The sequence below is a fragment of the Methylorubrum podarium genome, from assembly GCF_040270385.1.
Classification (GTDB): Bacteria; Pseudomonadota; Alphaproteobacteria; order Rhizobiales; family Beijerinckiaceae; genus Methylobacterium; species Methylobacterium podarium.
Genome location: NZ_JBELQE010000125.1, coordinates 1 through 44,177 on the forward strand (window position 1 = coordinate 1; position 44,177 = coordinate 44,177).

The window sequence follows — 44,177 nt, forward strand, 5'->3', positions numbered from 1 at the left end:
GTCGGGGCGCGGGCGACGCGCGTGCCGGTGGTGCGCGACGAGGTCGGCGCGACGCCGTAGGGATCGTCCTCCTCGCCGTCGATCGGCGCCTGGGACGGCAGGGTCTGGCGCGCGGGCGGGCGGGGCGAGGCCATCGGGCGGGGCGAGCCGTCGGCGGCGACGAGCTGCGACTCGAACTTGAGCAGCGGCTTGCAGATCCGCTTCAACCCGCGCGGGTCGTGCATCGCCAGATCCACGTGGATGTGGTCGTAGTGGTAGACGTTGGAGCCCGGCGCCAGCACCGTCGAGAAGCGGGCGCAGGCCCCGACGAACACCTCGCGCAGGAAGGCCTGCTCGGCCTCGGTGCCGCGCCAGCCGCCCTTGACGGTGATGACGTGGCCGTCGGCCAGCGTGAAGGACATGATGTCCAGGGCGTTGCCGAAGGAATGCTCGGACAGCTTGGCGCCGACCTGGTTGTTGCGGCCGCGGCAGGAATAGGAGCCCGCGTTGATCTCGGCCACCGGCACGCCGAAATAGAGGTTGGCGGCGGGCTGGATCGTGTCGGCGAGCCACGCCTCGGCCTCGGCCAGCGCCGGGCAGGCCAGCGTCATGCGCTGCTTCAGCGCCACCGTGCCGCCGCCGAGTCGCGTGACCCGGAAGGGCTGCTGCATTCCGCAGGGGCCGGGGCCGTCGATCTCCTTGGCGAGGGAGACATAGGCCGTCGGCTGCACCAGCTTGCGGGCGATGCACATCTGTTCGGCCTGGTCGCGCCATGCCTCCCGGCGCTCGAACCGGTTGATCGCACAGCCCGTGAGCCCCGCGCCGAACAGCACCAGGGCCGAGAACGCTAACGCTTTACGCCACATGGACGAGACGATGCGCACCGTCGCGTAAACGAGCCGCTAACGATGCGCGAGCGGATCGGCCCCCGTGTGGAGCGCTGTTGACAGATCCGGCACGGGCCGTGACTTGGGAGGGGCATGATCTCGCTTCTCGACATCCGCGCCCGCATCGCGGACGGCACCCTCTCGGCCGCGGACGCGGTGCGCGCGGCGCGCGAGCGGATCGCCGCCCGCGACCCCGCCATCGGCGCCGTGCTGCGCACCGCCCCCGAGGCGGCGGCCGTGCCCGAGCGTGGCCCGCTCGCCGGCATCGCGGTCGGCATCAAGGACATCATCGACACTGCCGACATGGCGACCGAATGCGGTTCGAGCATCCATGCCGGCTGGCGGCCGCGGGCCGACGCGGCGGTGGTGTCGCGGCTGCGGGCGCTGGGCGCCGTGCCGCTCGCCAAGACCGCGACCACGGCCTTTGCCGGCCTCGACCCCGCCGCCACCGTGAACCCGCGCGATCCCGGCCACACGCCGGGCGGCTCCTCCTCGGGCTCGGCCGCGGCGGTCGCCGCCGGGATGCTGCCGCTGGCGCTCGGCACCCAGACCGGCGGCTCGGTGATCCGCCCGGCGGCCTTCTGCGGGATCGCGGCGATCAAGCCCTCGTTCCGGCTGCTGCCGACGGTGGGGGTGAAGACCTTCTCCTGGGCACTCGATACGGTGGGCCTGTTCGGCGCTTCCGTCGCCGACATCGCCCACGCCCTGGCGCTGATCGCGGAGCGGCCGGGAATCGAGGCCCCCGCACCGGAGCGCCCGCGCCTCGCCCTCTGCCTTCAGGATTTCGCGGGAAGCGCCGACGCGGACGCCCTCGCGGCGCTCGACCGGGCGGCCCGCGCCGCCGAGCGGGCCGGCGCCTCGGTGCGCGATCTCGTCCTGCCGGAGCCCTTCGCGCGGGCCTGGGCCGCCCACCCGACGGTGCAGGATTTCGAGGCACGCCAAGCGCTCGCCTGGGAATATGCCGAGCATCGCGACGCCCTGCCGCCGGTGCTGCGCGGCCAGCTCGACCGGGCGCAGGATCTCACCGCCGCCGATTACGACGCCGCCCGCCGCGAGGCGCACCGGGCGCGCCGGCTCCTCAAGGAGCTGTTCTCGGATGTCGACGCGATCCTCACGGTCTCCAGCGTCGGCCGCGCGCCGAAGGGGCTCGGCTCGACGGGGGATGCGCGCTTCAACCGGCTCTGGACCCTGATGGGCGTGCCCTGCGTCTCCGTTCCGGTGCCGGGCGACGGCCTGCCCCTCGGCGTCCAGGTGATCGCCCGCTTCGGCGACGACGGCCGGGCACTTGCCGTCGCACGGATGATCGAAGAGGCGCTCGGGCGGGCGTAGCGCGCGTTCGCCGAAGCCGATATCGGCTCGGCGCGAGGACGCGTGTCGCAACAGCCGCCTAAAGGTGCGCCCCGCTCCCGCGCGATCGGGCCACGGCTCCTGTGCAGGGGGCATACGGTCGTCGGTTGATCACTTCGGGTTTCGCCCAATCCCGTCATCGCGAGCGTCAGCGAAGCGATCCAGATCGCGACCTTTCCGGAAGGGGCGCGCCCTGGATCGGCACGGCTTCGCCTCGCGATGACGGAGGAGGAACCGAAGCGATCAACCGGAAGCGGATCAGCCACCATGCGCCGCGCCAGCCGGTCACCCGCGAGACTTCATCGCTATTGATAAGCCGGCAATTCAATCTTAATCCCGACGAAATGCGCGATTTTTCAGGTGTTGCAGGATAACAACGAAATTCGCAAAGATTAATATGACGCCATTATGAACGCGCGCTACGGCTCAGCTTGATCAAGTCTCCGCCCGACGGCTCGGCCGATTCGGTTTCCGGAGGACTTTCCATGCGTTACGTGGACAGCGTCTCGCTCGCGGCTCTGCTCATCGGCACCCTCGGTGCGACGGCAGCGCAGGCTCAGGCGGTCAACACCACCCCCGCCAACGTCAACGTGCTCAACCTGCTCGCACCGTTCCTGAGCCTGAACAGCACGCCTGTCGGCCAGCAGACGCTCCAGCTCAACCTCTCGCAGGGGATTGCGCAGAACCAGGCCGCCTCGCTGGCCGATCAGCAGCGGGCGATCAGCGACAAGGCGCTGCCGGGCAGCGCGGCCTTCACGACCACGATCACCCTGACCGACGGCAGCCGGGTCAATCTCGGACCGGCGGACAACCTCGCGGGCGGCCTGCCGCTCCAGGCGGCCCAGAGCCCGGGCGGCCTCAACCCGTCCCAGCCGGTCGGCGGCCTCGGGCCCCAGCTCGGCGCGATCTACCAGACCGGAATCCGGGCGAGCAACGCGACGAGCGGCCCGCTCACCAACACCTTCAACCTGCTGAACCAGGCCTACTCGGTGCTCAGCACCAACCTCGGCGTCGCCAAGAACTACTTCGCCAACGGCGCGGCCACCAACCCCAGCACCACGCCCGCCAACTACGTGCCGGTGCCCGCCGTGGCACCGGCGGGCTATTCGCTGCCGACGGCCCCCTACACCATTCCCGCGGGCTCGCCCGCGGGCGCGGCCGGCACGACCGGAACCCTGCCGAACCGCTACGACAGCGTGCTCGACCTCGCCTACGGCGTGCGCAACACCGGGGCCGGCCAGGACGTCTACGGATCCTCGCGCCCGATCCAGGTCGCGCCGAGCCAGTACAACATCTTCGATCCGAGCGCGCTGAACGGCATCGCCACCAACCCGTCCTTCCCGAGCGGCCACACCCAGTACGCCTTCACGGACGGCTACCTGCTCGCGATGCTGGTGCCGCAGCAATACCAGAACATGCTGCTGCGAGCCGCGGATTACGGCAACAGCCGCATCGTGCTCGGCGTCCACTACCCGCTCGACATCATCGCCTCGCGGGCCTTCTCGGCCTACGACGTCGCCCAGAGCCTCACCAACCCGGCCTATATCAACAACGCCGCGACGACGGGGACGGCGATCAACCTGCCGAACCTGTTCACCCGCGCCCAGGCCGAACTGCAGGGCTACCTCGCCGCCCAGTGCGGCGCCGCCGTCGCGACCTGTGCCGCGAGCGCCGCCAACACCACCGGCAACCCCTACCTTCCCAGCGATGCCAACGCGGCGCTCTACCGCCAGCGCCTGACCTACGGCCTGCCGACCCTGAGCTTTGCCCAGGCCCCGCGCGAGGCCGCCCCCGCCGGCGGCCCCGACGCCTCGATCCTGCTCGCCCCGGTCTACGGCGGCAGCACCGCGGCGGCCCAGCAGATCGCCCCGAACGGCGGCCTCACCGCGAGCCTGCAGACGGGCACGATCAACCAGATCCTCGTCAACACGGAAACCAATGCGTTCGCCGCCTTCTACGGCACGCCGCTGAGCTACTGGAGCCGTCTCGACCTCTACGCGGCCTCGACCTACTTCCAGAACGTCACGGGCACGCTCCAGCTCGATCCCCGCGACCGCGTCGCCACCGACGTCACGGTCGGCAACACCGGCACGCTGGTGGCCGACGGCACGATCGCCGGCCGCGCCACCGTCGCGTCGGGCGGCCTGCTCGGCGGTGCCGGCACCGTCGGCGGGCTCGTCGTTCAGGGCGGCGGCACGGTCAGCCCCGGCGGCGGCCAGGGCGGTTCGCTCGGAACGCTGACGGTGGCCGGCAATGCCCGCTTCGCCTCCGGCTCGGCGGTGCAGATCGACACCGGAACCGGCGGCAGCTCCGACCGGATCGCCGTGACCGGCCAGGCGGCGCTCGGCGGCACGGTGGCGTTCACGCCGCTCGCCGGGATCGTCAACCCGACCGGGCGCTACAGCATCCTCACCGCGAGCGCGGTGACGGGCCAGTTCGACGGCGTGAGCGGACCGAACTACGCCTTCCTGGCGGGCAACCTCGCCTATACCGGGAGCACCGTCGATCTGACGATCGCCCGCAACGGCACGCCGTTCACGGCCTTCGCCCGCACCCGCAACGAGGCCGCGGCGGCCGCCGGCCTCGACGCCTCGGCCGGGTCGGCCCTCAACGACCGCGTCGTCGGCTACACCCCGGCGCAGGCGCAGGGCGCCTTCGCCGGGCTGACCGGCGACATCCACGCCAGCACGACCTCGGCGGCCTTCGAGACCGCCTACTTCGTCCGCGAGGCGCTGCTCGACCGCCTTCGCCGCGGCGGCACCCCGGCACTCGCCGGCACCGTGCCGACGACCTTCACCGCCGACCTGCCGGGCCGCTCGGCGCCGATGGCGGTGGCGACCCTCGATCCGCGGGTGTTCGGCCTGTGGGGCCAGGGCTTCGGCAGCTTCGGCGACGCCCGCGGCGACGGCAACGCCGCCGGGCTGACCCGGCAGACCGCCGGCTTCGCGCTCGGCGCCGACCTGCGGCTGGAGAACGGGTTCCGGATCGGCGCGGTCGGCGGCTACACCTATACCAGCCTCGACACGACCGGGCGCCTGCAATCCGGCACGATCGAGAGCGCCTTCGGCGGCGTCTACGGCGGCACCGAGTTCGGGCCGGTGGCCCTGCGCCTCGGCGCGGTCTACGCCGACAACAGCCTGCGCACCCGCCGCAGCGTGACCCTGCCCGGCCTCTCCGAGACCGAGACGGCGCGCTACGGCGGCCGGACGATCCAGGGCTTCGGCGAGCTCGGCTACCGCTTCGCCCTGTCGGCGCCCGGCGCGGTCCTATCCGCGAACGGGGTGGCGCCGGCGCCGCTCTCCTACATCGAGCCCTTCGTCGGCGGCGCCTACGTCCATATCGACCAGGACCGGTTCGTCGAGGCCGGCGGGGCCGCCGCCCTGAACGGGCTCGGCCGGGGCAACGATGTCGGCACGGCGACCGTGGGCGTGCGCGCGCAGACGCTGCTCGATCTCGGCTTCGGTGCGCCGGTCTCGGCCCACGGCCTCGTCGGCTACCGCCGCGCCTTCGGCGACGTGGTGCCGGCCGCGCTCCTGGCCTTCCAGAACGGCGCCTCCTTCGTGACCGCAGGCATCCCGATCGACCGCGACGCCCTGGTGGCGAGCGCCGGCCTCGATCTCCGGATCTCGGCCAACGCCACGCTCGGCGTCTCCTACACGGGCCAGATGGGCGCCCGCGCCCAGGACCACGCGGTGAAGGGAGGCTTCACCTACCGCTGGTGAGCGCCGCCCGCACCGGCAAGGCGAACGGCCCGGATCGACGATCCGGGCCGTTGTCCGTGCATCGACGGCCTCCCTACCGGCCCGGCCTGCTCCGTTCGGTCAGCGGCAGGTCGATGGAACAGCGCAGGGTGGTCTCGTCCAGCGCGTAGGAGGTGCGCGCATCCAGCGCGTAGGGCAGCGCCTTCTCGATCAGTTCGCGGCCGAAGCCGTATCGCTGCAGCGCCTGCTCCTCGGCGGAGCGCCGCAGGCCGGTCTCGTGCCAGTGCAGGGTCAGCCGCGTCCGCTCGCCCTCGGCGTAGGTCCGCCACGTCACGCTCAGCTGTCCCGTCTCGACCGCCAGGGCGCCGTATTTGCGCGCGTTGGTGGCGAGCTCGTGCAGGGCGAGGGCGAAGGTCTGCACCGTCGCCTTGCGCAAGCGCACGGACGGGCCGTCGAGGAAGATGCGCGCGGCCGCCTCCCAGGCGCCGAGGGCGTCGAGTTCGGTGCTGATGAGCGTGTGCAGGGTGATCGGTTCGAGGGTCGAGCGGGAGAGGAGGCCCTGCACCCGCGAGAGCACCGCCAGCCGGTCGTAGAAGCGGCTGCGGAACAGCTCCATGGAGGCGCTTCCGGCCATGGTCTGCTCGGCCAGCGAGCGCACCACCGTGATGAGATTGCGGGTGCGGTGCTGCAGCTCGGCCACCATGACGCCCTGCTGCTCCTGAAGCCGGCGCAGGTCGTCGATGTCGGTGGAGGTGCCGAGCCATTCGACGAGGCCGTCCTCCCCGCGCACGGGCAGCGCCCGGGTCTGGAACCAGCGGTAGCGGTCTTCCGCGGCCTGGCGGATGCGGTATTCGACGGTGAGGGCGCTGGCCGGGACGGCCCCCTCCCACGCCTCCTGCGCCGTGGGGCGGTCGTCGGGGTGGAGCGCGGCGAGCCAGCCGAAGCCGCGGCTCTCGGCCTCGGTCTGGCCGGTATAGGCGGACCATTGCGGGCTCGCCCAGTTCCAGCCGCCGTCCGGGTCCGCCCGCCAGACCAGCTGGGGCATGCCCTCGACCAGGGCGCGTTGCCGGGCCTCGCTGGCGCGCAACTCCGCCTCGGCCTGCGCCCGCTCGGCCGCGTCCCAGGTTCGGGCGGCCACGTCCTCGGCCAGCGCCACCTCGGCCCGCGACCAGGCCCGGGGCCTGCGGTCGTTGAGGAAGAACAGGGCGCGCAGCTGGCCGTCGCGCACCAGCGGGACCGCCATGAGGCTGCCGATGTCCACTTTCCGGTAGAAGTCGGGATTTTGCAGGCGGGCGGTGTCGTTCACGATGATCGTCTCGCCCCGGTGCAGCCGATCGCGGAAGCTCTCGTCGAAATCCCGGATGCGCAGCGGCCCGAGAAGCGGCTCGTCCACCGCGGTGTAGCGCACCTGCCGTTCGATCATCTCGCCGTCGGCGTAGACGCGGGCGTAGCCGGCCCGGCTGAGGGCGAGATGAGGGCCCAGCGCCTCGGCGGCGACGCGCAGGGTCGCCATCGGATCGGCCAGCCCCTGCAGCCGGTCGGCGAGGTCGAGCAGGAAGGCCTGGCGCGCCTCCTCCGCCCGCAGGTTCTCGGCCGCGAGATACTGGTCGTGGATGTCGGTGGCGGCACCGAACCAGTGCCCGATCCGGCCCTCCGCGTCGCGGGCCGGCGCGTGGCGGATCAGGAACCAGCGGTAGGTCCCGTCCCGGCGGCGGATGCGGTGCTGTAGCTCCAGGGTCCGCCCGGTGGCGAGGGCGTCGGCGAAGGCGCGCCAGGTCTCCTCCACTTCGTCCGGATGGAGCGTTGCCAGCCAGCCGCCATTCTGCGCCGCCTCCAGCGTCTGGCCGGTATAGTCGCACCATTGCTGGTTCGTGACGGTGGACTTCCCTTCGGGATCCATGTGCCAGAGAAAGCTCGGCACGAGTTCGGTGAGGCTGCGGAACCGCGCCTCGCTGTCGCGCAGGGTGTCGGCCGTCCGCTTGCTCAGCAGCACCTGGAGGATGACCGGAGCCAGCGCCTCGGCGGCCTCCAGATCCTCCGCGCGGAAGCCGCCCTCCCGGTTGCCGAGGCCGATCATGCCGATGGTCCGATCCTCCCGCTTCAGCGGCACGCCGAGAAAGGCCTTGAGCGGCGGATGCCCCTCCGGCGTGCCGATCCGGTCGGGATGCGTCTGCGGATCGTTGGCGATGAGGCTCTTCCCGTCCTTCAGCACGCGGCCGTAGAGGCCGTGGATCTTGAGACCCTTCGGGGCCACCCCCTTCGGGTAGGCGGGGTCGTCCATGGCGAAGTGCTGCCAGCCGCGATCGCTGATGGAGAGTTCGTTGAACCGGCCGGTCGCGGGGTTGACCTCTCCCATGAAGCTGAAGGCGCTCTGCGTCACGTCCTCGGCGACCGCGAGGCAGGCGCGTCCGAGTTCCTCCTCGGTGCGGGCGGTCAGCGCCTCGCGGAAGATGCGGTTGATCCCTTCGAGCACCGCGTTCTTGCGCCGGATGTCCGCTTCCGCCCGGCCGCGCTGGACGGCGGACCAGATCCGCTCGGCCACGTCGCGCACCAGCCCGACGTCGGTCTCCGTCCAGCTGCGCGGGGTCGCGTGCGTGACGCAGAGCGTACCGATGAGGCTGCCGTTCTTGATGAGCGGTGCCCCGAGGCAGGCCGCGATCCGGACCGCCGCCAGGGCGGAACGGCCGGATTCCGGAACCGCGGCGGATCGCTGCGTGTCGGCCACGACGAGGCACCGGCCGCGGCGGAGGATGTCGATCGCCCACGCGAAATCCGCGATCCGGTGCTCGACGGCCAGCGAGGGAACGTCGCCGCGATGGTGGTCCCAGGCCACCCGCGCGGATCCGGCGGCCTGGTCGATGGCGACGTAGAAGGCGCGGTCGACCTCCAGCCGCTCGCCCAGCAGCCGGCAGGCTTCCTGTCGAATGGCGTCCGGATCGGTCAGCGTGCGCACCGCGTCGCTCAGCGCCAGGAGGAAAGCCTGCCGCTCCTCGCGCTCCCGCAGGGCCCTCTCCGTCGCCTTGCGCTCGGTGACGTCGTCGGAGAGGATCAACAGCCGGTCGTTCGCCTGGGGGTAGACGGAGACCTCGAACGAGCGTTCCGTCCACATGTCCCTGTGCTCGAGCCGCGCCGGCACGCCCGCCGCGGCGATCCGCGCGTAGGTCTGCACCCACCAGGGATCGAGATGCGGCGCGACCTCGCGCGCCGGTCGCCCGCGCGCCTGCGCTGCCGGAACGCCGATCAGCCGCTCGAAGGCGGGGTTCAGCTCGATAGGGCGGATATCGACGGCACGGCCCCGTCCGTCGCGCAGGATCTCGAGTTCGCAGAAACCCTGCCCCATCGTCCGGAACAGGGTGCCGTACCGTTGCTCGCTCGCCCGGAGCGCCGCCTCGGCGCGGCGTCGCTCCGCCTCCTCGCCCGCAGCCGGGGCCGGGGCCGGCTCCCCGGTTCCGGTGACGAGGGCGAACACGCCCGCCACCGCGCCGTCGGGACCGCGGACGGGGCTGAGACAGAGCGAGACCATGGGACCGGAGAGTTCCGGGCCGAGCGCGATCCCGGCGGCGGTGACCGCCTCGCCGGCGCGGGCTCGGCGGAGAAGCGACGCGAGCGCGGCCGCGTCATCCCCCGTTCTCGAGAGGGTGGTAAAGGCGGCCCCCGGCGGGACGGGGCCGAGAAGCGCCGCGAAGGCGTCGTTGCACAGGGTCGTCAGCGCCGGGCCCCAGGCCAGCGCCGCCGGGGCGCCCAGGGCGGTCACGAGACCGGCGGCGGAGCGCAGCGCGTCGGGCCACGTTTCGACGGGGCCGAGCGATGTGCCGGCCCAATCGTGTTCGCGGCTCCGCGGCTCCGGCGTCTGGCGCTTCGACGGCCGGGCAGGCGGCTCTGTTCTCGCGCCCATCCTACGCCCCGTGGCGGCTCGATGGGCTCAACCTAAGGGACGGACGGGCGAATCTGCAAAGCGCGCGGTTTTCGCGGCGGCGCGGCTCGCCGAGATGTGTCCGGTTCGCCGCCCCGTCGCTCCCGGTGCGGGAGCGGCGGGGAGGCTCGCGGGGGTGCGGACCGGTCGGTTACGCTCCGCGCAGGGCCGAGAGATCGAGCGGCAGCGAGCGCAGGCGCTGACCCGTCGCGGCGAAGACCGCGTTGGCGATGGCCGGCGCCAGAACCGGCACGCCGGGCTCGCCGATGCCGGTGGGGGCGACGTCGGAGGGCACGATGTGGACCTCGACCCGCGGCATCTCGGAGATGCGGGTCGGCTGGTAGCTGTCGAAGTTCGTCTCCTGCACCACGCCGTCCTTGAGGGTGATGCGGTTGCGCAGCACCGCCGAGAGGGCGAAGCCGACCGCACCCTCGACCTGGGCGCGGACGTTGTCCGGGTTGACGGCGATGCCGACATCGACCGCGGCGACGATGCGGTTGACCTTCGCCGTGGAATCGCCCGCCGTCACGTCGGCGACCATCGCCACGTAGGAGCCGAAGGATTCGTGCACGGCGACGCCGAGGCCGCGGCCCTTCTCGGAGGGTTTCCGGCTCCAGCCCGCCTTCTCGGCGGCGAGCCGCAGAACGCCGGACAGGCGCGGAGCGCGGGTCAGCAGCGACAGGCGGTAGGCGACCGGATCGGCGTTCGCCGCATGCGCCAGCTCGTCGATGAACACCTCCATCACGTGGGCGGTGTGGGTGTGGCCGACCGAGCGCCACCACAGCACCGGCACGCCCTCGCGGGCATTGTGCACCTCGAAGCGGTAGGCCGGCAGGGCGTAGGGCGTGTCGGAGGCGCCCTCGACGGTGGTGGAGTCGATCCCGTTCTTCACGAGCATCGCTTCGAAGGGCGAGCCGATCATGATCGACTTGCCGACCATGGCGTGGCGCCAGCCGGTGATCTGGCCCTTGGCGTCGAGGCCGGCCTTGACCGTGTGGAAGACCTGCGGGCGGTAATAGCCGCCGGCCATGTCGTCCTCGCGGGTCCAGACGAGGTGGACCGGCGCCTTGCCGTCCCAGGCCTTCACGATCGCGGCGGCCTCGGCGAAGTAATCGGCGCCCGGCGTCGCGCGCCGCCCGAACGAGCCGCCGGCCCACTGCGTGTGCAGCCGGACCTTGTCGGTGGTCACGCCCAACGTCGCGGCCAGGACCGCCTGCTCGACGGTCTGGATCTGGCAGCCGGCATAGACGTCGAAGGAGCCATCCGCCGCCCGCTCGATCGTGGCGTTCAGGGGCTCCATCGCCGCGTGCGCGAGGTAGGGGAACGAGAACTCCGCCTCCAGGACCTTGGCCGCGCCCTTGATGCCGGCATCGGCGTCGCCGGCCTGCGAGGCGACGAGACCGGGCGTCTTCGCCGTCTGGCGGTACTCGGCGAGGATCGCGTCCGAGGAGCGGGTCTCGGCGGCCGAGTCGTCCCAGGTCACTTTCAGGGCCTCGCGGGCCTTCATCGCGCTCCAGGTGTCGCGGGCGATCACCGCCACGCCGGTCGGGATCGTGACGATGCCGACGACGCCGGGCATGCCCTGCGCGGCCTCCGCATCCACGCTCTTCACCGTGGCGCCGAAGCGCGGCGGGTGGGCGACGAGCGCCGTGACCTGGCCGGGTCGGCGGATGTCGAGGGAGTAGATCGCGGTGCCGTCGGTCTTCGCGACCGAATCGATGCGCGGCACGCGCTGGCCGATCAGCGTCCACTCGGCCGGCGTCTTCAGACGCGGCTCCTGCGGCACGGGCTTGGCGGCCGCCGCTTCCGCGAATTCGCCGAAGCGGGCCTGCTTGCCCGACTTGTGGCCGATGACGCCCTTGGCGACGGTGATCTCGCCGGCCGGCACGGCCCACTTGTCGGCGGCCGCGGCCACCAGCATGGCACGGGCGGCGGCACCCGCCTTGCGGAGCTGGAACCACGAATTGGCGATCGCCGTCGAGCCGCCGGTGCCCTGGACCGGGCCCATCAGCAGGTTGGCGTAGAGCTTGGCGTCGGCCGGCGCGAAGGCGACGCGCATCTGGCTCCAATCCGCGTCGAGCTCGTCGGCGAGGATGGTGGCGAGGCCGGTCGTGTTGCCCTGGCCCATGTCGAGGTGCTTGATCATCACCGTGACGGTGTCGTCGGCGGCGATCCGCACGAAGGCGTTGGGCTGGGCCGGAGCCTTGGACAGGGCGTCCGAGGCGTCCGCGGCGCGGGCGCCCTTCAGGTCGAGGCGGAAGGCGAGCAGGACGGCGCCCGCCGCCGCGCCGGTGAGGAAGGCGCGCCGCGAGGGGACGGGCGCATCGATCGAATCGAGCTTGAGCATGCCGGGCTCCTTGTTCAGATGGGCTGCGGGGCGGCTCAGGCGAGCGAGCGGGCGGCTTCGTGGATGGCGGCGCGGATGCGCTGGTAGGTGCCGCAGCGGCAGACATTGCCGTCCATGGCGCCGTCGATATCGGCGTCGCTGGGCTTCGGGTTGTCGGTGAGCAGGCCGATCGCCGACATGATCTGGCCGGACTGGCAGTAGCCGCACTGCACCACGTCGAGGCCGCGCCACGCCGCCTTCACCGCGTCGGCCACCTTGCCCTGGACGCCCTCGATCGTCGTGATCTTGGCCTCGCCCACGTCGCCGATGCGGGTCTGGCAGGAGCGCACCGGCTGGCCGTCCAGGTGGACGGTGCAGGCGCCGCACTGCGCGATGCCGCAGCCGTACTTGGTACCGGTCATGTCGAGCCGGTCGCGGATGACCCAGAGCAGGGGCATGTCCGGATCAGCATCGACCTCCCGGACCACGCCGTTCAGGTTGAGGGTCAGCATGGGCGCACTCCGTGATCGACGTGCCGCACGAAGCGCTCAGGGTCGCCCGCACCGTCCCGCAACGGGAGGCGCTTCGGGAGCATCGCTTCGGGACGTCACTTGGAATCGTTCCGATTCTGATCCCGGAGCGCCATTCCTGATGTGCGGCAGCGCACCTGGATACGAAATGAGGTTTTCCCGACCCCGATCGGCGCAATTCGCGGGACTGTCGAAGCCGCTTCTTAACGGTTCGCGGGCACGCTGTCGGCTCTCCACCTCGCCCCGTGCGCCGCAAGACCACGACTGGCCCCACGCTCCGCTCCCGATTGGCGATCTCGACGGTTATGGCCGACCTCACAGCGGAGATGGTTCAGCGCGGGCGCGGTCCCTCCTCGCAGGAGGTGGCCAAGCGCCGCGGCATCGCGCGCGACATGCGCTCGGCCCGGGAGCGGCTGACCTCCACGAGCGGCCTGGAGCGGGCCTTCGACTACGAGTTGCTGCGCCTCTACGCGCAGTACCGGCTCGGCGCGGGCATCCCGCTCCTCGTCCTGGCGCTGGTGGTGGCGGGTGCCTCCACGATCTGGGTGCCGGCCGTGACGGCGGCGTTCTGGACGGCCGGGGCGCTCGCCGCCACCGCGCTGATGCTGCTCCTGAGCCGCCGCTTCCTGCGGCAGGAGCCGGGAACCCTGCCGCTCCGGCGCTGGGGACGCCTCTTCATCGCCGCCGAGTTCGGCCAGAGCCTCGCCTGGGCGATGCTGCTGCTCGTCGGCGTCCCCGATTCCCGCACCCTCGCGCTGTTCGGCCTCGTCATCGTCGCGGCGGTGACGACGATGCTCGCCGCGACCGTGCCCGTCGCCGCCCTGTCCGGCCTGCTGCCGCTGATGCTGGCGGCCCTGTCGCTGCTCCTGTTCTCCCGCGACATGGACACGATGCTCCTCGTCGCGATGACGGTGGCGAGCCAGCTCTTCTTCGCCGGCCTGGCGCGGCGCCTCTACGCCTCCGCCGTCGGCACCCTGCAATCGCGGGCGGAAAAGGACGCGATCTTCGCCGAACTCGAACAGGCCAAGGCCAATTCCGACGAGGCCCGGCGGCGGGCGGAGGAGGCGAACCTCGCCAAGTCCCGTTTCCTCGCCACCATGAGCCACGAGCTGCGCACGCCCTTGAACGCCATCCTCGGCTTCTCGGAGGTGATGAAGAACGAGGTGTTCGGCGCCCACGCCGCCCCGGCCTACCGGGAATACGCCACCGACATCCACGACAGCGGGATGCACCTGCTGAACCTCATCAACGAGATCCTCGACCTCTCGCGCATCGAAGCCGGGCGCTACGACCTGAGCGAGGAGGCGGTGCAGCTCGCCCACACGGTCGAGGAATGCCGCCACATGATGACCCTGCGCGCCCGCAGCAAGGGCCAGACCTTCACGAGCCTCATCGACGATTCCCTGCCGCGGCTCTGGGCGGACGAGCGGGCGCTGCGCCAGATCGTGCTCAACCTGCTCTCGAACGCGGTGAAGTTCACGCCGCCGGGCGGCGAGATCACGATCAAGGTCGGCTGGACCTCGTCGGGGGGGCAATATGTCAGCGTCAAGGATTCCGGGCCCGGCATCCCCGAGGACGAGCTCGGCACGGTGATGTCCTCGTTCGGACGCGGCTCGCTGGCGATCAAGACCGCCGAGCAGGGCTCGGGCCTGGGGCTCCCGATCGTGAAGGGCCTGATCGACCTCCACGGCGGCGGCTTCCAGCTCAAGTCGAAGCCGCGCGAGGGCACCGAGGTGATCGTCACCTTCCCCGCGAGCCGCGGCATGGACACCCTGGCCGCCGTGAATCTCGGCGCCGCACCGACCCCGACGGAGCCGGCCTCGTCCCGGCGCGCGCGGGCGGCCTGACCGGCGCGTCAGCCCGCGCTCTTGCCCGAGACCCCCGCCTGCTCGAACGTCGCCATGTCGCGGTGGCAGGCGAGCGCGCCCTTCAGGAGGCCGAGCGCCAGGGCCGCGCCCGAAGCTTCGCCCAGCCGCATGTCGAGCGACAGCACGGGGGTGAGGCCGAGCCGTTCCAGCACCTCGCCATGGGCGCCTTCGGCCGAGCGGTGGCCGGCGAGGCAATGGTCGAGGGCGTGCGCGTCGGCGGCGTGCAGAACGGCCGCGGCGGCGGTCGCGACGTAGCCGTCGAGCACCACCGGTACCCGCTGCAGCCGCGCCGCGAGGATGGCGCCGGCCATGGCCGCGATCTCCCGGCCGCCGAGGCGCGCGAGCACCGCCAGCGGATCGCCGAGATGATCCCTGTGGGTGTCGAGCGCCAGCCGCACCGCTTCGGCCTTGCGGGCGAGGCCGGCCGCGTCGAGCCCGGTGCCGCGCCCGACCCAGTGCTCGGCCTCGCCGCCGTAGAGCGCGGCGTAGATCGCCGCCGCGACCGTGGTGTTGCCGATGCCCATCTCGCCCACCGCGAGGCAATCGGTGCCCGCCGCCACCGCCTCCATGCCGAAGGCCATGGTGGCGACGCACCCCTTCTCGTCCAGCGCCGGCCCGGAGCAGATGTCGCCGGTCGGCAGGTCCACGGCCAGGTCGAACACCCGGAAGCCGAGGCCGTAGGCGGCGCAGAGCTGGTTGATCGCCGCCCCCCCGGCGGCGAAGTTGTCCAGCATCTGCCGGTTGACCGCGGCCGGGAAGGCCGAGACGCCGCGCGCCACCACGCCGTGGCTCCCGGCGAAGACGCAGACCATCGGCCGGTCGAGGGTCGGCCTGGCCTTGCCCTGCCACGCGCCGAGCCACTCGACGAACTCTTCGAGCCGGCCGAGCGCCCCTGGCGGCTTGGTGAGCTGGGCGTCCCGCGCCCGGATCGCGGCGAGCGCGTCCCCGTCGGGGCCGGGCATCTCCGTGAGCAGGCGGCGGATATCGGCGAAGGGCGAGGCGGCGGCGGTCGAATCGGAGGTCATGCAGGGGGCTCTTGCGCGTCGGAGGCGGGGACACCCGCGAAAGGAGGTCGCCCGATCGGCGCGGGGATTGCCACCGGATAGAAGGCGGCGCCGCGTAGCAGGCAGGAGGCTCCCGGGGCTATAGAAGCGGAGGGGCCTGCGGGTCCAGGCGGCCGGACGGAGGGGGACGGAATGATCGAGCGCAGCGGCCGCGATCTCGGCCCGCCCTTTCCCGGGGCGGAATGGGTCTACGACCTCGCCGCCTGCCTCCGCTTCTTCACCCGCCTGCCGATCCCGCCCTTGCCCGACGAGCCGGCGCCCTATGCCGCACCGGATTTCCGCACCGTGCCGCGGATGCTCCCGCTGGCCGGGCTGCTGATCGCGGGGCCTGCCGCCCTGGTTCTGGTGCTCGCCTGGGAGATCCGGCTCGGTCCGTTCGTGGCCGCCGCCCTGGCGCTCGTCGCCCTCGCGCTGATCACGGGCGCCATGCACGAGGACGGTCTGGCCGACGTCGCCGACGGGTTCGGCGGCGGCCATAGCCGCGAGCGGACCCTGGAAATCATGCGCGACAGCCGCATCGGCGCCTATGGCGGCACCGCTCTGTTCCTCGGATTGGCGCTGCGGGCGGCGATGCTCGCGACCCTGCTCGACCGCTCCGGCCCGCTCGCGGCCGTCGCGCTCCTCTTCGCCGCCGCCCTGTCGCGCACCGTCGCGCTGGTCCCGCTCGCGATCCTCGACCCCGCCCGTCCCGGCGGCGCGGGCGCCGCCGTCGGCCGGCCGACCCGCGCGACGCTCGGCATCGCGGGGCTGATCTGCCTGATCCTCGCGGGCGTCGCCGCCCTCCTGGGCCTGCCGCTGCTCGGCCTCGTCCTGGCGCTGATCCTGGCGCCGCTCGCCGCCTTCTGCCTGAGCGCCCTTGCCGAGCGGAAGATCGGCGGCCAGACCGGCGACGTGATCGGCGCCTGCCAGCAGGTCGGCGAGATCGCGGTGCTGCTGGCGCTGGTGGCGGCGACGGCTTAGCTCTCTGCTTCGAGCGGCGTTCGGCTTGTCTTCGACATTCGTGGTACGTATCTTCGCACGTATCATTGGCGGAGAGGATCGAAGCGATGCCGCAGTCGAGTTTCAAGGGCTCGATCACGACGACGGGGCGGTCCGAGGCGCTTCGGCTCGACAAGGCGCTGTTCAAAGCCCACCCGGAGTTCCGGCAGAAGGCGAAGATCCGCGCGCACGTCCTCGGACCGGGAACGATGCTCGTCACCCTCGATCCCGACGAGCCGGTGCCGGAGGCGGCGGCCGGACAGGATCCCGTGGTCGCGGCCTACCTCGCCTTCCTCGAACGGGACATGGCCGCCCATCCCGAGCGGCTGCACCCCTTCACCGAGTCCGACCTCGCGCGGCTCGCGTCGCTGACGGACGGCGTGAGCGTTTCCGATGACGAGGTCCTGCCGGACGACGTCACCCTGTGACGGACGCCCCTCCCTTCGCGGAGCGCAATGGCTGGAAGCTCTTTCGAGCGAACGCCTTCCGGCAGAGCATCGACCCCCTCACCGAGGAGGTCGCGCGTCTCGCCGCCGCCGACCCCGACGGCTACCGCGCGCATCCGAAAGCGAAGCTCCTCGCGCGGATCCGCAGCCTCGTCGTCGACGAGATCCCGCGTGATCCGAATGCGCCGGTCTACGCGCTCGGCAACACCCTCGGGCCGGCCCATCGGCACTGGCGCCGCGCCAAGTTTCTTCAGCGCTTCCGCCTGTTCTTCCGTTTCGACAGCGCGAGCCGCATCATCGTCTATGCCTGGGTCAACGACGAGACCACCCTGCGCAAGGCGGGCGCCCGCACCGACCTCTATGCGGTGTTCGCGCGGCGACTGGACGAGGGCGATCCGCCCGACGATTGGGACGCGCTCCTGGCGGATGCCCGCTCGGTCGAACCATAGACGTCCCCTCAGGAGAGGTTCCGCATGCTGAGCATCCTCCGCCGCCTCTTCCGGGGCCGAGCGGCAAAGGCGCCGGTCCGGACGGCCTCCGATTCGCCTGCGGAAACGATCGACCGGGTCGACACCGCCGAGCGGATCGCGATCCTGGCGCGCGGCGGCTTCGAGACCGAAGCCTCGACGCTCGAGACGATCCTCGACGAGTACCTGACGCCGGACGCGATCGATCCCGACGACCGCCGCTGGGTCGAGGCGGAGGTGGCCCGCGCCTTCGCGCGCAAGCGGGAAGAGGAGGCGACGTGGCCGCTGGAGACGGATTTCGACCGCCTCGCCATCGCCTTCGACGCGCTCGATGCCGGCGGGATCATCGCGCTGCACTGCGCCGGCTACACCCGCTCGGACGGAATCTCGGACGCGGCCGAGGTCTGCCACCAGCGCCGGGAGCGCGGGCGCGCGTCGCGCGGGTTCGTCTTCTACCACGGGCAGGATGTCGAGAGCGTCCTCGCCGACCAGGGGCTGTACCTCGCCTTCGGCGCCTTCGACGAGCGCGACGAGACCATGGCCGCCATCGCCGCCGAGATCGTGGCGGCCGTGGAGGCGCAGGGCCTGCGCACCCGCTGGGAGGGGGACGTGGGAAAACGCATCCTCGTCCACCCGATCCGATGGTTGAAGCGCAGCCCGTCCGACGACCCGCGGGAGGGGTAGCAGTCCGGCAGGACCCTTGATTCACGGCCCCGCTCCGCCCCATCTGCACGGACGATGACGACTCCCCCGAAAAAGCCCTCCTCACCCTGCACCAAGGTCTGCGTGCTCGATGGCGTGACGGGCCTGTGCGAGGGCTGCGGCCGTACGCGCGAGGAGATCGGGCTGTGGGGCTCGCTCTCCGAGCCGCAGCGGCTGGCGCTCATGGCGCTGCTGCCGGAGCGGCTGCGCCGGGCCTATCCGGAGCGGGAGGTGCGGGCGTGATGATGTGGCTCGGCCTCGCCATCCTCGGGATCGGTCTCGTCGTCCTGGTCGCCAACCACGACGGCGGCCCGGTGATGGGGCTCGATTCCGATCAGCTCGCCGGCCTCGTCTCGATGACCGCGCTGCTGCTCCTCCTCACGGCCGGCCGCTGGCGGCAGGCGCTCGCCATGCCGGGCAAGACCGTGGGCTCGATCCTGATCTGGCTCGCCATCGGCGCGGCGATCGTCATCGGCTACACCTATCGCGACGACGCGCAGCGGGTCGGCGCCAACGTCGTCGGGGCGCTGCGCCCGGGTACCGCCGTGGTCGGCCCCGGCGGCGCGGTGACGATCACCCGCCGCTCGGACGGCGACTTCGCCGTTCTGGCGGAGGTGAACGGCGCCGCCGAGGAGCGCTTCGTCTTCGACACGGGGGCGAGCAGCGTCGTGCTCACCGCCACCACCGCCGAGCGTCTCGGCATCCGTCCGCCCGAGAGCGCCTTCACCCAGCGGGTCTCCACCGCCAACGGCACCGCGCTGACGGCGCCGATCCGGCTCGACTCGATCACGGTCGGGCCGATCACCGAGCGCAACGTCAACGCGATGGTGAGCCGCCCGGGCGTGCTGACCACCAACCTGCTCGGGCAAAGCTTCCTCGACCGGCTGCCCTCCTACGAGGTGCGCGGCGACCGGCTGATCCTGCGCAGCCGCTGACGGCGGGCCACGGCCGCGCCTAGCGGCGCCCGCCGCCGCCGAAGCCGCCGGGGCCTCCCCCGCCGCCCAAACCGCCGGGACCGGCGCCGCCCCCGAACCCGCCCGGTCCGCCGCCGCCGGGTCGGCCCAATCCGCCGGAGGGGGCGCCGAAGGCACCACCCGGACCGCCGAAGCTGCCCCCCGGATTCGACCCACTGCCCGGGGCGGGGCGCGTGTCGATCGGATAGCCGCCGGGCATCGCGTTTCCTCCCGTCCCGCCGCGCGGATTCGGTTCGACGCCGCCGGCTCCGCCTCCGGGGCGGGAGAACGGCGCCTCGCCTCCCGCTCCGGGCCGTCCCGGCCCGCCCTGTCCCCGACCGCCAAAGTTGCCGGGTCCCTGTCCACCGGGACTCTGCCTTCCGGGACTCTGCCCGCCGGGATTCTGCCCGTTGAGACTCGGCCCGTTCCGGCCCGGGGCGTCGCTGCGCACCGACTCCACCGTCATCCGTCCATCCCGGCCGATGCCGGTCTCGATCACGGCGGGGCGCCCCGATCCGGGGAGCGCCGAGGGCGCGATCCGGCCCGAGACGGCGAGGCCGGAGCCGAGCCGCAAGCCGCCGCCGCCCGGCGCGAGGTAGGCTTCGATCGAGGCGCGGGCGAGCCCCGCCGGGAACGGTCGGCTGACGTTCCGGGCCGACACCACCGTCAGCCCCGCCGGGCCGGCCTCGCCCTCGACCAGCGCCCGCTGCCCGACCAAGTCCGGCCGAAGATCCGCGAGCCGCAAGCCGCCGATGCGCGGCACGCCGTCGGCGCCGCGCCGGACCGGCCCGGCGACGCGGGCGCTCCCCTCGGCGCGCCGCTCGATCAGGCTCGCGACGATGGTGCCGTCGGCCCGGCGCAGGCCGCTCACCGCCACGCGCTCGCCGACCGCGAGTTTTTTCGGGTGTTTCAGGCCGGCCGTGGCGACGCTCTGGCCGAGCACCGTCAGCCGGCCCCTGGCCACGGCCTCGACGGGGCCGACCACCTCGCTCGTCACGTCGATGGCGCGGGTCGAGAGGCCGCCCTCGGGGCCCCGCGCCACCACGCGCACGACCTGGCCGAGCTTGAGATCGGCGACGCGCGCGGGCGCGCCGTCGATGCGCACGCGCACGTCCGGCGGATAGGTGATGCGCAGGTCGTTGACGACGATCGAGCCGAACCGGCGGATCGTGCCGATCACCCCCGTTCCGCCGATGCCGCGGTCGCCGCCGGGCGCCTCCTCCTCCGGGGGACGCGCGCCGGTGCCGCCGATGCCGCGGTCCCCGGCGGGGTCGCCGGCCGTCTGCGGCCATGCGGGGTGCGGCCGCCACAGAACGGTGCCGGCGAGCAGCGCCAGCAGCCCGCGGCGGGTCGGGGGGAGCCGGCTCAAGGCGCGCGGCCCTCCGCCGCGTCCGACGCGCTATCCGGGCCGGCCACCGTGCCGGGATCGCGGGCGGGCACCTCCTCCCGGTAGATGTAGATGCCGAAATTCCAGCGGTGGCGTCCGCCGGCATCCTCCGCGCAGGCGGCGTGTGCCTCGGCGTTGGCCTGCTTCAGCGCCCCCATCGCGATCTCCCGCGCCCGCTCCTCCAGCCGCGCGGCGAGCGCGTCGGAGAGGCCGTCGTAATGGACGGCACGCTCGAAGAAGCGCGGGGAGGGGGCGGCGACGTTCTCCGCGGCGGCCGCGATGTGGTCGTGCAGGTTGCGCCCGAAATAGTAGAGCTGCGGCTCGTCCCCGCCCTTGGGCAGGTAGGCCGCCTCCAGCAGGCGCACCCGGCCCTCCGGGTCGAGGATGGCGAGGCCGCGGTCGAGCCACTCGTCGAGCACGGCGCGGGGCCGCACGTCCTTGGTCACGCCCGCTACGAGGCTCTCGAAGGAGGGCGACGCGTCGTCGGCGGAGCGCGGCAGCGGCAGCGGCCGGCCCTGGCCGTCGGTGAATTCGGGCGCGGCGACCCAGCGGGCGATGATCCGGCTCGTGCGCGAGACCGTCGCGGGCACCTGGCTCACCGGCGCGCCCGCCCCGCGCAGGCGGCGCACCTCCTTGCGGTGGATCCCCGTCAGCAGGCTGACCCGGCTGTCGGTCTGCTCCTTGCCGGGCAGGGCGAAATCGTACTCGGCGACGTTCACGTAGAGTTCGCGCAGCAGGTTGGTCAGGGCCGGGAAGGTGATGCCCCGCTGCACCAGCAGGCGCACGAGCGGCCGCAGCAGGCGGGCCACCGGGCCGTGCAGCGCGGCGCCGTCCGGAGACGGGGCGGGTTCGGTCGGCTGAGACATGGCCCGAGCTTAATGGTCGTGGTGTGGGAGACAATCCCACGATGTGCGCCCTGGCACCAAGGCGATGGATTTTCCGCTTGTCGTGGGATTTTTGCACACGTACCGTTTTGTGGTCAATTTTCCCACATGCAGTTCAGGCAATCGGAAGGCGCCGCCATGATCGAACTGAGACCCCGAAGCGTGCCGGGCGAGAGGCCGCTCCTGCTCGCCGCTCGCCCTCGTTCGATCCTGTCCGGAACCGTTCGGCCGCTGCTCCGAGGCGCCGTTCTCGCCGCCTGTCTGTCGGCAGCGCTCGGATTGCCCGCCATCCGGGCCTTCGCCGCCGAGCGGGTTGCCTCCTTCAGGATCTCGGCGGCCTCCGATGCTGGCCGCGCCGCGCCGCGCGGCCAAGCGATACGGCCCACGCTCGTCCGGGGGACGGCCCGATGAGGGCCGCCATGGAGACGGCCTTTCCCACGGCGGGCCTCGCCGCGCGCCGGCTTCGTCCGCCGCGGACCCGCCGCAAGGACCCCGAACCCGAGCCCTGCGGCGGCGAGACGGTCATCGATTTCGCGCTCTGCCTGATCCTGGCCGTCGCGGTCGTCGGCCTGCTGCTGCTCGCGCTGTGACCCCGACCCAGTCCCGAATCCGAACCGAGAGACGATGATGATCCGACGCCCGACGCTGCCGGTCCTTGCCGGCCTTCTTCTCGCCGGCCTTCTCCTCGCCGGCCTTCTCGCCGACGGCGCCTCCGCCGCCGACCTGCCGCCGCGCGCCGCACCGCCTCCGCCGCCCGTCCTGCCCGCCTTCACTTGGACCGGCTTCTACGTCGGCGCGAATGCCGGCTACGGCTTCCACGGCGGATCTTCGAGCTTCACGGACGCGACCTACGGCACGGTCACGGGGAGCGGCGGCCGCGGCGGCTTCGTCGGCGGCGGCCAGATCGGCTACGCTTATCAGCTGACGCCGGACGCGGGCTGGGTGCTCGGCGCAGAGGCGGACTTTCAGGGCACCGGGTTCGGCCGCCGCGGCGACGGCACCATCGGCTCCACGCCCTATTACGGCGTCGCCCCGAGCCTCGACTGGTTCGGCACCGTGCGCGGCCGGCTCGGCTATGCCTTCGACCGGTGGCTCGTCTACGGCACCGGCGGTCTCGCCTACGGCGGCGGCAGCAAATCCCCTTACGCCTCCGCCTATCCTTACACCCTGCCGGACACGGTGCGGCTCGGCTACGCGGCCGGCGCGGGCATCGAGTACGCCCTGACGGAGGGCGTCTCGGTGAGGGTCGAAGGGCTCTACGTCGATCTCGGCAAGCAGGGAACCGGAGCGACCGTCTACGACGCGACCGTTCCCGCCTATTACGGCACCGGCCGCTCGGATTCGGGCTTCGGGCTCGTGCGCGGCGGCCTGAATTACAGGTTCTGAACCGGGGCGAGTGGCTTGTTTCTTGCGTGAAAGAGTGAACCGTGGCCGCGAAAGATCGTTTGAACCGCTCAGCCTTCCCGCGCGGGTGATGAACCCGCGCGACGAAAAGCTGTGAGGGGAGCGTTTCAAACGGAGACTTTGACCGTGGTGACTCCTACCCATCCCATCGGCTGGCGACGTCCGCTGGTCGCCGGCGTCTCGGCCCTCCTGCTCGGTCTCGCGCCGCTCGCCGCCTTCGCTCAATCCGTCGCCGCGCCGGTCGTCGAGGCGCCCGACATCGAGGCGCCGACCGCGCCCGACCTCGGCAACGGACTGCCGCAGGGCGCGCTGGTCTTCCACGGCAATTACTGCGGCCCGGGCAGCCGCGGCGCCGGCCTTCCCCCGGTCGACGCCCTCGACCGGGCCTGCATGCACCACGATGCCTGCTCGCCGCCGGTGGGACAGGGGCTGCCGACCTGCTCCTGCAACGACCGTCTGGCGCGCGAGGCCACCCTGGTGGCCCGCACGCCGCGGATCAGCGACGAAGAGCGGACGGCGGCGGAGTTCGTCGCCATCGGCGCGAAGGCGCTGGCCTGCGAACCCTGACCGTTCTTACCTGAAGTCCGCGATCGGCCCGGAACGCCTGTTCCGGGCCGTCCCATGACGCCCTACGGCGCCTCGGGCGTGTCCATGGGGATGCCCAGGGCGTCGAGGCCCTCCTCGAGCAACGAGGCTCCGTCCGGCGTGCCGAGCAGCTCGCGCATCACCGTGTCGCCGGCCGCCTCGCGCTCCTTGGCGAAGGCGACCGCCGTGCCCCATTCCGCCGCCTCGTAATCGCCGCGGCCGATATAGAGCAGCGCCCCGAGGTCGGCGCGCTCATCCTCGTTGAGCCCGGCGATCATGCTGCGGATCTCCTGCTCGGTGGCGTCGTCGGTGCCGGCGACCAGCATGTCGATCGAGCCGTCATCGGTCGGGTTGGAGCCCGAATCCGGATCGGTCGCACCTTCCTTCACCTCGACCGCCCGCAGCCGCAGGATGATCTCGGTGACCTTGTCGAGGGCGATGTCCATACGTCACTCCAGCTTCGACGGGCCCGCGGAGGAAGCGGCGCGTCGGGTTCGAACGGAACGCGCCGGGTCCGCCGCGGCCGTCCGGACAAGCCGGTGACGTCGGGCCGCGACGGGGCGCAGAGCCTCGACAACCCGTGGCGTGGCCGTTGGTTCGGCGCGGCCGGGGCGCCGTGCAGGAGGAGCGATGGCGCGGGAGGCGGCGAGCCGGGGCCGCCCGCGATGCCTCACGCCCGCGGTGGGTATCCGCCCTGCTCGACCTCCACGGTCCGCTCCGGGCGCTGCTCCTCCCGCCGGTGCCACATCAGGAGCAGGGCGGAGACCACGAGCCAGGGGCCGGCGATCCCGATGAAGAACGACATGGGCGCATCTCCCGCGCGGCGAGCGTTGTCAGGAAAGAATCCGTTCCGCGTGAGAGGATGATAGGCTCCGCCGGGCCGCCCGCAAGCGGGTGATCAGGCGAACAGTTCGGGGCGGCGCAGGCGCAAAGAGAGCAGGAGCACCAGCGTCTTCATGTCGACGATCTCGCCGGCCTCGCTCATGGCCGCGAGGGTCGCGAGCGGCATCTCCGTCACGGTGATCGCCTCGTGCTCCTCGGCGAGGCCGCCGCCCGGACCCTCCCGGTCGGCCTCCGCGTAGGGGGCGAGGAACAGGTGCATCCGCTCGGTGGAGATCCCCGGCAGGCTCCACACCGTGGAGACGGGCTCCAGGCGCGACAGCCGCAGGCCGGTCTCCTCGAAGGCTTCCCGGCGCACGCCCTCCTCCGGATCGGCCTCGTCGAGCAGGCCCGCTGGCACTTCGAGCAGATCCGCCACGCCCGCGGTGAAGAAGGGCGCCGCGCGGAACTGCCGGATCAGCAGCGCGACCTTGCGCTCGGGATCATAGGGCAGCACGCAGACGGCCTCGCCGTGATCCTCGATCTCGCGGGTCACCTCGGCGCCCTCGGGCGTCGTCACCTCGGCGACGAGGAAGCTCGCCCAGCCGTCGTGAACGGTGCGGGTGCCGCGGATCTCGGGGGGCATGGCGTCTCCTGGGGAGGGCGTGGTCGGGGATCAGGTTGGCTCGGGCGCCCGGTCGGCGCCGCGACGGATCAGGAAGCGCGAGGCCGCGCCGCGCCGTTCCTGCGCCTCGAGAGAGGCCCCTTCCTCGCGGACGACGTTGGGGATGTCGATCCCCGCCAGCGGATCGGTCGCGGTCACGGCCAGGCACGCCCCGGGCGCGAGGGCGCGCAGAGCCTTGCGCGTTCGGAGCGCGGGGAGGGGGCATTTGAGGCCGGTCAGGTCGAGTTCGACCGCGTCGGCCTGTGCAATTCCGGGCATGGCGGCGGCGCATAGCACGAAAAAGCCCCGCCGACTGAATCCAGCCGGCGGGGCTTTGTCTCACGCGCAGGAAGATCGACTACCAGCCGTACGGACCGTAGCCGTAATAACCGCCATAGGCCGGGTAACCGTAGCCATAGCCGCCATAGTAGCCGACGGGGCGGGCATAGCCGTAATCGTAGTAGCCGTAGCCGCCGTAGTAACGCGGGGCGGCGCTGGCGGCGATCGCGCCGCCGATCAGGCCGAGCGCCGCGCCGGCGAAGAGCGCGCCGCCGACGTTGCGGCGGCGATACCCGTAGCCGTAGCCGTAGCGGGGGCCGTAGTAGCCGCCGTAGTAACCGCGCCGCCAGCCGACGGTGTCGACGGTGGTCTTGCCGCCGCCGACCTGCGCGGCGTTCATCGCCGGCAGGGGCGCGGCCTGAGCGGACGGAACGGCCGTCACGGTCAGGCTCGCCGCGGTGAGGCCGGCCAGCGTCAGGGTCGTAATGCGGGACATGGAAGGGAACTCCTTAAGCCAATAAGGAACACGCAGAGGAACAACGAAGCGCCGAACGCGTTCCAACGGCAAAGCTTGCGCGCACCGAAAATTCGCCCCGGCCGGGCTTTTCACGGGCCCGTCGGCGCTATGGCCGTCGCCGCTCTTCATCGGCGGGTAAGGCCGGCATGCTCTGATCGCGGCGTCCCACGGCGCGATCCCGATGCCTGCCTCATCCGCAACCGTGCCCGCGCCGATCGTGAGGGCCGCACCCGACCTGCGGGTCGCGCTCTGCGCCGCCGCCTGCCTGGGTCTCGCGCTGCAGTGGTGGGTGCGCGGCGGCTGGATCTTCCCCCTCGACGACGCCTACATCACGCTGCACAACGCCCGCGTCCTGATCGAGGGGCGCGACCCGAATTACGGCGTCCCCGCGCTGGTCGGCGCCAGCAGCCTGATCCACCTCGCTCTGGTGACGGCCTTCGCTCTCGTGCTGCCGGGCGGGGCCGCCGCCTACCTCGTCGCCGGCATCGGGCTGGTGCTGTTCCTCGCCGGGCTGCTGACGCTGGCGCGGAGGCTCGGCCTCCCCTGGCCGGAGGGCACCGCGCTGGCCCTCGTGGGGCTGGCCTCGGGCGCCGGACAGTTCCTCAACGGTCTGGAGACCGGCCTCGTCATGGCCGCCGTGACCTGGACGCTGGTGCTCGCCCTCGACCCTCCCTCGCGGCGGCTGGCGCTGGCCTGCGGGCTCCTGCCGTTCCTCCGGCCGGAACTCGGCCTGCTCGCGCTGGTCCTGATGGCGCGGCAGGCTCGGCTGCGGCTCGCCGCCGGGCCGAACCGCACGGCGGCCCTGCGCGCCGTCGCGGCGGATGCGGCGGTCGTGCTGGCGGCGGCCGCTCCGTGGCTGGCCTGGAGCCTCGCCGAGACCGGAGCCCTGCTGCCGCGGACGATGGCGGCCAAGCACGCCTTCTTCGGCTCGTCCTCCGACGGCCTGCCCGCGAGCGTCCTCTACGCCGCCGCGATGATCGTGGGCGGGATCGGGCCTGCCGCGGCCGCTCTGCTCTTCCTCGGCGGCGGCCCGGGATCGGCGCTCCGGTGGTTCGCGGGCCTGTTCATCCTCGGCTTCGCGCTGACCAACTGGGAGGTGCTCGCGCATAACGGGCACCGCTACACCTACGCGCTGCTGCCGGTCGCCCTGTTCGCCGCGATGCGCCTCGGCGCCGCGCACGGCCCGCGCCTCCTGCGCCTTCTGATCCTGGCCCAGGCCGCGGTCGCCCTTGCGTCCCCGAGCCCGATCGCCGCGCAGCAGGCGCGGGTGGTGCAGTACGAGGCCCTCGCGCGCTGGGCGCAGGCGAACCTGCCGCGGGCGCGCCTGCTGATCCACGATGCCGGGGTGATCGCCGCCGCGAGCGAGCTGCCGCTCACCGACCTCGTCGGCCTGAAATCGCCCGACAGCATCGCCGACCACCGCCGCTGGACCGCACCGAGCGGCGGCGCCGAGCGGTTCCGCGCCCTCGACGCGATCGCCCGACGCAGCGGGGCGACCCACGCGATCATCCTCGACGACGCGCCCGACCGCTTCTGGGCCTCCCTCGCCGACGATCTGCGCCGCGGCGGCTGGGGCGTCGATCCGGTGGAGACGGGCACCGCACCCGGTCCCTACATCCTCTACCGCCTGACGCCGCCCGCGAGCGCCGCGGCGGACTAGGCGCCCCGGACGATGCGCTGCCGCCCGCGCCCGACGGCCGGCGCCGAACTCAGAAGGTGCAGGTGGTGAAGGCCGGGTCCACCGACTTCTCCCAGGCGCCCTCGTAGTCGGCGAGCCGCTCCTCCGCTTGGCTGCGGCCGGCGGCGACGATCGCCTCCAGGGGCTGAAGATAGACCGCCTCGTCGCGCCCGTTCCCGTCGCGGCGCGCCCGCGCCTGCAGGCCGGTGCGGGCGATGGCGAGCGCCTCCGCCGCGACCGCGCCGAGGCAGCGCCCGCCGATGCTGGCATGGAGCCCGAGCCGCGGCACGGCGGCGCGCATCGATTCCCGCTCGCTGGCGGACCAGCCGCGCACGAGATCCCAGGCGGCGGAGAGCGCGGTCTCGTCGTAGAGGAGCCCGACCCAGAAGGCCGATTGCGCCGCGATCATCGCGGGGCCGCCGACATCGGCGCCGCGCATTTCGAGGAAGCGCTTGAGGCGCACTTCCGGGAAGACGGTGGAGGCGTGGTTGGCCCAGTCCGAGACGGTCGCCCGCTCGCCGGGCAGCTGCGCGAGGCGGCCCTCCATCAGATCGCGGAACGAGGCGCCGGCCACGTCGTGGTAGGTCTCGCCGCGCTTGACGAAGTACATCGGCACGTCGAGCAGCCAGTCGACGTAGGATTCGTAGCCGAAGCCCTCGTCGAAGGCGAAGGGGAGCATGCCGGTGCGGTCGGCGTCGGTGTCGCGCCAGATCTCGGAACGCCGCGACAGGAAGCCGTTGGGCCGCCCGTCGGTGAAGGGCGAGTTCGCGAACAGCGCCGTGGCGATCGGCTGGAGCGCGAGGCTGACGCGCATCTTGCGCACCATGTCGGCCTCGGAGGCGAAATCGACGTTCACCTGCACGGTGGCCGTGCGCAGCATCATGTCGAGGCCGAGCCGGCCCACCTTGGGCATGTAGTTGCGCATGATGCGGTAGCGGCTTTTCGGCATCTGCGGCGTCGCCTCGCGGGTCCATTTCGGACTCATGCCGAGGTCGAGGAAGCCGATGCCGAGGGGCTCGGCCGCGCGCTTCGTCGCGGCGAGGTGCTCGTCGAGCTCGGCCACCGTCGCGTGGACGTCGGGGAGCGGCGCGCCGGAGAGCTCGAACTGGCCGCCGGGCTCGATCGAGATCGCGCCGCCGCCCTCGTTGCCGGCGAGCCCGATGATGTTGCCGGCGTCGAGAATCGGTTCCCAGCCCGTCTCCCGGCCGAGATTCTCCAGGAGCGCCCGGATGCCGCGCTCGCCCTCGTACGGCACCGGGGTGCGGTCGGCCGCGTAGAACGGGATCTTCTCGTGCTCGGTGCCGATCGCGAAGCGTTCGCGCGGCTTCTCGCCCGCGGAAAACCACGCGATCAATTCGTCCCGCGTGGTCAGCGGGGTGGTGTCGGACGTGTCGCGCGCCATGCGCTGCCTCGAAGGTAACGTCGGTCGAAGGGTCGCGGCGCGCCGAAAATCCGCCACCGGACGGGGCCGGCTGCGGCCTCACCGGATGTCGTGTCCTTAGAGGACGCCGCAAGAGTGAACAACGCGCCCGCCGACCGCATGGCAGGCATGCCCCAAGCTTCTGTTCACGGTGCACGGGCCGGCGATCACGGATCCGCGAAGTACGGGGCGTGAGCCGCCCGATCGACCCCCGCTAGAAGGAGAAGCTGGAGCAGCAGCCGCGCCTTCACGCCCGACAGGATGCCGGCCGAGAGCACGCCGCGGGCGAGCAGATCGATCTCGCCGCCGGGATACCCATATGTGCGCGAGAACACAGGACCGGTCGCGGCGCGGGAGGCGAGCACCACCGGAATCCGCGCGACCAGGGCAGAGACGATCTCCGCCAGCGCCTCCGGGACGTGGCCCGCGCCCATTCCCTCGATCACGACGCCCGCGAAGCCGAGATCGGGCAGGGCGGCGAGCAGCCGCCCGTCGTCGCCGATGCCCATCTTCAGGAGCGCCACCGGGGCCGGCGCCTCCGCCAGTGGCACGGCGACGACGGGACCCCGGCGCGGGCGCAAGACGATCCGGGCCTCGCCCTCGATCACGAGCCCGACCGGGCCGGCGAGCGGCGAGCGGAAGGCCGAGGGCAGGGCGGTGTGGGCCTTCTGCACGAGGCGCGCGGCGTGGATCTCGTCGTTGAGGACGGCGAGCACGCCAAGCCCACGCGCCGCCGCGCTGCCGGCGACGATCGCCGCGGCGAGCAGGTTGCCCGGTCCGTCGGCCCCGGCGCTTTCCGGCCCGCGCATCGCGCCCGTCACGACGACGGGCTTGTCGCGGGCGATCAGGCTGTCGAGGACGAAGGCGGTCTCCTCGATCGTGTCGGTGCCCTGGATCACCACCGCCCCGTCGAGATCGCCCGCGAGGCGCTCGTCGAGCGTGCGGGCCACGCCGATCAGGTCGTCGAGGGTCAGCCCGGCGCTCGGCCGGCGCAGGGGCGAGAGCGTCTCGATCTGCGCCGCGGCGGCGAGCCCCGGCACCGAGGCCGCGAGGTCGGCGGCCGTCAGCGTCGGCACGATCCCGCCCTCGAGGCTCCGGGTCATGGTGATCGTCCCGCCCAGCGACAGGAGGAGGATGCGGGGGAGGGGCATTCTTCAAAACATCCTCGAATCGGGCCGGCTCACCGCGCGTCGCCCAGCACCGCCTGAACCAGCGCCAGCACCGCCACCGCCGCGGTATCCGCCCGCAGGATGCGCGGACCGAGCGAGAGGGCGACCGTGTTGGGGCGGGCGGCGATCAGGGCGCGCTCCTCCGCGTGGAATCCGCCCTCCGGGCCGACCAGAACCGCGAGCGGCGGCGGGCTCGCCGGATCGGCCGCGCCGCGCAGGGCCGCCACGGGATCGGTGACGGGGGCGTCCTCGTCGCAGAAGACGAGCAGGCGCTCGGCTTCGAGCGCGTCGAGGCAGGCGGGCAGGCGATCCGGCTCGCCGATCTCGGGCACCGAAAGAATCCCGCACTGCTCGGCCGCCTCGATCGCGTTGGCCTGCAGGCGGTCGCGCTTGATCCGCTCCCCTTGGGTGAAGCGGGTGAAGACCGGCTGGAGGCGCCCGGCACCCATCTCCACCGCCTTCTGTGCCATGTAGTCGAGTCGCCCCGTCTTCAGCGGCGCGAACAGGTAGTGCAGGTCGGCCGGCGCCGGCTGCGGCCGGGTCTGCGCCACCACGCGCAGGTCCGCGCTCTTGCGGCCCTGCGGCACGATCTCGGCGCGCCACTCGCCGTCGCGCCCGTTGAACAGCAGGACGGGCTCGCCCTCGGCGCGGCGCAGCACGGTGAGCAGGTAATTCGCCTGCGCCCGCTCCAGCGGCAGGACGCGCCCCTCTGCCAGATCCGCTTCGACGAAGAGACGCGGGGCGGTGAAGTCGTAAGCAGCCATGGTCTCTCGCAGCCGGGCCCGTCTCGTCGCGTGGCCGCCCCGGCCTGTCAATCGGCCGGCCGGCCCCCGATCACCGATGCAAAAAGGGCACGCGACCGATGTTTCGAAAGGTTTCCCACCTCCGCGGCCTCCGGGCGGCGGAACGCACCATTGGCGCCACAATCCCGTGCGCAGAAGACTCCCGCATCGAAACACTTCAAGCCCCTCTGCTGGATCCGCGGCGCGCGCCGCCGGGGAGCCGGGCCGGGCGGGCGCTGCGGGATCGGGGGCACACCCGTCGCGGCATGCGGGGAGAAGGACCGGGCCGAATGTCTGCCAGGATGATTGCACCGACGAAGACCGCCGCCGCTCTGCTCGGCCTTGTCCTGCTCAGCGGGCCGGTGCTGGCCCAGGGCATGGGCGGCATGGGCGGGATGCCGCTGCCGTCGATGGATACGCCGGCCGAGCCGGCGCCCTCGGCCGGCGCGCCGATGAGCATTCCCGCACCGATGGCTCCGGCCGCCCCGGCCCAGTCCGTGCCGCAGCAGGCGGGCACCGATTGCGGCGCGATCCAGAAGACGCTGATCGAGCGCAAGAACCTCGTGGCCAAGGCCAACGCCGCCTCGAATTCCAAGAAGAAGATGACGCCGCAGGAGGCCTGCGCGCTGTTCGGCCAGCTTCAGGCCAACGGCAACACCGGCATCAAGTGGATCACCGCCAACAAGGAATGGTGCTCGATCCCCGATTCGTTCTCGGAAGGCTTCAAGGCCGACCACAACAAGGTCGGGGCGATCCGCACCAAGGTCTGCGGCATCGCCGCCCAGGCCTCGAAGATGGAAGCCCAGGCCAAGGCCCAGGCGCAGAACGGCGGCGGCGGTGGCGGCCTGCTCGGCGGCCCCGGGCTCTCCGGCAGCTTCCGCATGCCGCAGGGTGCGCTCTAACCCGCCGGCCCCTTCTCCGGCGTTGCCCGCCCCGTCCGAGCCCGGTTCCGGCCGCGTCGCCGACGCGGTCGCCGGCCATTGGGCCGACCGGCTCGCGCCGGCGGCGGCGCGGCCCTATCTGCGGCTCGCCCGGATCGAGCGGCCGATCGGCTGGTGGCTGCTGCTGCTGCCGTGCTGGTGGTCGGCGGCCCTGGCCGCGGTCGCCGCCGGGAATCCGGGCCCCCATCCCGGCCATCTCGCGCTGTTCCTGGTCGGCGCGGTGGCGATGCGCGGGGCTGGCTCGACCTACAACGACATCGCCGACCGCCGGCTCGACGCGCAGGTCGAGCGCACCCGCTCGCGCCCGCTGCCCTCCGGGCAGGTGACGACGCGCCAGGCCGCCGCCTTCCTCGTGGCGCAGGCGCTGGTCGGCCTCGCGGTGCTGCTGCAGTTCAACACGACCGCGATCCTGGTCGGCATGCTCTCGCTGGCGCCGGTGGCGATCTACCCGTTCATGAAGCGGGTGATGCCGATGCCGCAGGCGGTGCTCGGCCTCGCCTTCTCCTGGGGCGCGCTGATGGGCTGGGTCGCCGTGTTCGGCCGCCTCGACCCGCCGGCCCTGTGGCTCTACGCGGGCACGGTCACCTGGGTCGTCGGCTACGACACGATCTACGCGGTGCAGGACATCGAGGACGACGAGATCGTCGGCATCCACTCCTCCGCCCGGCTGTTCGGGGCGCGGCTGCGCCTCGCCGTGGGGCTGTGCTACGCGCTCACCGTCGCGCTGTTCGTGCCGGCTCTGGCCGGCGCCGGGGCCGGGCTCCTGGGCTGGGTCGGGCTCGCGCTGTTCGCCGCCCATCTCGCCCGGCAGGTGGCGCTGCTCTCCGAGCGCGACGGCGCGCGCGCCCTGGCCCTGTTCCGCTCGAACCGCGACGCGGGCCTCATCCTGTTCGCGGCGCTCGCCGCCGACGCCCTGTGGCAGGGGCTGGGCTGATTCGGCCGTGGCGGGGACCTGTTCCCGCGCCATATCCCGGAGCATGACCCAGTCAGATCCGCACCGACAACCCGACGACGCCATCGCCGAGGGCGCCCGCGCCCGGTCCCAGGGCCGTCCGCGCGACGCCTGCCCCTATCCGCTGGATTCGCCCGAGCGCAGGGCCTGGCTCGAGGGCTACGACGGCTCTCCGGCCGACCGCGCGCCCGACCAGCCGCTCGACAACGGCTGACCCGCTTTCTGGCAGATCACTTCGGGTTTGGCCTTCCCTCCGTCATCGCGAGCGGCAGCGAAGCGATCCAGGGCGCGCCCTGTCCGGAAAGGTCGCGCTCTGGATCGCCACGGCTTCGCCTCGCGATGACGGAGGGAAACCGAAGGGATCCATCGGATGGTGTATGACCCGCTCAGCCCCGCGAGATGATCTCGCTCTCGCCCCGGTGGATGCAGGGCCGGGCCGGGAGGCGGGCGGTCTTGCGCCGCACGAGGAAGCGCGGGCGGCGTCCGCTGAGCGCGGCGTGGCGGCGGCGCTGGCGGCCCTTTCCGAGCACGACCGGGCCGAGCTGCTGCGAGACCGGGACGATGCCGCCGTCCTCGCGCAGGAGCATGCGGGCGAGGCCCCCCTTGCTCGAAATGTCGCGCCACACGGCGACGACGTCCTCCTCGGGGAACGGCCCGAGCCGCATCGTCACCTCGCCCTCGCCGTCGACGAGGAGCAGGGCGAAGCGGTCCTCGCCGCAGGCGTCAGCCGCCTCGTCGGCGAAGGCCAGCGCCACGCCGGCCGGGGCGGTGCCGCCGGACATCGCGCCGAGAACCGGCAGCGGCGTCGCCCGAACCTCGATCCGGGGCGCGACCGCTTCGTCCTCGCAGCCGGGCCGACAGTTCAGATTCGCGATCTCGAAAGTCATCATCGGTTCGATGCCCTATCCCGTGTCGCGGTCTCTGTCGGACGCGCTGATCTGACAAGCACAGTGCCGGTCGTCTCCCCCAAGGCGCCTTAAGAGTGAGCGTTAAGCGTTCGTGGATCGAGCCGAGATCTGCCGGATGCTCAACGGACCCTTGCCGGGATTGGTGCAAATCGCGGTAACCGTCCCCGCGCGCCGCGGCGGCGCGGCCGCCCGCCGCCGAAGCATCACCGCCCGCGGTGCATTGCTGCGTTTTGCGAAAACCATGACCACTTTTCCGGTCGATGCCCTAGAACGAAGGGGCGTCGGCGCCGTTCAAACGGCATGAGGCCGGCCTCGCACGAACGGCTCCGACCGGATCCATGACCCAGACGACATCCTCTTTCGCGGCGCTGCGGCCCGTGCTGCACGACGTGATGCGGGAGGCCGCCGCGCTCGCGCTGCCCTCCTTCCGGACGGGGGCGCATACGAGCGCGCGGGTCTGGTCGAAGGCCGGCGGCTCGCCGGTGACCGAGGCGGACGTCGCCGTGGACGCCTTCCTCAAGGTGCGCCTGTCGCAGATCGAGCCGCGGGCGGCCTGGCTCTCGGAGGAGACCAGCGACGATCCGGTGCGGCTCGGCCACGACCTCGTCTGGATCGTCGACCCGATCGACGGCACCCGCGCCTTCCTCTCCGGGCATCCGGACTGGTCGATTGCGGTGGCCCTGCTGTCGCGGGGCGAGCCGGTGGTCGGCGGCGTCTTCGCGCCCGCGACGGAGGAGTTCTACGAGGCCGTGGCCGGCGAGGGGGCGACCCTCAACGGGGCGCCCATCCGCGTCGCGCCGCAGGAGAGGCTGGACGGCGCGCGCGTCACCGGCCCGAAGCCGTTTCAGGACCGCCTGCTCGACGGCGCGGCGCGGCTCGGGCCCCGGCCCACGGTGACGGTGATCGAGCGGGTGCCCTCGCTGGCCCTGCGGCTCGCGCGGGTGGCCGAGGGCCGGATCGATCTCGGCCTCGTCTCTCGCGACGCGCGGGACTGGGATCTCGCCGCCGCCGACCTCATCGTCCGCGAGGCGGGCGGGGCCGTCTGCGACCTGCAAGGCCGGCCGGCGGTCTACAACTGCCCGGAGCCGCGCCACGGCGAGCTGATCGCGGTGCCGCTCTCCCTGCGCGGGGCGGCGCTGGCGGCGCTGGACGCCTGATCGTCCCGGATTTTGCTCGACGCCGTCATCGCGAGCGGCAGCGAAGCGATCCAGGGCACTGCCATCTCCGGAGAGGTCACGTTCCGGATCGCGTCGGCTTCGCCTCGCGATGACGGATGCCGCACCGGTGCCTTCGATCCCGCGCGGCGCAGCCATCCCTGCTCTGGGACGGCCGCGGATTCTACCGCGCGGTGTTCACCCAGCGCACGAGGTCGGCGAGGACTTGGCCCAAGGCCGCGTCGAGTCCGGCGGCGGCGCTCTGCGGATCGACCTTCTGCACCGGGACGCGCGCGGTGAAGACGCGGGCGTTGACGACGCGTCCGCTGCCCTCGGCGATCAGCTTGGCCGAGAGGTCCACGACCGCCTCGCCGGTGCCGGAATTGATGTCGAACTCGCGGATCTCGCTGACGAGCTGGTAGTCGGACGGCACCTTGTCGCCGGGCCGCGAGACCGAGCGCAGCCGGCCGGTATTCTCCAGGCTCTGGATCACCCGCGTCTGGATCAGGCGCGGCAGGCGGTCTGCCCACTGGCCGCCGCCGAGGAAGGAGAGGGAGCCGCCGGGCTCGCGCACGATGATGCGGTCGGCCTCCATCGGCTGAAGGCCGACGGGCTCGGACACGACGATCGAGCGCGCCGCGCTCCCGGCCCGGGCCTGACCCGGCAGGGCGGCGAGATCGAAGGTGAGCGGCGTGCCCCCGCCGCCGCAGCCGCCGAGGAGCGCGAGCGGCGCGAGAAGGGCGCCTGCGCGCAGGAAGCGGCCGGGGTGGAGGCGACCGGGCAGGGCAGGCGAGAGAGGAAGACGCGTCATACGCTCGGGCACCGTCCATTCGCTGTCGGGGAGGCTGACCTCCCCTCTAGCATGCGGGAGCATACGCCAACGCCCAAGCTGCGCGGTGCGTGCCGACACATTCCTTGGAAACGGGGCCGCTCAGCGGCCACCGTTGTATTCCGGCAACGACGGCTTGCCGCCGAAGATCACCTGCGACGGGTCGCGCTCCAGGCTCCGGGCGGCCCGGCTGAGGGTGTTGAGGGTGCGCTGGCCGTCGGTCGACAGCGCCTCGACCTCGCGCCGGCTCGTGCCCGAGAGGCGGTTGAAGCTCGTCGAGATGTTGGCGGTGCGCTTGTCGAGGTTCTCCGAGAGCGCGCGGAACGCCTTGCCGGCCTCGCGCACGGAGATCGCCGCCTCGCGGATCTCGGCGAAGGTGCCCGCGCCCTGCTGGCCCGAGGCCGAGCCGAGAAAGCCCTCGGCACCCTTCAGGACGCCGTCGATCCGGTCGGCGGAGGCGCTGAGCTTGCCCGCGAGCGCGCGGGCGTCGTGAAGCCCGGCCTCGATGTCGGGGCTCGCGTTGGCGAGCGCGGTCGAGAAGGTCTCGGCGTTCTCGATCACCCGGTTGAGGCGCTGGCCGTCCACCGCCTTGACGAGACCTGCGATCGAGGGGCCGGCCTCGGCCAGCGTCTTCGAGAAGGACTCGACGTTGGCGAGCGTGCGGTTGATCGCACCCTCGTTGCCGGCCACGACCTTGTCGAGGCGCTGGAGCACGTCGTCGGCGCGCTGGGCGATCTGCTTGGCCGCCGCCATCATGTCCTGGATGTCGCTCGAATCGGCGAAGATCGTCGGCATCTTGTCGCCGGAGCCCGGCGTGAGGGCCGGTGCGTCGGCGCTGCCGCCCGAGAGCGCGATCTGCGAGACGCCGGTCAGCATCGCGGAATCGAGCCGCGCGCGGGTGTCGGCGCGCAGGGGCGTCGAGGGATCGACCTGCACCACGGCGACGACCCGGCGGGGATCCTGCGGCAGCAGGCGCACTTCGAGCGCCTCGCCGACCTTGATGCCGTTGAACGACACGGTCGAGCCCTTGGCGAGCCCCCCGACCGAGCCGGAGAACACGATGCGGATCGCCTGGGTCGCCTGTCCCCGGGAGCCGCCCTGGAGCCAGAACACGAAGCCGAAGGCGGCCAGGACGACGCCGATGGTGAAGGCGCCGATCAGCACATAGTTTGCGCGAGTCTCCATCGGCTCAGCTCTAATCCCGATCCGAGGGGGCGAAGCGGTGCGCAACCGCACCGTGGGCGATCATCCGGCCCTCACGGCGACGCTCACGCATGGGCGAAGCCCGGCTGCGCGGCGGCGGGGGCCGGGGTGGCGAGGGCGCGGGCGCGCTTACCGTGGAAGTAGGAGCGCAGCCAGGGATGGTCGCTCGCCAGCATCTCCTCGATCGTGCCCTGCGCGATGATCCGGCCATCGCCGAGCGCCGCGATGCGGTCGCAGGCGGTGTAGAGGCTGTCGAGATCGTGCGTCACCATGAAGACGGTGAGGCCGAGCGTCTTCTTCAGGGTCGAGACGAGGTCGTCGAACTCGCCCGCGCCGATCGGGTCGAGGCCGGATGTCGGCTCGTCGAGGAACAGGATCTCCGGGTCGAGCGCCAGCGAGCGGGCGAGCGCCGCGCGCTTGATCATGCCGCCGGAGAGTTCCGAGGGGTACTTGTCGGCCGCATCCGGCTTGAGGCCGACCATCTCGATCTTCAGGCGGGCGAACTCGTCGAGCAGGCGCTCGGACAGCTTGAGATGCTCGCGCATCGGCATCTGGATGTTCTGCTTGACGGTCAGGCCCGAGAACAGCGCGCCCTGCTGGAACAGCACGCCCCAGCGCTGCTCGAGCTGGCGCCGCCGGGCGACGGTGAGGCCGTCCACGTCCTCGCCGAAGATCTCGATCGTGCCGGAGCGCTTGGGCACCAGCCCGAGGATGGTCCGCGTCAGCACCGACTTGCCCTGCCCGGAGGGGCCGACGAATCCCAGGATCTCGCCGCGGCGGATGTCGAGGTCGAGCCCCTTCATCACCGTGCGATGGCCGAAGCCGACCACGAGGTCGCGCACGCGAATGATCGCGTCGCCTGGGGCAGCGTCTTGCCCCGCCGGGGACAGGTGAGGGGTGGCCAAGGGATCGATCCGGATGTCGTCTGTCCGCATGATGCTAGAAATCGATCGCTGCGAAGAAGACCGCGAACAGGCCGTCCAGCACGATCACCATGAAAATTGACTTGACGACTGAGGCGGTGACGTGGCGCCCGAGCGACTCCGCCGAGCCCTCCACCGCGAAACCCTCGATCGTCGCGATGATTCCGATCGTCAGCGCCATGAACGGTGCCTTGATCAGCCCGACCGCGAAATGGTGGAACGACACCGCCGCCTGGAGCCGCGCCAGGAAGGCATCGACGGTCATGCCGCCGTAGAGCGCGGCGGTGAGGCCGCCGCCCGCGAGCGCGGCGAGCGAGCCGAGAAAGGCCAGGATCGGCAGGCCGATCACCAGGGCGAGGATGCGCGGCAGGATCAGGATCTCGATCGGGTCGAGCCCCATGACGCGAAGCGCGTCGACCTCCTCGCGCATCCGCATCGAGCCGATCTCGGCGGTGAAGGCCGAGCCGGAGCGGCCCGCCACCATGATCGAGGTGAGGAGCACCCCGAGTTCGCGCAGGATCAGGAGGCCGATCAGGTTCACGACGAAGCTCTGCGCGCCGAAGCGCTGGAGCTGGAAGATGCCCTGCTGCGCGACGATGCCGCCGACGAGGAACGAGATCAGCACGATGATCGGCACGCCGCGCAGCGCCACCTGTTCGAGCTGGTTGACGAGGGCCGCCATGCGGAAGGTCTGCGGCCGGCGCGCGACGCGGCCGCCGGCGGCCACGACCTCGCCGAGGAAGGCGATGCCGGCCAGGATCTCGTTGCCGCCGCGGGCGACGCGCTGGCCGGTGGCGTCGAGGAAGCGCAGGCCGACGTTTCGGGTGTCGCGCGGGGCCGGCTCGGGCTCGCGCAGGCCCATCTCGCCGAGCAGGATGCGGTGCTCGGGCCGCGCCCCGGCATAGGCGAGACGGCCGCCCGCCGCCTCGATCTCGGCGCGGGTCCGCTCCAGCACCCAGGCGCCGAGGGTGTCGAGCCGGGCCAGCCCGCTCAGGTCCACCAGGACGGGGTGGCTGCGGCCCTGCGCGGCGATGCGCGCCGAGGCGCTCTCCACCGCCGGCCCCTGGTCCGCGGTCCAGCGGCCGTGCAGGATCACGCGGCCGCTGCCCGCATCGAGGTCCGCGCCCGCGGCCTCCGAGATGCCTGAGCCGTCTGCGATCCGCACGCGCCGCTCCCGCTTCCGCTCCAGCGATCTTGAAACGAATGTCTTACCAAGATGCGTCGAATCCGAGGCTTCGGGCTCGACGCTCCGGCGGCCCGACGCCGCCCCTCGGGGCGCTGCCAAGAGCGACCACCTTTTGCTCCGCCGATGGGATGATCCCTTCGGGATCCCGGTCTCGGGATCGTAGCGGAAGCGTCGCCTATACCTGATGGGGTGAGCCGCTGCCAAATCGCCGGGGTTCGTGGAGGCGCCGCGCCCAGGCGACGAGGCCGAGGCCGGCGAGCGCCAGCGGCGCCATCATCAGGAAGGTCGCGGGGCCGCCGAGCGAGCGGTAGACCGCGCCGCAGGCCAATGTCGCCAGCGCCGACACCAGGGCGGTCGAGGCGCCGACCGTCCCCTGCGCCCGGCCGCGGGCGCCCTCCGGCGCGAAGCCGGACACCGCCGCCATGACGCCGAGATGGGTCGCGCCGAAGGTGAGGCCGTGCAGCATCTGCAGCGGCAGGAGCAGGGCGAGGTCGCCGTCGGCGAGGCCGAGGCCCAGGGCCCGGAGCAGGGCGGCGCCCGCGCCGAGGCCGAGCAGGCGGAACGGGCTGCGCCAGCGGGCGGGAAAGCGGCCGACGACGGCGAACAGCGCGATCTCCGCCGCGACGCCGGTCGCCCAGAGCGCACCGATCCAGGGCGCCGGGACGCCGTGGCGGGCCCAATCGAGGCTGCCGAAGGCGTAGATCGCCGCGTGGCTTGCCTGGATCAGCGCCGCCGCGGCGATGGAGAGCCGCAGCACCGGTGGCAGGGGCGGGGAGACCCCCCGGGCCGGCGACGGCTCGACGGCCGGACCCGCCTCCCGGCCGGAGGCGGCGACGGCGGTCGCGGCGAGCGCGAGCCCGGTGAGCAACAGCGGCACCGCGACCCGGTCGCCCAGCACGCCGAGCAGCGCGCCGCCGGCGAGGTTCGCGGCGAGGAAGGCGACCGAGCCGCAGAGCCGGATGCGGGCGTAGTCGATCCGCTTCGAGCGGCGGGCGGCGGCGAGCGTCAGGAAGTCGATGCTCGGCACCAGCGGGGCCTGCGCTACCGCGTTCGCGACGATCAGAAGGCCGAGCAGGGCGGCTGCGACGGCGGCCGCCGCCGGCATCAGGGCGTAGGTGAGCGCCAGGGTGAGGCTGCCGGCGACGAGCAGGGTGCGCGGGCGCACGCCGCGATCGATCAGGCCCATCAGGGGCCGCGTGGCGATGACCTTCGTCGCGATCGGCAGCGCGAGCAGCAGCCCGATCAGCCCGGCATCGAGCCCGAGCGCGCCGAGCCATACCGGCATGAACGGCATGGCGATGCCGATCTCCACGAAGACCACGGCGTAGAGGAGGCCGAGCCGGACGGGATCGGGCTCGGCGGTCGGGGCTGTGCGTGTCACGGGATCGCGGCGAGGCGGGCCGCCCCTCTCATCGGCAGAAAACGTCGCGCGGCGGGGCGAAGCGCTGAAAAGCGTAAGTCGCCGTTAAAGCGCGGCTGTCAATCTCACATCGACCGTCAATCGTCGCGGCACGCCTCGCGGGGGTGCCGAGTCCGCGCGGGGTGTGATGTCGAGTTCCCGTTCCCTGACGCCGCTGGACGCGTCGCAATACGATGCCATCGAGGACGCCGTCCGGGAAACCGAGCGGGGCCGGTGGTTTCTGACCGAATACGCTCGCCGCAACCGCAACGCCGACACCGAGGTGCTGCTGGACGCGATCCGGCGCATCGAGAACGTCGTCACGACGGACCGGCCGGACGATGTCGGGCGCTTCCGCGGCGACCTGATGGAGATGGCCGACGCCATCGCCCGCACCCGCGCCGAGGTGGCCGCGCTCTCCGCGCCCGAACAGGGCGAGAGCCGTCTCACCGTGGCGTCCGAAGCCCTCGACGCGATCGTCCGCGCCACCGAGCGGGCGACCTCCGACATCCTCAGCGCCGCCGAGGAAGTGCAGGAAGCCGCTTGGACCCTGCGCGAGACCGGGGCCGATTCCGCGCTGTGCGACGCCCTCGACCGGCACGCCACGCAGATCTACACCGCCTGCTCGTTCCAGGATCTGACCGCGCAGCGCACGAGCCGCGTGGTGCACACCCTGCGCTACCTCGAGAACCGCATCGCCTCGATGATCGGAATCTGGGGCAATCCCGACGACGCGGTGCCGTCCCTCGATCCGGACGCGCACGCGGCCGCCGCCCCCGCCGCCCTCGATCAGAACGACGTCGACCGCTTCCTCGACATGGAAGGCCCGGTGCCCGCGCCAGCCAGGTCCGTCCTGCCGCCGCTGCCGGCGGTCGCGCTTGACGACGATCTCGCCTTCCTGCCGGAAAGCCCCGTGCAGGACGAGCCCGCGCACGAGGAGGCTTCCGCCGAGCCGGCCTCTCCGGCCATGCGCCTCGCCGACGCGATCTCGGCCGACCTCGCCGCCTTGAACACGCTGACCGTCGATGACGGGGACGCCGTCGCGGCGGACGAGCCGGGTCCGGAGGCCGAACCGGTGCTCTTCGCCCCGGAGCCGGCCGAGTCGGCGATCGAAGCGGACGAGGCGGAGATCGTCTTCGAGGTCGTGCCGGAGGTCGAAGACATCGACGACGCCGAGACGGCCGGCGCGATCGAGCCGGAGCAAGCGGAGATCGCGTTCGAGCTCGTGGCGGACGTCGGGGAGGTCGAGGACGCTGAGATCGCCGAGGCGATCGAGCCGACGGCCGAATTCGCCGTTCCGGCGGAGACCGAAGCGGTCATGCCGGCGGCCGGGCCCCTGGTCGTCGCTATCGTGGAGCCGGCGGACGCGGACGATCTCGCCGCCGCCTTTCCCGATCTCGATACGCTGAGCATCGAGGAGAAGATCGCGCTGTTCGCCTGACGGCGCGGCGGTCGGGACCGATGCGGCGCGTCATGCCGCATCGGCCCATTCCAAAACCGGCGGCCACTTTCCGGGCCGATGCCTTATACGGGCCCGCGTCATGGCCCTGCATCTTCTGAAACTGTGCGTCGGCCCCTCCTCGATCGAGGAGTTGGAGGCGCGGATCGCTCACAATCGGGCGGAAGCCCTGCGCCTCGGCCAGGAGCCGGTGACGGCGCACGTCACCCGCATGTTCCCCAAGCGGGCGCGGGCGATCGCCGAAGGCGGCTCGATCTACTGGGTGATGAAGGGGACGCTGACCTGTCGTCAGCCGATTCGCGCCATCGAGCCGGTCACGGGAAGCGACGGGATCGATCGATGCCGCCTCGTCCTCGATCCGGCGGTGACGCCGGTCTCGCCGCGCCCCTGCCGTCCGTTCCAGGGCTGGCGCTACCTGGAGGCTCGCGACGCGCCGTCGGATCTCGACCGGGCCAGTGCCGGCGAGGTCGCCGAGATGCCCGAGAGCCTGCGACGCGAACTGGTCGCGCTGGGATTGATCTGAGGCCGCCCGATGCGCTCGGCATGGCGGCCGGGATGGCCCCGCTCCGGAGGGTGCGAGGCCGAGTCGGTCAGGCCGCTTCCTTCAGTCGCACGGCGGCCGGGGTGATCCCGAAGCGGTCGGCGAGGTGCCAGCGCAGTTCGCGCGGCGAGTGATACTCGTAGGAAGGGTCGATGAGGTGGCTGAGGTCGGCCTGCGCGTTGCGCGCCTGCGTGTCGACCAGGCTGCCCACCCGGAAGGTCGCCGCGTTGGTCACGGGCGAGATAGCGCTCACGTGGCGCCGGAATTCGAACATCATGGCTTTTCTTCTTTCTCGCCGGATCCCGCGCCACTTGTCGGCGTGGCCGGCGTCGTTTCTGGTTGTTTTGGGTGTCGGCGGCGCCCGCCGTGAGGCAACCCTGGAAACGCGTTCCAGGGGCCTGCGGCCGGTGGGTGCCGCTTCGTTGTTCAGATGCGCGGTCGGGCCGGCTTAACACCGGCCCCGAGGCAATCAGACCGCCTGGAGGTTGCCGGCCGCGTCCTTGCCGCTGCGCTTGTCGGTCAGAACCTCGTAGGAAACCTTCTGGCCCTCGACGAGGTTGCGCAGGCCGGCGCGCTCGACGGCGGAGATGTGGACGAACACGTCCTTGCCGCCGTTATCCGGCTGGATGAAGCCGTAGCCCTTGGTCTCGTTGAACCACTTAACAGTCCCAGTATCCACGAATAGTTCCTTCGTTCTTCACACGCCGCGCGCAAGCATCTGCTCGAAGCGAGCACGTGGCAGCGTCCGCCGATTTTGCGGGATGACGGGCCGTATGCGGATGGATCGAAGCCTTTCGCTTCGCCGCGCCCGTCGAAACACTATGTAGGCCGCCGATGCGGCCTTAACAAGGCGGAATGGGAGGCGGTCGTCGCGGAGCCTCGCGCGGGGGCCCTGAGCGGGGCCCAAAGGACCGCTTCCGCCACCCTGTGACCCACCCTGTGACAAAGCCCGGAGCCGGTGCATATATGACCGTCAATCCAGGCGGTTACGAGGCCGCCCTCAAGGCAGTTCAGTCAGGCGGTTCATGGCGGGCATCTCGGTTTCCCTCGAAGGCGCGAACATCCAGCTCTCGTTCCAGAAGGACGACCAATCGACGGCGGTGGTGATGGATGCCCGTGCCGCCCGCGCCCTCGTGCGCGCCGTCGGCCAACTCCTTACCGCCATCGACGACGACGGCGAGGTGGATCTGCCCGACGAGAACAGCGACGAGGAAGTCGCCATGCTCGACGTGACCTCGTCCGCCATCGAGGTCGGGACCGACGAGCAGGGGCAGGCCGTGGTCGCCCTGCAGGCCGGCGCGCTGCCGCCGTTCCAGCTCCGCCTGACCGACGAGGAGGCCCGCCACGTGGCCTCCAGCCTCAGCGAGATCCTGGCCGCGCCGCGGGACGTGCGCACCTCCCACGGCGGTCATTGAGGGCTTCCGACGCCGCGGTCTGCCCGATCGGATCGGGCGTGTGATCCACGTCTCGGAAGGCGAGGGTGATTGCGCGGCCGAGCCGTGCGCGCGACGTCCGCACGCTGCGACGCTCGATCCGCGCGGGGGCGATCACAATTCGTGGAGAGCGGTACGAAGCCGTCGATCGCTGCTTCGGGCGTCGGGCGGTTGTTGAGGCGGCGTCGTCTTGGCGCCGGCACGGGGGTTCTTCGTGAGCCGAAACGCCTTCGACGGCAGTGATCGGCGGACGATGCAACGGTGAGCGGCTGCGCCTCGACGAGCGCGGCGCAGCCTGGGCATCGGTTCAGAGCCGGATTCCGGGATCCGTCGGTCCGCCGGGCAGGTAATCCGGTTCGGAGCCCGGTCCGCGGGGCTCGTCGATGCTCGGATCATCGACCGGATAGGGCGTGCGCGGGCCGGTCGGGCCGATATCGGGCTGGTCGTCGGGCTGCGGCGGCGGCGGGAGATCGCCGGGGATCTGTCCGCCGGGGGTGGTT

The 44,177-nt window shown here is 72.2% G+C and carries 45 protein-coding genes; 21 read left to right on the forward strand and 24 right to left on the reverse strand.

What is annotated here, in order from left to right; genetic code table 11:
- A partial coding sequence (locus tag ABS772_RS23780) for an extensin-like domain-containing protein (protein WP_350397160.1) occupies positions 1-845 on the reverse strand: 845 nt, incomplete at its 3' end.
- A 114-nt stretch (positions 846-959) separates the two neighbouring features.
- Here ABS772_RS23780 and ABS772_RS23785 point away from each other — a divergent pair.
- Positions 960-2,195, forward strand: a complete 1,236-nt coding sequence (locus ABS772_RS23785) for an amidase (protein ID WP_350397161.1) — start codon at positions 960-962, stop codon at positions 2,193-2,195.
- A gap of 503 nt (positions 2,196-2,698) precedes the next feature.
- Positions 2,699-5,935 carry an autotransporter family protein gene (locus tag ABS772_RS23790; RefSeq protein ID WP_350397162.1) on the forward strand — a complete coding sequence of 1,079 codons (3,237 nt, stop codon included), beginning with the start codon at positions 2,699-2,701 and terminating at the stop codon, positions 5,933-5,935.
- Between the two features lie 73 nt (positions 5,936-6,008).
- Here the strand turns inward: ABS772_RS23790 and ABS772_RS23795 are convergent, their stop codons facing one another.
- From ABS772_RS23795 to ABS772_RS23805, 3 genes are all read right to left on the reverse strand, one after another.
- Positions 6,009-9,809, reverse strand: a complete 3,801-nt coding sequence (locus ABS772_RS23795; protein WP_350397163.1) for a GAF domain-containing protein — start codon at positions 9,807-9,809, stop codon at positions 6,009-6,011.
- A 169-nt stretch (positions 9,810-9,978) separates the two neighbouring features.
- Positions 9,979-12,174: a xanthine dehydrogenase family protein molybdopterin-binding subunit gene (locus ABS772_RS23800; RefSeq protein ID WP_350397164.1), complete on the reverse strand. Its 2,196-nt coding sequence runs from the start codon at positions 12,172-12,174 to the stop codon at positions 9,979-9,981.
- A gap of 35 nt (positions 12,175-12,209) precedes the next feature.
- Positions 12,210-12,665: a (2Fe-2S)-binding protein gene (locus ABS772_RS23805; protein WP_238255794.1), complete on the reverse strand. Its 456-nt coding sequence runs from the start codon at positions 12,663-12,665 to the stop codon at positions 12,210-12,212.
- A gap of 323 nt (positions 12,666-12,988) precedes the next feature.
- Between ABS772_RS23805 and ABS772_RS23810 the strand changes: the two genes are divergently transcribed.
- Positions 12,989-14,530 carry a sensor histidine kinase gene (locus ABS772_RS23810; protein ID WP_350397166.1) on the forward strand — a complete coding sequence of 514 codons (1,542 nt, stop codon included), beginning with the start codon at positions 12,989-12,991 and terminating at the stop codon, positions 14,528-14,530.
- 8 nt (positions 14,531-14,538) lie between these two features.
- Here ABS772_RS23810 and cobT read toward each other — a convergent pair whose 3' ends face one another.
- Complete coding sequence (gene cobT, locus ABS772_RS23815; protein WP_350397168.1) at positions 14,539-15,576, reverse strand: nicotinate-nucleotide--dimethylbenzimidazole phosphoribosyltransferase; 1,038 nt, start codon at positions 15,574-15,576, stop codon at positions 14,539-14,541.
- 171 nt (positions 15,577-15,747) lie between these two features.
- Here cobT and cobS point away from each other — a divergent pair, with 171 nt between their 5' ends.
- The 6 genes from cobS (at position 15,748) to ABS772_RS23845 (ending at position 19,143) form a co-directional block, all read left to right on the forward strand.
- Positions 15,748-16,575 (forward strand): adenosylcobinamide-GDP ribazoletransferase, encoded by an 828-nt coding sequence (gene cobS, locus ABS772_RS23820; RefSeq protein WP_350397170.1) that lies wholly within the window; start codon positions 15,748-15,750, stop codon positions 16,573-16,575.
- Positions 16,576-16,661: 86 nt separating this feature from the next.
- Positions 16,662-17,021, forward strand: a complete 360-nt coding sequence (locus ABS772_RS23825) for a type II toxin-antitoxin system PrlF family antitoxin (RefSeq protein ID WP_350397171.1) — start codon at positions 16,662-16,664, stop codon at positions 17,019-17,021.
- The gene (locus ABS772_RS23830) at positions 17,018-17,488 is read left to right on the forward strand and encodes a type II toxin-antitoxin system YhaV family toxin (RefSeq protein WP_350397172.1); all 471 of its coding nucleotides are present in this window, start codon (positions 17,018-17,020) and stop codon (positions 17,486-17,488) included. The genes ABS772_RS23825 and ABS772_RS23830 overlap by 4 nt, the downstream gene beginning before the upstream one ends.
- A 24-nt stretch (positions 17,489-17,512) precedes the next feature.
- Entirely contained in the window at positions 17,513-18,190 is a 678-nt protein-coding gene (locus ABS772_RS23835) for a DUF6891 domain-containing protein (protein ID WP_350397173.1), read from the forward strand.
- Between the two features lie 54 nt (positions 18,191-18,244).
- A complete protein-coding gene (locus ABS772_RS23840; protein ID WP_350397174.1) occupies positions 18,245-18,451 on the forward strand; it encodes a DUF1289 domain-containing protein in 207 nt (68 codons plus the stop codon).
- Positions 18,451-19,143, forward strand: a complete 693-nt coding sequence (locus tag ABS772_RS23845) for a retropepsin-like aspartic protease family protein (protein WP_350397199.1) — start codon at positions 18,451-18,453, stop codon at positions 19,141-19,143. Before ABS772_RS23840 ends, ABS772_RS23845 begins: the two co-directional genes overlap by 1 nt.
- Before the next feature lie 19 nt (positions 19,144-19,162).
- Here the strand turns inward: ABS772_RS23845 and ABS772_RS23850 are convergent, their stop codons facing one another.
- Together ABS772_RS23850 and ABS772_RS23855 are read right to left on the reverse strand one after the other, a co-directional pair.
- Positions 19,163-20,530, reverse strand: a complete 1,368-nt coding sequence (locus tag ABS772_RS23850; protein WP_350397175.1) for a DUF5666 domain-containing protein — start codon at positions 20,528-20,530, stop codon at positions 19,163-19,165.
- Positions 20,527-21,414 (reverse strand): DUF6502 family protein, encoded by an 888-nt coding sequence (locus ABS772_RS23855; RefSeq protein WP_350397176.1) that lies wholly within the window; start codon positions 21,412-21,414, stop codon positions 20,527-20,529. Before ABS772_RS23855 ends, ABS772_RS23850 begins: the two co-directional genes overlap by 4 nt.
- Positions 21,415-21,839: 425 nt before the next feature.
- Here ABS772_RS23855 and ABS772_RS23860 point away from each other — a divergent pair, with 425 nt between their 5' ends.
- From ABS772_RS23860 to ABS772_RS23870, 3 genes are all read left to right on the forward strand, one after another.
- A complete protein-coding gene (locus ABS772_RS23860; protein ID WP_350397177.1) occupies positions 21,840-22,022 on the forward strand; it encodes a hypothetical protein in 183 nt (60 codons plus the stop codon).
- A 37-nt stretch (positions 22,023-22,059) separates the two neighbouring features.
- Positions 22,060-22,818 carry an outer membrane protein gene (locus tag ABS772_RS23865; RefSeq protein WP_350397200.1) on the forward strand — a complete coding sequence of 253 codons (759 nt, stop codon included), beginning with the start codon at positions 22,060-22,062 and terminating at the stop codon, positions 22,816-22,818.
- Positions 22,819-22,962: 144 nt separating this feature from the next.
- Positions 22,963-23,403 carry a hypothetical protein gene (locus tag ABS772_RS23870; RefSeq protein WP_350397178.1) on the forward strand — a complete coding sequence of 147 codons (441 nt, stop codon included), beginning with the start codon at positions 22,963-22,965 and terminating at the stop codon, positions 23,401-23,403.
- A gap of 62 nt (positions 23,404-23,465) precedes the next feature.
- Here ABS772_RS23870 and ABS772_RS23875 read toward each other — a convergent pair whose 3' ends face one another.
- From ABS772_RS23875 to ABS772_RS23895, 5 genes are all read right to left on the reverse strand, one after another.
- Positions 23,466-23,867: a DUF3775 domain-containing protein gene (locus tag ABS772_RS23875; protein ID WP_350397179.1), complete on the reverse strand. Its 402-nt coding sequence runs from the start codon at positions 23,865-23,867 to the stop codon at positions 23,466-23,468.
- A gap of 224 nt (positions 23,868-24,091) precedes the next feature.
- Positions 24,092-24,226, reverse strand: a complete 135-nt coding sequence (locus ABS772_RS23880) for a hypothetical protein (protein ID WP_350397180.1) — start codon at positions 24,224-24,226, stop codon at positions 24,092-24,094.
- Positions 24,227-24,319: 93 nt separating this feature from the next.
- Complete coding sequence (locus tag ABS772_RS23885) at positions 24,320-24,886, reverse strand: NUDIX hydrolase (RefSeq protein WP_350397181.1); 567 nt, start codon at positions 24,884-24,886, stop codon at positions 24,320-24,322.
- A 30-nt stretch (positions 24,887-24,916) separates the two neighbouring features.
- Positions 24,917-25,183 carry a sulfurtransferase TusA family protein gene (locus tag ABS772_RS23890; protein WP_350397182.1) on the reverse strand — a complete coding sequence of 89 codons (267 nt, stop codon included), beginning with the start codon at positions 25,181-25,183 and terminating at the stop codon, positions 24,917-24,919.
- 79 nt (positions 25,184-25,262) lie between these two features.
- Positions 25,263-25,679, reverse strand: coding sequence for a hypothetical protein (locus ABS772_RS23895; RefSeq protein ID WP_350397183.1), 417 nt, complete (start codon positions 25,677-25,679; stop codon positions 25,263-25,265).
- A gap of 238 nt (positions 25,680-25,917) precedes the next feature.
- Between ABS772_RS23895 and ABS772_RS23900 the strand changes: the two genes are divergently transcribed.
- Positions 25,918-27,360, forward strand: a complete 1,443-nt coding sequence (locus tag ABS772_RS23900) for a hypothetical protein (protein ID WP_350397184.1) — start codon at positions 25,918-25,920, stop codon at positions 27,358-27,360.
- 49 nt (positions 27,361-27,409) lie between these two features.
- Here the strand turns inward: ABS772_RS23900 and ABS772_RS23905 are convergent, their stop codons facing one another.
- The 3 genes from ABS772_RS23905 to ABS772_RS23915 form a co-directional block, all read right to left on the reverse strand.
- Positions 27,410-28,780, reverse strand: coding sequence for a glutamate--cysteine ligase (locus ABS772_RS23905; RefSeq protein ID WP_350397185.1), 1,371 nt, complete (start codon positions 28,778-28,780; stop codon positions 27,410-27,412).
- A 185-nt stretch (positions 28,781-28,965) separates the two neighbouring features.
- Positions 28,966-29,949, reverse strand: a complete 984-nt coding sequence (locus tag ABS772_RS23910; RefSeq protein WP_350397186.1) for an asparaginase — start codon at positions 29,947-29,949, stop codon at positions 28,966-28,968.
- A gap of 29 nt (positions 29,950-29,978) precedes the next feature.
- On the reverse strand, positions 29,979-30,731 hold the full coding sequence (locus ABS772_RS23915) for a 16S rRNA (uracil(1498)-N(3))-methyltransferase (RefSeq protein WP_238254309.1): 753 nt from the start codon (positions 30,729-30,731) through the stop codon (positions 29,979-29,981).
- A 488-nt stretch (positions 30,732-31,219) separates the two neighbouring features.
- Here ABS772_RS23915 and ABS772_RS23920 point away from each other — a divergent pair, with 488 nt between their 5' ends.
- From ABS772_RS23920 to ABS772_RS23930, 3 genes are read left to right on the forward strand one after another with little or no spacing between them, the layout of a single operon-like run.
- Positions 31,220-31,651 carry a hypothetical protein gene (locus ABS772_RS23920; protein WP_407943017.1) on the forward strand — a complete coding sequence of 144 codons (432 nt, stop codon included), beginning with the start codon at positions 31,220-31,222 and terminating at the stop codon, positions 31,649-31,651.
- A gap of 22 nt (positions 31,652-31,673) precedes the next feature.
- A complete protein-coding gene (gene ubiA, locus ABS772_RS23925) occupies positions 31,674-32,624 on the forward strand; it encodes a 4-hydroxybenzoate octaprenyltransferase (protein WP_350397188.1) in 951 nt (316 codons plus the stop codon).
- Positions 32,625-32,667: 43 nt separating this feature from the next.
- A complete protein-coding gene (locus tag ABS772_RS23930; RefSeq protein WP_238254313.1) occupies positions 32,668-32,856 on the forward strand; it encodes a ribosome modulation factor in 189 nt (62 codons plus the stop codon).
- A gap of 172 nt (positions 32,857-33,028) precedes the next feature.
- Here the strand turns inward: ABS772_RS23930 and ABS772_RS23935 are convergent, their stop codons facing one another.
- Positions 33,029-33,532, reverse strand: a complete 504-nt coding sequence (locus tag ABS772_RS23935; RefSeq protein WP_350397189.1) for a DUF6101 family protein — start codon at positions 33,530-33,532, stop codon at positions 33,029-33,031.
- 133 nt (positions 33,533-33,665) lie between these two features.
- On the opposite strand from ABS772_RS23935, the gene ABS772_RS23940 reads away from it, so the two are divergent.
- Both ABS772_RS23940 and ABS772_RS23945 read left to right on the forward strand, forming a co-directional pair.
- Positions 33,666-33,854: a hypothetical protein gene (locus ABS772_RS23940; RefSeq protein WP_350397190.1), complete on the forward strand. Its 189-nt coding sequence runs from the start codon at positions 33,666-33,668 to the stop codon at positions 33,852-33,854.
- A gap of 34 nt (positions 33,855-33,888) precedes the next feature.
- On the forward strand, positions 33,889-34,707 hold the full coding sequence (locus ABS772_RS23945; protein ID WP_350397191.1) for an inositol monophosphatase family protein: 819 nt from the start codon (positions 33,889-33,891) through the stop codon (positions 34,705-34,707).
- 181 nt (positions 34,708-34,888) lie between these two features.
- Here ABS772_RS23945 and ABS772_RS23950 read toward each other — a convergent pair whose 3' ends face one another.
- The 5 genes from ABS772_RS23950 to ABS772_RS23970 all read right to left on the reverse strand — a co-directional run bounded on the left by ABS772_RS23950 (position 34,889) and on the right by ABS772_RS23970 (position 40,226).
- On the reverse strand, positions 34,889-35,515 hold the full coding sequence (locus ABS772_RS23950; protein WP_350397192.1) for an ABC-type transport auxiliary lipoprotein family protein: 627 nt from the start codon (positions 35,513-35,515) through the stop codon (positions 34,889-34,891).
- A 120-nt stretch (positions 35,516-35,635) separates the two neighbouring features.
- The gene (locus ABS772_RS23955; protein WP_350397193.1) at positions 35,636-36,718 is read right to left on the reverse strand and encodes an MlaD family protein; all 1,083 of its coding nucleotides are present in this window, start codon (positions 36,716-36,718) and stop codon (positions 35,636-35,638) included.
- A gap of 83 nt (positions 36,719-36,801) precedes the next feature.
- Positions 36,802-37,641, reverse strand: a complete 840-nt coding sequence (locus ABS772_RS23960; RefSeq protein WP_350397194.1) for an ABC transporter ATP-binding protein — start codon at positions 37,639-37,641, stop codon at positions 36,802-36,804.
- Between the two features lie 34 nt (positions 37,642-37,675).
- Positions 37,676-38,824: an ABC transporter permease gene (locus tag ABS772_RS23965; RefSeq protein ID WP_238254321.1), complete on the reverse strand. Its 1,149-nt coding sequence runs from the start codon at positions 38,822-38,824 to the stop codon at positions 37,676-37,678.
- Between the two features lie 196 nt (positions 38,825-39,020).
- The gene (locus tag ABS772_RS23970) at positions 39,021-40,226 is read right to left on the reverse strand and encodes an MFS transporter (RefSeq protein ID WP_350397195.1); all 1,206 of its coding nucleotides are present in this window, start codon (positions 40,224-40,226) and stop codon (positions 39,021-39,023) included.
- A gap of 166 nt (positions 40,227-40,392) precedes the next feature.
- On the opposite strand from ABS772_RS23970, the gene ABS772_RS23975 reads away from it, so the two are divergent.
- On the forward strand, positions 40,393-41,685 hold the full coding sequence (locus tag ABS772_RS23975; protein WP_350397196.1) for a hypothetical protein: 1,293 nt from the start codon (positions 40,393-40,395) through the stop codon (positions 41,683-41,685).
- A 100-nt stretch (positions 41,686-41,785) separates the two neighbouring features.
- Positions 41,786-42,226 (forward strand): DUF1489 family protein, encoded by a 441-nt coding sequence (locus tag ABS772_RS23980; RefSeq protein ID WP_350397197.1) that lies wholly within the window; start codon positions 41,786-41,788, stop codon positions 42,224-42,226.
- A gap of 67 nt (positions 42,227-42,293) precedes the next feature.
- Here ABS772_RS23980 and ABS772_RS23985 read toward each other — a convergent pair whose 3' ends face one another.
- Together ABS772_RS23985 and ABS772_RS23990 are read right to left on the reverse strand one after the other, a co-directional pair.
- On the reverse strand, positions 42,294-42,521 hold the full coding sequence (locus tag ABS772_RS23985; protein ID WP_238254341.1) for an AsnC family transcriptional regulator: 228 nt from the start codon (positions 42,519-42,521) through the stop codon (positions 42,294-42,296).
- A 192-nt stretch (positions 42,522-42,713) separates the two neighbouring features.
- The gene (locus tag ABS772_RS23990; RefSeq protein WP_009866236.1) at positions 42,714-42,923 is read right to left on the reverse strand and encodes a cold-shock protein; all 210 of its coding nucleotides are present in this window, start codon (positions 42,921-42,923) and stop codon (positions 42,714-42,716) included.
- 346 nt (positions 42,924-43,269) lie between these two features.
- On the opposite strand from ABS772_RS23990, the gene ABS772_RS23995 reads away from it, so the two are divergent.
- Positions 43,270-43,659 (forward strand): hypothetical protein, encoded by a 390-nt coding sequence (locus ABS772_RS23995; protein ID WP_238254340.1) that lies wholly within the window; start codon positions 43,270-43,272, stop codon positions 43,657-43,659.
- 325 nt (positions 43,660-43,984) lie between these two features.
- Here ABS772_RS23995 and ABS772_RS24000 read toward each other — a convergent pair.
- Positions 43,985-44,177 (reverse strand): hypothetical protein (locus ABS772_RS24000; RefSeq protein ID WP_350397198.1); only part of this gene is annotated, 193 nt, incomplete at its 5' end.

Excerpts from the sequence above, each read along its gene's own strand:
- ABS772_RS23785 (WP_350397161.1), top strand. The coding sequence starts at position 960 with ATGATCTCGCTTCTCGACATCCGCGCCCGCATCGCGGACGGCACCCTC.
- ABS772_RS23790 (WP_350397162.1), top strand. The coding sequence starts at position 2,699 with ATGCGTTACGTGGACAGCGTCTCGCTCGCGGCTCTGCTCATCGGCACC.
- ABS772_RS23795 (WP_350397163.1), bottom strand. The coding sequence starts at position 9,809 with ATGGGCGCGAGAACAGAGCCGCCTGCCCGGCCGTCGAAGCGCCAGACG.
- ABS772_RS23800 (WP_350397164.1), bottom strand. The coding sequence starts at position 12,174 with ATGCTCAAGCTCGATTCGATCGATGCGCCCGTCCCCTCGCGGCGCGCC.
- ABS772_RS23805 (WP_238255794.1), bottom strand. The coding sequence starts at position 12,665 with ATGCTGACCCTCAACCTGAACGGCGTGGTCCGGGAGGTCGATGCTGAT.
- ABS772_RS23810 (WP_350397166.1), top strand. The coding sequence starts at position 12,989 with ATGGCCGACCTCACAGCGGAGATGGTTCAGCGCGGGCGCGGTCCCTCC.
- cobT (WP_350397168.1), bottom strand. The coding sequence starts at position 15,576 with ATGACCTCCGATTCGACCGCCGCCGCCTCGCCCTTCGCCGATATCCGC.
- cobS (WP_350397170.1), top strand. The coding sequence starts at position 15,748 with ATGATCGAGCGCAGCGGCCGCGATCTCGGCCCGCCCTTTCCCGGGGCG.
- ABS772_RS23825 (WP_350397171.1), top strand. The coding sequence starts at position 16,662 with ATGCCGCAGTCGAGTTTCAAGGGCTCGATCACGACGACGGGGCGGTCC.
- ABS772_RS23835 (WP_350397173.1), top strand. The coding sequence starts at position 17,513 with ATGCTGAGCATCCTCCGCCGCCTCTTCCGGGGCCGAGCGGCAAAGGCG.
- ABS772_RS23840 (WP_350397174.1), top strand. The coding sequence starts at position 18,245 with ATGACGACTCCCCCGAAAAAGCCCTCCTCACCCTGCACCAAGGTCTGC.
- ABS772_RS23845 (WP_350397199.1), top strand. The coding sequence starts at position 18,451 with ATGATGTGGCTCGGCCTCGCCATCCTCGGGATCGGTCTCGTCGTCCTG.
- ABS772_RS23855 (WP_350397176.1), bottom strand. The coding sequence starts at position 21,414 with ATGTCTCAGCCGACCGAACCCGCCCCGTCTCCGGACGGCGCCGCGCTG.
- ABS772_RS23860 (WP_350397177.1), top strand. The coding sequence starts at position 21,840 with ATGAGGGCCGCCATGGAGACGGCCTTTCCCACGGCGGGCCTCGCCGCG.
- ABS772_RS23865 (WP_350397200.1), top strand. The coding sequence starts at position 22,060 with ATGATCCGACGCCCGACGCTGCCGGTCCTTGCCGGCCTTCTTCTCGCC.
- ABS772_RS23875 (WP_350397179.1), bottom strand. The coding sequence starts at position 23,867 with ATGGACATCGCCCTCGACAAGGTCACCGAGATCATCCTGCGGCTGCGG.
- ABS772_RS23880 (WP_350397180.1), bottom strand. The coding sequence starts at position 24,226 with ATGTCGTTCTTCATCGGGATCGCCGGCCCCTGGCTCGTGGTCTCCGCC.
- ABS772_RS23885 (WP_350397181.1), bottom strand. The coding sequence starts at position 24,886 with ATGCCCCCCGAGATCCGCGGCACCCGCACCGTTCACGACGGCTGGGCG.
- ABS772_RS23890 (WP_350397182.1), bottom strand. The coding sequence starts at position 25,183 with ATGCCCGGAATTGCACAGGCCGACGCGGTCGAACTCGACCTGACCGGC.
- ABS772_RS23895 (WP_350397183.1), bottom strand. The coding sequence starts at position 25,679 with ATGTCCCGCATTACGACCCTGACGCTGGCCGGCCTCACCGCGGCGAGC.
- ABS772_RS23905 (WP_350397185.1), bottom strand. The coding sequence starts at position 28,780 with ATGGCGCGCGACACGTCCGACACCACCCCGCTGACCACGCGGGACGAA.
- ABS772_RS23910 (WP_350397186.1), bottom strand. The coding sequence starts at position 29,949 with ATGCCCCTCCCCCGCATCCTCCTCCTGTCGCTGGGCGGGACGATCACC.
- ABS772_RS23915 (WP_238254309.1), bottom strand. The coding sequence starts at position 30,731 with ATGGCTGCTTACGACTTCACCGCCCCGCGTCTCTTCGTCGAAGCGGAT.
- ABS772_RS23920 (WP_407943017.1), top strand. The coding sequence starts at position 31,220 with ATGGCTCCGGCCGCCCCGGCCCAGTCCGTGCCGCAGCAGGCGGGCACC.
- ABS772_RS23930 (WP_238254313.1), top strand. The coding sequence starts at position 32,668 with ATGACCCAGTCAGATCCGCACCGACAACCCGACGACGCCATCGCCGAG.
- ABS772_RS23935 (WP_350397189.1), bottom strand. The coding sequence starts at position 33,532 with ATGATGACTTTCGAGATCGCGAATCTGAACTGTCGGCCCGGCTGCGAG.
- ABS772_RS23940 (WP_350397190.1), top strand. The coding sequence starts at position 33,666 with ATGCTCAACGGACCCTTGCCGGGATTGGTGCAAATCGCGGTAACCGTC.
- ABS772_RS23945 (WP_350397191.1), top strand. The coding sequence starts at position 33,889 with ATGACCCAGACGACATCCTCTTTCGCGGCGCTGCGGCCCGTGCTGCAC.
- ABS772_RS23950 (WP_350397192.1), bottom strand. The coding sequence starts at position 35,515 with ATGACGCGTCTTCCTCTCTCGCCTGCCCTGCCCGGTCGCCTCCACCCC.
- ABS772_RS23955 (WP_350397193.1), bottom strand. The coding sequence starts at position 36,718 with ATGGAGACTCGCGCAAACTATGTGCTGATCGGCGCCTTCACCATCGGC.
- ABS772_RS23975 (WP_350397196.1), top strand. The coding sequence starts at position 40,393 with ATGTCGAGTTCCCGTTCCCTGACGCCGCTGGACGCGTCGCAATACGAT.
- ABS772_RS23980 (WP_350397197.1), top strand. The coding sequence starts at position 41,786 with ATGGCCCTGCATCTTCTGAAACTGTGCGTCGGCCCCTCCTCGATCGAG.
- ABS772_RS23985 (WP_238254341.1), bottom strand. The coding sequence starts at position 42,521 with ATGATGTTCGAATTCCGGCGCCACGTGAGCGCTATCTCGCCCGTGACC.
- ABS772_RS23995 (WP_238254340.1), top strand. The coding sequence starts at position 43,270 with ATGGCGGGCATCTCGGTTTCCCTCGAAGGCGCGAACATCCAGCTCTCG.